Origin of the sequence: Streptomyces sp. NPDC102259 (genome assembly GCF_044766465.1) — a bacterium.
In the GTDB taxonomy this organism is placed as follows: domain Bacteria; phylum Actinomycetota; class Actinomycetes; order Streptomycetales; family Streptomycetaceae; genus Streptomyces.
The window spans coordinates 54,816-110,371 of the sequence record NZ_JBIWMA010000001.1 but is presented as its reverse complement, the minus strand read 5'-3'; the positions used below and the strand labels follow the sequence as shown (position 1 = coordinate 110,371).

The window sequence follows — 55,556 nt, the reverse complement described above, 5'->3', positions numbered from 1 at the left end:
GGCCTCGACCTTCTACCGGGTCGCGATGCTCGCGCCGTACGCGACCTCGATCGCGGCCGCCTCGCTTGTCTTCGTGCTGCTCTTCGGGCGCGACTACGGCATGATCAACTGGGCGCTGCACTTCGTCGGGATCGACGCGGTCGACTGGCAGAACGACAAGTGGCCGTCGCAGTTCGCCGTCTCGTCGATCGTCATCTGGCGGTGGACGGGCTACAACGCGCTGATCTATCTGGCCGCGATGCAGGCGATCCCGCAGGACCTGTACGAGTCGGCGGCGCTGGACGGCGCGAGCCGCTGGAAGCAGTTCCTGCACGTCACGCTGCCGTCGCTGCGGCCGACGATCCTGTTCACGGTCGTCGTCTCGACGATCGGCGCCAGTCAGGTCTTCGGCGAACCGCTGCTGTTCGACGCCAACAAGGGCGCGTCGGGCGGCGCGGAGCACCAGTTCCAGACGCTGGGCCTGTACCTGTACGAGCAGGGCTGGGTGAACCAGCACCTGGGCCGGGCCTCGGCGATCGCCTGGACGATGTTCCTGATCCTGATCGTGATCGGCATCGTCAACTACGTCATCTCGCGCCGGCTGCGCGCCAGTAGTTAGGAGTACCGGCCGTGACGACGACGACAACGACCGCGAAGTCCGTGGAATCCGAGGACGCCGTGCCGACGGCCCGGAAGGTGCGCCGGCCGAAGTCCGCGCGGGCCGGCGGGCAGATGCACGGCGGGCCGATCGCCTACATCATCCTGGGCGTGTTCACCATCGTTTCGCTGTTCCCCCTGGTGTGGACGGCGATCGCGGCGTCCCGCGACAACAACCGACTGGCGCAGAACCCGCCGCCGTTCGTGTTCGGCTCCAACCTCTTCCACAACCTGGACGTGGCCTGGAACGACGCGAACCTGGGCAAGGCGTTCGTCAACACGACGATCGTGGCGGGCACTTCGGCGGCGACGATCGTCTTCCTGTCGACGATCGCCGGGTTCGCCTTCGCCAAGCTCCGGTTCCGGGGCCGGGGCGCGCTGATGCTGATCGTGATCGGCACGATGATGGTGCCGCCGCAGCTGAGCATCATCCCGCTCTACATGATGGTCGCCAAGCTGGAGTGGACGGACCAGCTCCAGGCGGTGATCCTGCCATCGCTGGTGAGCGCGTTCGGTGTGTTCTTCATGCGGCAGTACCTCATCCAGGCGCTGCCCGACGAGATCATCGAGGCGGCCCGGGTGGACGGCGCGAGCAGCTGGCGCGTGGTGTGGCACGTGGTGTTCCCCGCGGCGCGCCCGGCGATGGCGGTGCTGGGCATGCTGATGTTCGTGCAGACGTGGAACGACTTCCTGTGGCCGTTCCTGGTGCTGAGTCAGACCGGCAACCCGACCGTGCAGGTCGCGGTCGCGGGCCTCGGCCGCGGGTACACCCCGGACCAGTCCCTGATCATGGCGGGCGCGCTGCTGGGCACGCTGCCGCTGCTGCTGGTCTTCGCGATCTTCGGCAAGCAGATCGTGGGCGGCATCATGCAGGGCGCCGTGAAGGGCTGAGGACGCCGCGCGACTCCGCACGACGCCCTACGACGCCCTCCCGTCCGTCAGTCCGTGACTTCACGGGGGCCGGGTCACCGCCGCCCCGGCCCCCTCCGCACCTCTTCCCCCCCCCGACCTCGTCGGTCTCGACGACCTCCCATGGGAGCGCTTCCATGCCTGAGCCCATTACTCCGGTCTCCTTTCCGCCCGCCTTCCTCTGGGGTGCCGCGACCTCCGCGTACCAGATCGAGGGGGCGGTGCGCGAGGGCGGCCGCACCCCCTCGATCTGGGACACCTTCAGCCATACGCCAGGCAAGACGGCCGGTGGCGAAACCGGTGACATCGCTGTCGACCACTACCACCGCTACCGCGACGACGTGGCGCTGATGGCGGAGCTGGGCCTGTCCGCGTACCGCTTCTCCGTCTCCTGGTCCCGGGTCCAGCCGACCGGCCGCGGACCCGCGGTGCAGGTGGGCCTGGACTTCTACCGCCGTCTGGTGGACGAGCTGCTGGCGGCGGGCATCAAGCCGGCCGTCACCCTCTACCACTGGGACCTCCCCCAGGAGCTGGAGGACGCGGGCGGCTGGCCGGAGCGGGACACGGCGCTGAGGTTCGCGGAGTACGCGCAGATCGTCGGCGAGGCGCTCGGCGACCGCGTGGAGAACTGGATCACGCTCAACGAGCCGTGGTGCAGCGCGTTCCTGGGCTACGCCTCCGGGGTGCACGCGCCGGGCCGCACGGAGCCGGCGGCCTCGCTGAAGGCGGCGCACCATCTGAACCTGGCGCACGGCCTGGGCACGTCGGCGCTGCGCGCGGCCATGCCGGCCCGCAACTCGGTGGCGATCAGTCTCAACTCCTCGGTGGTGCGCCCGCTCTCCCCGGGCGACCCGGGAGACCTGGCCGCGGTGCAGAAGATCGACGACCTGGCCAACGGCGTCTTCCACGGCCCGATCCTGCGGGGCGCCTACCCGGAGACGCTGCTCGCGGCGACCTCGTCGCTGACGGACTGGTCGTTCGTCCTCGACGGCGATCTGCGCGCCATCCACCAGCCGCTGGACGCGCTGGGCCTCAACTACTACACGCCCACGCTGGTCTCGGCGGCGGACGCGTCGGTGCGGGGCCCCCGCTCGGACGGTCATGGCGCGAGCGACCACTCGCCGTGGCCGGGCGCGGACGACGTGGCCTTCCACCTGACGCCGGGCGACCGCACGGAGATGGGCTGGTCCATCGACCCGACCGGCCTGCACGAGCTGATCATGCGTTACACGGCGGAGGCGCCGGGCCTGCCCCTCTACATCACGGAGAACGGCGCGGCCTACGACGACAAGCCCGACTCGGACGGCCGCGTCCACGACCCGGAGCGCATCGCCTACCTGCACGGCCACCTCTCGGCGGTCCGGCGGGCCATCGCGGACGGCGCGGACGTGCGGGGCTACTACCTCTGGTCCCTCCTCGACAACTTCGAGTGGGCGTACGGCTACGAGAAGCGGTTCGGCGCGGTCTACGTGGACTACGCGACGCTGACCCGCACTCCCAAGTCGAGCGCGCTGTGGTACAGCCAGGCGGCCCGCACCGGCACCCTGGCGTCGACCGAGACCACCTGACCCGGGGAGCGGGAGAGGGCGCGGCGGGCTGGGGGGCCTGCCGCGCCCTTCGCCGGTTGATCGCTCTTGTCCGCTTTCCGTCCGGGTCGGCGAGATCTGTGGCAGGCTCGTTGCGCCCACGACCTCCTGTCGCCGGAGGTGTCGGCGCGTCTGCAGGGGCGTACGGGGAGGAGCGGCATGGGCTCGGGCGAGCGTGTCCCGTTGGAGGCGGCGCTGGTCCGAATCTGGCGCGGGGATTTTCTGGTGGGGGCCGGTTTCCTGGCGGGTCCCGCTCATGTCCTGACCGCCGCGCACGTGGTGACCGACGCCCTGGGGCTCCCGCCCGCACAGGCGTCCGCCGCGACCCCCGAACAGGCGCCGCCGGTCGGCTCGTCGGTCACCCTCGACTTCCCGTTACTGGCGCCGGGTCTGCGGCGCGCCGCCGAGGTCGTCGCCTGGCACCCGCCCGTTCCGGGCCGGGGCACGGACGTCGCCGGTCTGCGGCTGCTCGACCCGGCTCCGGACGGCGCCCGTCCGCTGGTGCTGCGCAGACGGCGCGGCGGTCTGAACGGCCTGCTGGTGATGGTCGGCTTCCCCCGCGGTCTGGAGCTCGGCACCTGGGTGTACGGCCGGGAAGGGGGCCCGGTCGCCACGGGCTGGGTGGAGATCGAGAGCGATCCCACCCGGCAGGCGGTGCTCGCGCCCGGCTTCTCCGGGACGCCCGTGTGGAGCCCGGACGCCGACGCCGTCGTGGGCATGGTGGGCTACAAGGTCTCCGGTGCCGGGTCGAAGATCGGCTACATGATGCCGGTGGACACGCTGCTGGCCGCCTGGCCGGAGTTGACGGGGGTGATCGAGCAGCGGTCGCCGTTCCGGGCGCTGCGCGCGTTCACCGAGGAGGACGCCGAACTGTTCTACGGGCGCGACGAGTTGGCCGCGCAGATCGTCGACCGGATCGGTGACGGCGTACCGGTGATCAGCGTCATCGGAGGCTCCGGAGCCGGCAAGTCCTCCCTGTGGCACGCCGGTGTGCTCCCCCGGCTGCGCGCCCGGCGGGAGCGGCTGGTGGTGGTGACGCTCCGCCCCTCCGACGCCGGTACCCCGCTGAACGCCCTGGCGTTCGCGCTGGACGCCCTGCTGGAGCCGGACCGGGAGGCGTCGGCCCGGCTGGCGTCCGTCGAGTCGCTCGCCTCGAGGCTGGCCGGGGGCGCCATGGCCGATGTGGTGGCCGCGGTGCTGGAGCGCCGCGGCGGCGAGCAGATGCTGGTCTGCGTCGACCAGTTCGAGGAGGTCTTCGGCCGGCCCGTGGACGACCGGGCCGCGTTCGCCGGGGCGCTGGGCGCCTGCCTCACCGCCGGATCCCGGCTGTCCGTGCTGGTCAACGTCAGGGACACGTTCCTCGGCGCCGTTCTGAGCGACCGGCCCGCCGCCGAGCTGGCGAGGCGCTGGCTGCCGATCACCGTGGGCGAGATGACCGGGGCGGAGCTGCGGCAGGTGATGACCGGGCCGCTGCGGCGGCTGGGCACGGTCGAGTTCGCCGACGGGCTCGTCGAGCGGATCCTGGCGGATCTGAAGCGGACGCCGAACCCGTTGCCGCTGCTGGAGTTCACGCTCGCCGAGTTGTGGGAGCGGCGTTCGGCGGGCCTGCTGACCCACGAGGCCTACGAGGAGGTGGGCGGGGTCTCCCGGGCGCTGGCGGGCTACGCCGACCGGGTGTGGTCGGGACTGGATCCCGGGACCCGGGCCACCGCCGAGCGGCTGCTGGTGCAACTGGCCCGACCCCTGCACCGCGACGAACTGACCGTGCGCAGCACCGCCCTGCGCGACGAGTGCGACGACGCGCAGTGGGCCGTCGCGCAGCGCCTCGCCACCACGAGACTGCTGGTGCTGCACGAGGTCAACGCCGGTCTCGCGGGCCAGGAGCCGGTGCCCGGCGTCGAGTTGGCGCACGACTCGCTGCTGACGCAGTGGGACCGGCTGCGTGAGCTGACCGAGAGGTTTCGCGACTTCCGGGTCTGGCAGGACGGTCTGCGGCGGCGGATCGACATCTGGTCGAGCCGGAAGTCGCCCAGCCGTCTGCTGTCCGGCGCCGATCTGCGGGATGCCCGGCGGTGGGCGGCCGGCCACGGCGAGCATCTCAGCGCGCGTGAGCACGCCTTCATCGGGGCGAGCCGGCGGCGCCGGCGGTGGCTGGGCTCGGGCATCGCCGCGGTGCTGGCGGTGGCCCTCGTCATCACCACGGCCGTGTACCAGCACCGCAGCGAGCAGGTGGCCGGAGCCCTCGCGCGGGACCTGGCCGTGAAGGCGCGGCAACTGGAACAGGCCGATTCCTACGGGGCGGTGCAACTGGCCATGCGCGCCTACCGGACGGACTCCGCGGTCGGCCTCGACGCGGCGAAGCCGGGCGCCTACGACGTGGCCGACAAGCTGCTGCCGCACCACGACGCCGCCGGGGACCTGGACTCGGCCGGTTCGACCCGTTCCGGCGCGACCACGACCGGCCCATCGAGCGGGCCGGCCCCGACGTCGGACTCGGGCGCCGAGGAGCTGGAGCGGAGCGCCCGGGTGGAGAACGAGAACCTCACGCAGATGTCGAGCGCCGACGGCGGAACCCTGGTCACCACGGACGCGTCGAGCCGGATCGCGCTGTGGCACCTCTCCGGCCAGGGGGTCGCGAAGGAGTCGCTGTCCTCGCTGTTCGGCCCGAACGACTACGCCGGATCACCCGTGATCAGCCGGAGCGGACGGTATGTGGTGTTCCGGCAGGTGGTCGCGGTCGACTTCGGCGACATGGACGTCGACGACCCCGCCGACGAGAACGGCCTGCCGAAGATCGACCCGGACGGATACCCCACCTGCGCCCCCGACGACCTGCTCGGCGTCACGTCCTGTCTGGTCGTCTACGACACGGTGGAGCACAAGGTCGCCTCCGCCCGCGAGGTCGCGCAGTTACCCCTGCTCGGCAACGTGAGCATGAGCGTCGACCCCACGGACCGGGTGCTGGGCATGGTCGTCTCGGACCGTGTGCTGCCGACCCTGCGGAGCGGACTGCACAACACCCTGTATCTGTTCGACCTGCACACCGGACGGCTGCTCCGGCAGGCGAAGCTGCCGTGGCCGAGCCTGGTCACCGAGCTGTGGCTGGGCCCCGGAGGCAGCACCGCGACGGTCTCCGAGGTGCTGGCCGACGACCTCGAGCGACGAGCCGATTTCCAGCTGTCCCTGGTGGACCTCGGCCGGAACACCGTGACCCGGCGCCCGCTGGTCGCCGACCCGACCACCATCGACACCGTGACGATGAGCCTGGACGGGGGCACGGTCGCCGCCCTCGTCCGGGAACCCGGCACCGGCACCCGCGGCCTGGTCGCCTGGTCCACCGGGACCGGCAAGGTCGTCTCGCGCATCCCCCGGCTGGTCGAGAGCGGCGACTTCGGCACGCTCGCGCTGGACGCGACGGGCACCACGGCCTGGGTCTCGACCCTGGCGCAGGGATACGGCTCCCTGACCGGGCGCACCCCCTCCGCCACCGGTCTGCAGCTGGAACCGATCATGGGGCCCACGCTGGCCCAGCGGGTCTCCGTCCGGTCGCTGTCGAACGGCGCGGAGAGGGGACGGTTCGCCTACTCGGGGGGCTGGATATGGCCGTTGGGCAGCGGTGTCGGCGCCCCGCTCGCCCTGGTGGACGGCAGCACGCTCGGCGTCGTGCTCGACCGTCCCGGCGAGCCGGACCCCCTGCGCCGACTGGCCGCCGCCAAGGCCGATCCGCGGGCCGCCGAGCGCAAACTCACCCTGTCGGGACTCTGCGCCCTGCTCGGCGAGCCGAACCACGACAAGGCGACCCGGGACCTGGTGCCGCCCGGCGCCTATCAGGGCGCCCTCTGCCCCTGAGCGCGCCCGACCCGATCGAGGAGGCTGTATGACCGAGCTGGTGCGGTGGACCCTGGACGGCGGCGGTGAAGTGATCGTGGAGGTGCCGCAGGACGGCCCGGCCATCAGCCCGGTGTCCCGGACGGGTGGCCTCGTCGAGTCGGCCGGCGCCTCGCTGAGCTCCGCGCTCGGCAATGTCCGCCAGGCCGCGTCGGACGTGCTCGGCCAGTTCCGCGCGATGGACGTCCGGCCGGGCACGATCGAGGTCGAGTTCGGTGTGAAGCTGACCGCGGAGGCCGGCGCGATCATCGCGAAGACGAGCGCCGAAGGTCACCTGAACGTCAAGCTGACCTGGGAGAACGACGGTTCGCAGGAGAGACGGCCGACGAACCCCGCCCCCTCCGGTTGACCGGGCCAGGTCGGCGGCGACGCCGTGCGCGGGCGGTGCGCGGGCGTCCCTGCCGGAGGGGAGAAGAAGGGGCTCAGCCCTTGTTGGCGCCCAGGGTCAGGCCGCTGACGAACTGGCGTTGGAGCACGAAGTACACGATCAGCGTGGGGATGGCGGTGAGCAGGGCGCCGGCGGCGACCAGGTTGGGGTCGGTGAAGTACTGGCCGGACAGGTTGTTCAGGGCCGAGGTGATCGGCATGTTCTCACCGGTCGAGATCAGCACGATGGCCCAGAAGAAGTCGTTGTAGATCCAGATGGAGAGCAGGGTCGCCAGGGCCGCCATCGCGGGCTTGCACAGCGGCAGCACGATCTGCCAGTACAGCCGCCAGACGGAGGCCCCGTCGACCAGCGCGGCCTCGGTCAGCTCGTGCGGCAGCGAGCGCATGTAGTTGCTCAGCACGAAGGCGCAGAAGCCGGACTGGAACGCCACGTGGATCAGGACCAGGCCGAGCGCGGAGTCGTAGAGCTTGCCGCTGACCGTGACGCCCGGCAGGTCGACCAGGAGGTACAGGCGGTACAGCGGGGTGATGATCACCTGCTGCGGAAGCAGGTTGCCGGCCGTGAACACCAGGAGCAGGAACAGGTTGACCCGGAAGTCGAAGCGGCTGACGTAGAACGCCACGCACGACGACAGGAACAGGGTCAGGAGCACGGCCGGGACCGCGATCAGCAGCGTGTTCCCGAAGTAGTGCAGCATGTCCGACTGCTGGAACGCGTTGGTGAAGTTGTCGAGGCTGAGTTTGTCGGGCCAGGAGACATAGCCCTTCTCGCTGGTCTCCGCGTAGGGGCGCAGAGCCGCGAACAGGGCCCACAGCAGGGGTGCCAGCCAGGCCAGGGACGTCACGACGAGGAACGTGTGCAGCAGGATCCGGGTGGGGCGGACGGGGGTGCGCTGCTTGGACGCCAGGGTCGCGCTCATGCTCGCCGCTCCTTTCGGAAGGTCGCGATCAGGTACGGGATGATCACGGCGAGGGAGATCACCAGCAGGACGACGGCGATCGCCGATCCGTATCCGATGCGGCTGGACTCGCCGATGATGTTGTTGGTGACCAGGATCGACAGCAGTTCGGTCCCCTGGGCGCCCTTGTTGAAGACGAAGACCAGGTCGAAGGCGCGCAGTGCCTCGATGATCGTCACCACGAGGACGACGGTGTTGGTGGGCCGCAGGGTCGGGAAGACGACGTTCTTGAACGTCTGCCACTCGTTCGCCCCGTCCAGTGCGGACGCCTCGCGCAGGGCCGGGTCGACGCTCTTGAGACCGGCCAGGTAGAGGATCATCATGTAGCCGGCGTGCCGCCAGGAGGCGGCGATGAGGATGGCCCAGAGGTTGAGGTCCGGGTCGCCGATCCAGTCGATGTAGTGGCCCGGTTCGTTGGCGCCGATCAGGCTGTTGATCAGGCCCGTGTCCGGGTTGTAGATCAGCTGCCAGACGAAGCCGATGACGGCCATGGAGACCACGACCGGCAGGAAGAAGGCCGTCTGGTAGACCCGGCTGAACCGGATCTTCTTGTCCAGCTGGACCGCCAGGAAGAGCCCGAACGGGGTCGGGATCAGGATGAGCACGACGAACCAGACGACGTTGTGCTGGACGGCGGGCCAGAACTGCGGGTTGTTGCTGAACAGCTCCCTGAAGTTGTCCAGCCCCACCCACCGGATCGAGTCGAAGCCGATGCCGTCCCAGGTGGTGAAGGCGAGGGCGACGGAGGCCAGGGCGGTGACCCAGACGAGGGCCACGTGCAGGATCGTCGGCACGCCCGCCATCAGGCCGAGCGTGAGCCGGTCGCGGCGGGTCAGCAGGCGCCGGTGGCCCTGCGGAACCCGCTTCTTCGGGGTCGCGGTGCCCGGAGGCGGCACGGCGGCCGCCCCCGGGATCTTCGTGGTCGTTTCGGAACTCATGTGTCGGTGCTCATCCGCCTCGGCTCGAGCGTCTCAGCCGGACGCGAAGATCGTCTTCTTCTGACGCTCGATCGACGTCAGCAGGCCGTCGATCCCCTTGGGGTCGCGGACGAACTTCTGGAGCGCGGGCTGCATCACCGTGGAGGTGAAGTCGGGCCGGCTGTCGCGGTCCATGAACTGCGTGAGGTGCTTGGCGCCGCTGATCATCGCGTACGCCTTCTTCTGCAGGGCGGTGTACGAGGAGGTGTCGGCCTTGGAGGAGGCGGCCACGACGCTCGGGTCGGCCTTGAGGTAGGTCGCCTCGGCCTCCGGGGTGCCCAGGTACTCCAGGAGCTTGACGGCGGCCGCCTTGCTCTTCGGGGCCTTGGAGAGCATGAAGCCGTCGGTGGGCGCCTCGACGGTGTCCTGGCCGTAGGCCGGGTCGATCTCCGGGAAGGCGAAGAAGTCGAGGTCGTCGGCGTCGGCCTGGTTCGTGAACTGCTGCGCGACGAAGGTGCCCAGCAGATACATGCCGGCCTTCTTGGAGACGAGGGTCTGCGCGGCGTCCTGCCAGGTGCGGCCGACGGCGCCGTCCTGGTGGTACGGGAGGAGCTCGGCCCAGTGGTCGAAGGTCTTGCGGACCTTCGCGTCGGTCCAGGAGGCCTTGCCCGCCATCAGCTCGACGTGGAAGTCGTAGCCGTTGGTGCGGAAGTTGATCTGGTCGAAGGTGCCGAGCGCCGGCCAGGCGTCCTTGTCGCCGAAGGCGATCGGGACGAGCCCGTCCTTCTTCATCTGCTTGCACAGGGCTACGAGCTGGTCCCAGGTGGTGGGGACGGTGTAGCCGTGCTGCTGGAAGACGCTCTTGCGGTAGAAGAGCGCCCAGGGGTACGTGTACAGCGGCACGAAGTAGTACTTGCCGTCCTCGCCCTTGCTGAGCGCCTTCATCGCGTCCGGGAAGTTGCCGCCGATGGTCTGCCACACGTCGTCGATGGGGGTGGCGAGCTTCTTGGCCGCGAAGAACTGCATCCGGTAGCCGGCGAACCAGTTGAACACGTCGTCCGGGGTGCCCTGGAGGTAGGAGTTGATCTGCTCCTGGAACGTGTTGTGGTCCTTGGTGTTCACGTCGACCGTGATCCCGGACTGCTTCTTGAAGGCCGCGTAGATCTCCGCGAAGGCCTTCTTCGGGACGGCGTCGGAGGCGTTGGAGCCGAGGGTGACGGTCTTCGGGTCGGCCGCGGTGCCGCTGCCGCCGCAGGCCGACAGCAGGGGTATGCCGGCGCCGAGCACGGCCGCGCCGCCCATACCGCGCAGGAGGGTGCGACGGCTCGGGGAGGGGAGAGCGAGGCGGCCGGAGGGGGAGAGGTGGTGCATGAACGGCTCCTGACGCGAAGTTCGGCCACAGGGTGTGGCTGAAAGCTGGTCTCAATCGACCAGAAATCAACTTGACCGAACACGGGGTGGCGCAATAACAGCCGTATGTCCGGTCATGCGTCAAGAGCCGCCGACTTCATTTGTCGAAACGTAATCGACACACCTTGATCACTTACGTGATCGTTTCTCCGCTCCCCCCTGGTCATTCAAGTGATCACTTGTAGGCGGCGAACGCCTTCGAGAACGCGGAATCGGTCTGGACGATCGAGCTGCAGGTCGCGTCCGCGTAGCCCTTGGCCCCGCCCGCGCACTGCTTGTCCCGGGTGGCCGACCACATCGACAGCGGGCCGAGCCCCTTGGCCTTGGCGAAGGCGACGAGCTGGGTGGCGTCGTCGACCTTGAAGATCTCGGACGTGACGTCATTCACACCGATCATCGGAGTGACCCCGACCGCTTTCCAGGCCGCGCTTTCGCTGAGCCCGAGGACGCTCTTGACCTGCGCCTGGGTCGCGGTGGCGGCCTGCTCGGCATAGGTCCCCATGTCGCCGCTGTACGCCGGCCCGTAGTCCATCGCCATGATGTTGACGGTGTCGATCTCCACGTTGGCGGACTTGGCGCCGGCCAGCAGGTTCACGCCGTCCTGCGTCAGCCCCTCGGGCATGACGGGGAGGGTGAACGACACGTCCAGGTTCGGGTGCTGCTGCTGGAGCTTGGCGATCGCCTGGGCGCGCCGGGTGTTGGCCGCGGTGTCGGGCAGCGCGCCGCCCTCGATGTCGAAGTCCACCTTGGTGAGCTGGTAGGCGTCCACCGCCTTCCCGTACGCCGCCGCCAGCGCGTCCGCCGAGGAGCAGGTCGTCGCCAGCTCGGAGCCGGAGGCGCCGCCGAAGGAGACCCGGACGTCACCGCCCTTGGCCCGCAGGGCCCCGATCTGCGCGGCCACGCCGTCGCTCGCGAGGTCGGTCACCCCACCCCACTTGGGCGTGCAGCCGCCGCCGTCGGTGACGAACGCGAGGTTGTAGTCCTTCACCCCGGTCGCGCTCACGCTCGCCAGGAGGTCGAAGGCGGGGTACAGGGAGGTGTCGACGTAGGGGGCGAACCCGGCGGTCGCGGTGGTGCCGGTACCGGTGCTCGCGCTGGTGCTCGGCGCGGGGGAGGAAGGGGTCGAGGGAGAGGAGGGCGAGGCGGTGGCGGTCGGACTCGGGGCCGTGGTGGGACTCGCGGTCCGGGTCGGCCGGCCGCTCGGCTCGGGCGTGGCGCCGTCGTCGGCGGAACACTTGGCGCCGTCGACGAGACAACCGGCGGGATCCCCGCTGCCGTTGACGACGAAGCCGATGGTGACGGACTCCCCGACGGCGAGCCCGTCGGTGTCCCACTTGGGCGACGAGACCGTGACGTGCTGCCCGCTGACGGCGGACTCGCCGTTCCACAGGGAACTCAGCTTCGCCCCGGCCGGCAGATCGAACTCGAGCTTCCAGTCCGCCTTCGCCCGACCGCTGTTGTTGGTCACGACGTACTGCGCGGTGTACCCCGTCGACCAGTCGCTGGTCCTGGTGTAGGCCGCCCCGACCCCGGCCGCCTGCGCGGTGCCGCCGAGCAGAACGGCCCCGCCGCCCACCACGGCCGCGGCGACCGCGCCGCCGATCATCTTGTTCCTGCCGCTGATCCTGCGCCGATGCGTGCTCATCAGGTGCCTGCCTTCACTGCTCACGGGGATTCCCGGGGGTGGGGTGCGGCAGCACGCTAGCGATCCCGAACCGGGCAAAACGCCTGACAGGGACGGCCGTCGAGGTTCTTAGGGAGCGCTTAAGGAACACATCGGGAGCGGTTAAAGGTCGAGACCAATTCGCCCCTCAGGAGCGGCCGGCGACCGCCCGTCGCCGTCTGCGGACAGCCCCCCGGTGGCCCCTGCGCACCGGCTCCCGCCCGTCCAGCTGGATCCAGAGCCGCACCTCGGTGCCGCCCAGTACCGAGGAGCCGATGCGGACGTCACCGCCCGTCGACTCGGCGAGCCGGCGGACGATGTCCAGGCCGAGACCGGTCGAGCCCGCGGCGCCCGAGCCCCGGCCGCGCGCCATCGCCGCCTCGGGGTCGCTGATGCCGGGGCCCGCGTCCGAGACGAGGACGATCACCGCGTCCTCGCCGTTGTGGACGTCGACCGCGAAGGCCGTGCCCTCCGGGGTGTGCCGGAAGACGTTGCCGAGCAGGGCGTCCAGGGAGGCGGCGAGGTCGGTACGGGCCACGGGTATGCGGACCGGGCGGTCCACGCCGGCCGTGCGCACCTTTCGGCCCTCGTCCTCCGCGAGCGCCGACCAGAACGCCATCCGCTCCCGGACCACCTCCGCCGCGTCGCAGCCCGCGCCCGGACCGGCGGCCGCCGTCTGCGGCTTGGCCTCCCGCGCCGTCCGGATGATCGTGTCCACCTCGCGCTCCAGCTGGGCGACGGCCGTCCTCGTCTGCTCGGCGGCCGGGGACTCGCCCAGCGAGGCCGCGTTGAGCCGCAGCACGGTCAGCGGGGTCCGCAGCCGGTGGGACAGGTCGGCCGCCAACTCCCGCTCGTTGGCCAGTAGTTGGACCACTTGATCCGCCATCGAGTTGAACGCCACCGCCGCGAGGCGCAGTTCGCTCGGGCCCTCCTCGGGCACTCTCGCCCCGAGCTTGCCCTCCCCCAGCTCCTGCGCCCCCTCGACCAGACGTCTCGCCGGCTGCACCATCCGGACGCCCAGCCGGTCGGCGACGGCGACCGAGCCGACGACCAGCGCGGCCCCGACCGCCGCCAGCACCGCCCACGCCGTGGCGACGCCGTTGCTCACCTCGGACTCGGGCACGTACACCTCGATCACCACGGTCCCCAGGCTCAGCGCGACCGGCTGGAGCAGCGCGGAGCCTCCGGGGACCTCGGTGGTGGAGGCGCGGCCCAGCCTCCGTACGGCCGCGATGTCGGCGTCCGCGGCACGCTGCCGGCCGAGGTCCACGGCGGCCCGGCCGTCGCTCGCCGGCAGGTGTACCGCCATTCCGTCGTCGGAGCCCGCCGAGGCGACGACCCGCTCCAACTGGTCGCGGTCGGTCGTGATGGACAACGCCGGGACCACGACCGCGGCCTCCCGCTCGGCGTTGGAGAACGCGCGATCGCGGGCCATCTCCTTGATGACCAGACCGAGCGGGACGGCGAAGGCGATCACGACCATCGTGGTGACCGCCAGGCAGACCTTGACCAGTGCCCATCTCATCGGATCGGTCCCGTCCCCCCGGAGTCGGCGGAGTCGGCGGGGACGGGCGGCTCCAGCTTCACGCCGACGCCCCGCAGGGTGTGCAGATAGCGCGGCCGGGCCGCCGTCTCGCCCAGCTTGCGGCGCAGCCAGGACAGATGGACGTCGATGGTCTGGTCGTCGCCGTAGGACTGCTGCCACACCTCGGCCAGCAGTTCCCGGCGCGGGACCACGACCCCCGGCCGGCCCGCGAGAAAGGCGAGCAGGTCGAACTCACGGCGGGTGAGGTCGAGCCGTGCGCCGTCCAGCTCGGCCTGGCGGCGCAACGGGTCGACGGTCAGACCGCCGACGCGAAGGACGCTGGAGGGCGAGGCCTCCGCGGCGCCGGACCGGGCTCGACGCAGCACGGCCGCCATCCGCGCCGACAGATGCTCCACCGAGAACGGCTTGGTCAGGTAGTCGTCCGCGCCCGCGTTCAGCAGTCGGACGATCTCCGTCTCGTCGTCGCGCGCGGTGGCGATGATGACCGGCACGTCCGTGATGCCGCGCAGCATCTTCAGGGCCTCGGAGCCGTCCAGATCGGGCAGGCCGAGGTCGAGAATGACCACGTCGAAGCGGAAATGGGCGACCTCGCGCAGCGCCTCCAGTGCCGTACCGACGCTGCGCACGAGGTGCGAGGCGTCGGTCAGCTGCCGGATGAGCGCCGAGCGTACGAACTGGTCGTCCTCGACCACGAGCACACTTGCCATGCGCCGCAACCTACGCCATGCGGACGGACGTCATTCGGGCCTGTGGACAACTCGGCTCCTGTGGACGAGGAGTGAGGCGACCGTGCGTGGCCGTGGGGACATCCGTGCGACACGGGTGAGGCGCGTGGGGCAAGATGGCCCGCGATGCGCAGAGGACTCGTACACGTACTGGCCTGGTCGCTCGCCACGGGCGCGGCGGTCACGCTGTCGTGGTGGGGTGTCCACACGGTGATGGCGGGCACGGCCTACGACCCGCCGCGCGCCCTGCCGCTCACCGCGGGCGAGGCGATCACGCAGGAGTCGAAGCCGCCGGCCTCGCCGACCGGCAGCCCGTCCGCTTCGCGGAGCCCGTCCCCGACCCCGAGCCGGACCCCGGCGACCCCGGCCCCCTCTCGGACGGCGGCGACCGCCGACCCCTCCCCCAGCGCCTCCGGAACGCCCCGGAACACGTCCCGGGGCACGGTCAAGAGCTATGACACCGACGGCGGGCTGGTCGTCTTCGACCTGGGCAAGGTCTCCGCGTCGCTGGTCTCGGCGACGCCGGGCGCGGGCTGGTCGATGCAGGTGTGGAAGACGGAGTCGTGGATCCGGGTGGAGTTCAGCTCCGGCGCGGACCGGGTGTCGGTGTTCTGCACCTGGCACGACGGGCCGCCCCGGGTGGAAGTGGGCACGTACTGACGACCGGCGGTCGGCGGTCGGCGGTCGGGCTAGCGGAACACCGAAGGGGGCGGCGCCGGTGAGGCCACCGCCGACGCGTCCACGACCGGTACCGCGCCGCCGGTGAAGTCGGTGAGCGCCCTGCCGTGCTCGACCCGGCCGGGGTGGGGGTCGGAGGCGGCCCGGCGGGTCAGTTCGGCGGTCGGCAGCGGCAGGTCGGAGGCGGCGAGTACGGCGTTGCCGAACCGTTTGCCGCGCAGCACGGTCGGGTCCGCGACCAGCGCGAGTTCCGGGAACCGGGCGGCTGCGGTGGCGATCTGGCCGCGCAGGTGCGCGAGCGGCGGGCCGTCGGCGAGGTTGGCGGCGTAGGTCCCACCGGGCTTGAGCGCCCTGCGGACCTCGTCGAGGAACTCGGTCGAGGTGAGGTGGGCGGGGGTCCGGGCGCCGCTGAACACGTCCGCCAGGACGAGATCCGCCCATCCGTCGGGCACCTTGGCGAGACCCTCGCGTGCGTCGACCGACCTCACCCTGATGCGCGCCCCCGGGTCCAGCGGCAGTTCCCGCCGCACCAGTTGGACGAGGGCCGCGTCCCGTTCGACGACCTGCTGGGTGGAGCGGGGGCGGGTGGCGGCGACGTACCGGGCGAGGGTGAACGCGCCGCCGCCGAGATGCACGACGTGCAGGGGCTTGCCGGGCGGTGCGACGAGGTCGATGACATGGCCGAGGCGCCGCTGGTACTCGAAGGAGAGAAAGGCGGGATCCTCGAGGTCGACGTGCGACTGGGGGGCTCCGTCGATGAGCAGCGTCCAGGCCCGCGCCCGGTCCCGGTCGGGCACGAGCTGGGCGAGCCCGCCGTCGACGGGCTCGACGACGGCGTCGGCGTCCCGCTCGCGCCGGTTGTTCCTGGACTTTGCCATGACAGCATTTTCGCAGGCCGCGACCGCTCCCCGCGCGCCCGGCCGAACAGGGGACGTTCAGGCGCGGGAAAGCGCACGGGCGGGGGCCGGAGAGCGGGCGGCCAGGAGGCGGGCGGGGCCGGAGCGGTCGCGGAACTGACGGGCACGCGCGCGTGGGCTCGGGGCCCGCGAACGGGAGCCCAGGCACGGGATCCGGATCCCACGCTCGGGGCCCACGCACACAGCCGGGTGCCGCGCCGGTCACACCGCAGGCGTCCTCACCGGCAGCTGTCCGCCGCCTCGATCAGCCGGGCCGCCTCGCCCAACGCCCGCCGCAGCACCGTCGGATCCGTCGCGAGATCCGCCTCGCCGGGGGGCACCAGCCAGCCCGAGCCCTCGGTCGACGGCTCGGGTGCGAGTCGCAGCCCCCTGCCTTCGGTTCCCGTACAGGTACTGCCCGGCATGTCCCATGCCGCCGCCGTCCCGGCCGGCACCACGAAGCCGAGCGTGTCGTCGCCGTCGTCGTGCAGGACGGGCCCCACTCCGTCCCCCGTCGACCCCCTTCGCAGGATGTCGACCGCCTCCAACCCCTGCCGGGTCGGCACCGTCACCAGGTCGCACGCCGCCACCGCTGTCATAGAAGGAACGTTGCTCTGCCTGGTCTCCATCCCGGCCTCCACCGCGCAGCCCGCCCGTAGTCCGCAAGGCTCAACGCCCCACGGCGTCAAGGGCTACGGCGGAAGTCCGCCGCAAAGGATGGCAGTTCATGGCAGATCGTGGATGAGATATCCGGTTTGTAGCCAAACACCGCATGGCGGCCCGACCACAGCAGGTACGTTCTTGCCCGCCGGGAACAAGGGTGCCACACGGACAACTCATCCCTATTCCGGCATGGTTCGACGGTTCGCACGAGAGGACCCGGCCATGGCGTCGTCAACGGTGACCCCACCTCGGCCAGACCGGCCGGCACGGCCCAACCTCGCCTTCCGCCACCTGCGCGGACATCGCTCACCGGCCGAGTTCGCCGCACTCGTGCGGCGGGCCGCGCGCGAGATCGGCGAGTGCGTCAGCTGTGACGCGCGCTACATCGGGCGCGTCGAGGCGGGCGAGATCCGCTGCCCCAACTACGCGTACGAGCGGGTGTTCCTGCACATGTTCCCCGGCCGCACGCTCACAGATCTGGGGTTCGCGCCCCGCGCGTCCGTGCGCGGACGAGGGGCGCGCACCCCTGAGGACGCGCCCTGCGCGCACACCACGAGACCGGAGCGCACTACCAGTGACGAGCGGAACACGGGTGAGACGGGTGGGGCGCACGAGCCGTATGACACGCAGGACCCGTACGACAGGCACCACAACCACGAGGAGAGCGACGTGCTGCGTCGCGCATTCATGACCGGCGGAGGTGCCACGATGGCCGCCGCCACGCTGGGCCCCCTCGGGCTCGCTCACGACGCGTCGGCGGATCGTCCCGTGCGCCGCGCGGGAGCGAGCGAGGCCGGCGCCCTCGAAGAAGCGGTCCGCAGGATCCGGCTGCTGGACGACCGGCACGGGGCCGACGGCCTCTACCGGCGCGCGGCCGCTCCGCTGCGCGCCGCCTTCGCGCTGCTGGACGCCGGGACGACCCGGCAGTCCACCGCCGACCGGCTGCACTCGGGCGCCGGGGAGCTCGCCATCTCGGTGGGCTGGCTGGCACACGACTCGGGCCGGTTCGACGACGCGCGCTCGCACTACGCGGAGGCTCTGGCGACCGCCCGGATGACCGGGGACCAGGGACTGGAGGCGCACGCCTTCTGCAACACGGCGTTCCTCGCGCGCGACGCGGGCCGGCCCCGTGAGGCCGTGCGTGCCGCCCAGGCCGCCCAGCGCGTCGCCCGCCCCCTGGGCTCACCCCGCCTGATGTCGCTGCTGGCGCTGCGCGAGGCCGGCGGCTGGGCGGGGCTCGCCGACCACACCGGTTGCGCGCAGGCCCTCGTCCGCGCGCAGGCCCTCTACGACCGGGGTCCCTGCGACAGCGACCCCGAGTGGATGAGCTTCTACGGCGAGGCCGAGCTCGAAGGGCTCGAGGCACAGTGCTGGTCGACCCTCGGCGACTGGCCGCGCGCGGCCCGGCACGCCAAGCGGGCGGCGGACCTCCAGGACCCGCACTTCTCCCGGAACATCGCGCTGTACACGGCCGAGCTGGCGGACGACCTCGCGCGCGGGGGCCGTCCCGACGAGGCGGCGACGGCCGGGATGCGGGTCCTGGACCTGCTGGACCAGGTCCAGTCGTCCCGGATCCAGACGATGCTGGCGGGGACGGCCAGAGTGCTGCTGCCGCACCGGCGGGCGGGGGGCGTGTCCACGTTCCTGGAGCGGCACGCCTCGACACCGCGGACGGTGTGAGACCAGGCCCCCGGAACCGCACCCGGTGACCGCGACCGTCTACCGCTGCCCGAGGTGCCCGAGATCGTTCCAGCTCTCGATCGCCGGTTCGCCGTAGGCCCAGCCCAGGACCGAGAGCGACGTCGGGTTCAGACGTATCCGGGCCGCGAAGTCCAGCGGCAGCCCCAGCCAGCGTGCCCCGATGGAGCGGAGGATGTGCCCGTGGGCGAAGACCAGCACGTCCCGGTCGGCCGAGCGGGCCCACGCGACGGCCTCGTCCGCGCGGGCGGTCACCTCGGCGAGGGACTCGCCCTCGGGGACGCCGTCGCGCCAGATGAGCCAGCCGGGCCGGGCGGCCTGGATCTCGGCGGGGGTCATGCCCTCGTAGGCGCCGTAGTGCCACTCCATGAGGGTGTCCCAGGTGGTGGCCCGCTCACCGAACCCGGCGAGCTCGCACGTCTCACGCGCGCGTGCCAGCGGGCTGGTGCGTATCTCCACGTCCTTCAGGCCGTCGTACGGCGCCCGGTGCAGCCGCTCGCCGAGCAGCTCGGCACCCCGGCGGCCCTCCTCCAGGAGCGGCACATCGGTCCGGCCGGTGTGCTTGCCGGACAGCGACCACTCCGTCTGTCCGTGCCGGGCCAGCAGGATGCGCGGTGCCATGGGGGACCTTTCCGGGGAGACCCTGAGAGGGATCAGGGGAGAAATCAGGGGCGGATCCCTTCCATCATCGCTCACCCTGAACAGGGGCAACCCGAAGGGCGATCTCAGCGTCTTTGAGAGCCGGGGCGCCCACGAAGGGCGCGCACACGCGCCGTAAAGTGGCCCGTCCCGAGCCACCGGCACAGCAGCGACCAGACAGCGACACGAAGGGGGAGGCGATCGGATGCCGCAGACCGAGACACCAGGCACCGAGGCGGTCCCGCGGACACGGCTGCGCTGGTGGACCGAGCTGCCCCTGCTCGTGCTGGTGTACGCCTGCTACTCCGCGGGCCGACTGCTCGCGCGGGGCGATGTGACGACCGCCGTCGACCACGGCCTGGCGATCCTGCGCGTCGAGAAGTTCCTGCACATCAACGCCGAGCACCCGCTGAACCGGCTGTTCAGGACGCAGGCGTGGATCGGCGTGCCGGCCGACTTCTGGTACGCGTCGCTGCACTACCTGGTGACGCCCGTGATCCTGGTCTGGCTGTTCCGGTCGGGGGCCCGGCACTACCGGGCGGCCCGCACCTGGCTGATGACGTCCACGTTCATGGGTCTCATCGGCTTCACGCTGCTGCCCACCTGCCCGCCCCGGCTGCTGTCGGTCGGCCACGGGTTCGTGGACACCATGGCCCAGTACAGCTCGTACGGCTGGTGGGGCGGCGAGGCGAGCGCGCCGCGCGGCATGGGCGGCATGACCAACCAGTACGCGGCGATGCCGAGTCTGCACGTCGGCTGGGCCCTGTGGTGCGGTGTCATGCTGTGGCGCCACGGCGGCACGCGTACCGCGAAGACGGCCGGCGTGCTCTACCCGCTGGTGACGACGCTCGTGGTGATGGGCACCGCCAACCACTACTTCCTCGACGCGGTCGCGGGCGCGGCCGTGATGGGCGTCGGGCTGCTGCTGACGCCGTTGGTGATGCGCGGCGCGGACCGCGCCCGGGTGTGGTTCGCGGACCGTGTCCCGCTGGTCGCGGCGGCCTCTGCGAGCACATCGTCCTCGATTGTCAGTGGCGGATGCCAGACTTCGACGGGTGAGCGAATTCCACGGCAGCGCGAGTCACGGTTCGGCCCCGGAGCCGAGCCGGGTGCCACCCCCTCGGACGCGGGGGACGGCGCTCCGGCAGCGGCTCGCTGAGCTGCGCGGCCCCGACGTACCGGCCAAGGCGCTGGACGCCCGTGCCCTCGCGGCGCTCGCCGCCAACCCGGGCTGCGAGCGGCGCGCGATCCTCGACGGCGCCGGGGTGGACAAGGCCACGCTGGCGGACGCGCTGGGCTCGCCCTCGGCCTTCGGGCAGTCCCAGTTCGCCCTCACGCGCGGCAACGCGTTCGAGGCGAAGGTGAAGGCGGACGGCGGCGCGGAGCTGCTGCGGCTGGTGCACGAGCGGCTGGACCCCGGCGCCGCACCGCCCGCCGACGCCGCTCTGCCCGACCTGTCCGCGATCGGTCCCGAGGGCCGCACGGCGCGCACCGCGCTGGCGCTGCGCGAGGCCACCGGGGCGACCGGGACCTGGACGCTCCTGGACCATCCGATGATCGCGCTCGACGTCGCGGGCTCCCCCGCCTTCCTGGAGCCGGACGCGGTGGTGGTGCACCCCGACGGCAGCTGGACGGTCGTGGAGATCAAGTCCTTCCCGATGCTGGACGGCTCGGCGGACCCGGCGAAGGTCGGCGCGGCCGCCCGGCAGGCCGCCGTGTACGTGCTGGCCCTCGAGGCGGTCGCCGCCCGGCTCGACCCGGCCCCGCGCGTGCGCCACCGCGTCCTCCTGGTCTGCCCCAAGGACTTCTCCAACCTGCCCACCGCCTCCGCCGTGGACGTGCGCAAGCAGCGCGCGGTCACCAGCCGTCAGCTGGCCCGCCTCACCCGCATCCAGGACATCGCCGACGCCCTCCCCGAGGGCACCTGCTTCTCCCCCGAGCTGCCCGCCGAGCGCCTCACGGCGGCCGTCGAGTCGGTCCCGGCGACGTACGCGCCCGAGTGCCTGGCCGCCTGCGAGCTGGCGTTCCACTGCCGTAAGCGGTCCCGCGCGGCCGGCGCGGTCACCTCCCTGGGCCGTTCCGTGCGGGCCGAACTGGGCGGGCTCACCACCGTCGAGGACGTCCTCGCGGCGGCGCGCGGCGAGAGCGGCGATCCGCGGGATCCGGCGGTGGCCGCCCTGCGCCGGGCCGCCCGACTCCGCGCCGACGCCCTGGGGACGATGTGTCACTGATCACCACCCTCGCCCGCCTCGAGGCCGTCACGACCGGCCGCGCCCAGCCCACCGCCACCGTCCGGCACCGGCGCCTCTCCGAGCGGCCGCTGGTCTTCGTCCCGCTGACCACGGCCGGTGAGGCCGGCGCCCCGCTGGGCGCGCTGGTCGGCACCGACCGGGACGCGCCGCGGCTGCTCGTCGTACCGCAGCCGCGCGACCGCGACCTGAGGTTCGCGTTCCTCGCCGAACTGGCCGACGTCGTCCTGCCGTACCTCGACTCCTACGCCGACGTCGTCGAGGCCGCCGAGCGCAGCGAGACCGACCCGGAGACCGGAAAACGCGTCAAGGTCGAGGTCGAGCTGTGCGCCGACGCGCCCCAGCTGATCGTCCCGAGCCGCGCGGGCGTCGACTTCGTGCGTCTCCTCGGCCGCTCCATGCGCTTCCGGCGCACGGCGGAGCAGGACCCGGAGACGCCGTATCCCGCGCCCCCGCACGTACCGCTGCTCGGGCGGTGGCTGACCCACTTCGGGGAGCGGTCCCGGGTGCCCGGCTCCTCGCTGCTCATGGCGATGACGGAGCTGCTGGGCCGGCACTGGGCGACCGGGCAGTCCAGCCTGGAGGACCAGCACCTGGGGGCACAGCTCGCCTGGATCGCCCCGCCACCGGGTGAGACGGGCGCGCAGGCGGCGCTGCGCGCGGAACTCGCGCGGGACGCCGCCGGACAGCTGCTGTGCCCGCCGGCCGGTCCGGCGACCGACCCGGCGTTCGACAACAAGCTGCTCGCCCCGGCCTTCGAGCGCTACGACCGCGCGCGTACCGCCCTGGCCGCCGCCGAGGACGGCCTCCAGGCCGACGACCGGCTGGGCGCGCTCACCGCGGCCGAGCAGGAGATCCGCGAGCTGGTGAAGAGCCGGACGCTGCCCACCTGGAACAAGGTGTGGGAGGGCCTGGACCTGCTGCGGGCGCTGCCGGAGGGCGCGCACGTCGAGGAGCGGTGGACGCGCGACCGCTGGTCGTTCACCGGCCACCGCGACCGGGTCGTCGCCGGTGAGCCCCCGCAGCCGCGGCGCGACGACGCGGTCACCGCCGCCAACAAGCTCGCCACCCGCGAGCGCGAACAGGCCCGGCTGGAGGCGCAGGAGGCGCTCGACGACCCGCTGGTGATGGCAGGGCGGCGGCTGGCCGGGGAGGCGTTCGCGGGCGACGTCGTCGACGTGGTCATGGCATACAGCGAGAGCAAGCGGCCGAGCCCGCGCCCGCTGGTCACCGTACGGACGGACGACCGGCCGCACCTCGGGGAGCGGGCGAAGGTGTTCCGGTCGCTGGGCGGGAAGCCCCAGGCGGCCGAGTTCGTGCGGCGGGACGGCGAGGACGACGGGCACGGCGAGGACGGCGACACCGGTGACGTCCTGCTGGTGCTGCGGATCGTCGACAAGATGGGCCGGGGCAAGGAGCCCGAGGCGGGGTCCGTGCCCGAGAAGGGCGACCGGCTCTGCTTCACGCTCTTCGAGCACGAGCAGCGCGGCGGCGCGAAGCTTCCCGACCCGGAGGACACGCCGTGGACGCATGGCGGCCCGCCGGGCGAGCAGGTGCCCGAAGTCCCCGATTCCGTCACCCGGGAGGATGTCCTGTGACCACCGAGGCCGCGTTCGACCCCGGTACCGCCGCCACTCGCGCCACCGACGCGATCCTGCGCGACACGCTGCACGGCACCGCGCGCGGGGTGGTCGTCGACTCCCCGCCCGGCGCCGGCAAGTCCACGCTCGTCGTCCGCGCGGCCCTGGAACTCGCCGACGCGGGACGGCCGTTGATGGTGGTCGCGCAGACCAACGCGCAGGTCGACGACCTGGTCGTGCGGCTCGCCGTGAAGAACCCCGAGCTGCCGGTGGGCCGGCTGCACAGCAGCGACGCCGACCCGTACGACAAGGCGCTCGACGAGCTGGCGAACGTACGGAAGTCGGCGAAGGCGGCGGAGCTGGCGGGCCTGCCGGTGGTGATCTCCACGGCGGCCAAGTGGGCTCATGTGAAGGTCGACGAGCCGTGGCGGCACGCGATCGTGGACGAGGCGTACCAGATGCGGTCGGACGGGCTGCTGGCCGTGGCCGGGCTGTTCGAGCGGGCGCTGTTCGTGGGCGACCCGGGGCAACTGGACCCGTTCTCGATCGTGGGCGGCGAGCAGTGGGCGGGCCTGTCGTACGATCCGTCGGCCTCGGCGGTGAGCACCCTGCTGGCGCACAACCCCGAGCTGCCGCAGCACCGGCTGCCGGTGTCCTGGCGGCTTCCGGCGTCGGCGGCGCCCCTGGTCTCCGACGCGTTCTACCCGTTCACCCCGTTCCGCAGCGGCACCGGGCACGGCGACCGGCGCCTGTCCTTCGCCGTGCCCCCGGACGGCTCCGGCGCCGACCGGGTGATCGACGAGGCTGCGGAGTCGGGCTGGGGCCTGCTGGAGCTGCCCGCCCGGCACACGCCCCGGACCGACCCCGAGGCGGTGCGGGCCGTCGCGACGGTCGTCCGGCGGCTGCTGGACCGGGGCGGCGCGGCCACCTCGGAGCTGTCCCCCGACCCGACCCCGCTGACCGCCGACCGGGTCGCCGTCGGCACGGCCCACCGCGACCAGGCGGCGGCGGTGCGGGCGGCGCTGGCGGAGCTGGGCGTCCCGGACGTGACCGTGGACACGGCGAACCGGCTCCAGGGCATGGAGTTCGACGTCACGGTGATCCTCCACCCGCTCTCCGGCCGCCCCGACGCCACCGCCTTCCACCTGGAGACGGGCCGTCTGTGCGTCCTGGCCTCCCGGCACCGGCACGCGTGCGTGGTGGTGTGCCGGGCAGGCGTGGGCGACCTCCTGGACGCCTACCCGTCGACGGAACCGGTCCAGCTGGGAACCCTCGTCAAGTTCCCGGACGGCTGGGAGGCGAACCACGCCGTACTCTCACACCTCGCGGAACACCGCGTCCCCTGGACACCCTGACCTCGACAACCCCGCCCGTCTGTGCGCCGGGTGGCGTGCGGGCCCTGATCCGGCGGGAACATCGGGGCCGCCGGGGGCCTTGAGAGTGCGGGGCCGAGGGCCTCTTGCGCTGTCGGGGGACAATGGAGGGTGGTCCACTCCGCCGGTGCTGTCCGCCTGTGGAGCCATCCGAACCGTACGAGGAGGAGAAGACATGGCGGAGCCCACGCCGCGTCGGAACGAACCGCGGCTACGCCCCGCGCCCCTGCTCTTCGAGCCCGCCGAGGCGGCCGGTGATCCGGAGCACTTCTTCGACCTGGAGTCGATAGACGATCCGGCCGCGTTGCTCACGCGGGCGACGGAGCTGACGCTCGCGTTCCGAGCGGCCGCCGACCGGGCGGTGGAGTTCCAGGCCATGGCGGCGGCACAGCTCGCCGATCCGCGCCGCTTCGACCGGCTGACCCCGGCGGACATCGGCGAGCGGGCCGAGTGGACCGAGGACTACGCGAAGAAGATGGTCGAGTTCGGCCGGGATCTGCTGCGGGGCGACACCGAGGGGCGGGGGCACGCCGACCCCGTGTGAGCGCCGCGTCGGCACCTCGGCCGCGCCGTGCACGACCTGCCCGCCTGGCATATGCCGGGCGGGCAAGATACTCCTCCCCCTGCCCTCCCGTCCCGGTTTCCCGCAACCCTGTGAAATCGTCCGCTCACCCCCGGTAGACCTGGAGGTATGAGCAGCGCATGCGACGAACCCATCGGCGTCACCCCGGACGGCGCCGCCTGGCTGGCCTCCGCCGGGACGTATCCGCGCAGCACGCTCGCCTTCTGGGAGGAGCGGCCGCAGGCCCCGGTGGTGCTGCCCTGCGGGTCGGCGTTCGACATCGTCAGCGCGCCGGCGATGTTCGGGCGGCTGATGCTCGACCGGCTGTGGGGCGAGGGGCCGGGCTCCGGGCCGGTGGCCGCGTTCCGCGGGCGGACGCTGATGTTCGCGGCGCCGGGCACGGCCCAGCGGCTGCCCTCGCTGCTGGAGTGGGAGGAGTGGAGCGCCGAAGGCCGCCGGGACGGCCGTGCCGCGACGGTGCCGCCGCTGCTGTGCCACGGCACGGGCGACGCGGTGACCGTGCCCGCGCTCACCCCCGCTCGGGACGGCGCGTCGACGCGCTGGATGGTCGCCCCGGACACCCGTCATCCCTGGCTGCCGGGTCCGGAGATCCTGCTGTGGGCGGCGGTCCGGGCGGCCCGTTCCGCCGTGCGGATTTCGATTTCTCCTCCCCAGGACCAGGATGCTAAGGTCTACGACGTCAGCAGGCGCCGCTAGCTCAGTTGGTTAGAGCAGCTGACTCTTAATCAGCGGGTCCGGGGTTCGAGTCCCTGGCGGCGCACAGACGGCAAAGGCCCCTCGCGAAAGCGGGGGGCCTTTCGCGTGCCCGGTTCGGGCCACGTCCGGGACGGGCCAGGCGCAGGTCGGGGCCAGGGTCAGGCACAGGGTCAGGGCCAGGGCCAGGGTCAGGGTCAGAGCTTCGTCCCCGGTGTGATCTTCACCGTCCACTCCCCCGACACCGTGCGCCCCTCCACGTCCACCCGCACGCCGTTGCCCGGCACCGTGAAGCTCTCGCCGAGGGCGACCGGGGCGTCCGCGAGGGGCGGGTAGACGGAGTTCTCCCAGCAGGCCTCCGTGCGCGGGTGGGCGTCGATCACCTCGACCGGACCCCGGCCGGACCGGGCGCCGCTGCTGATGCGGTAGACGAGGACGCCGGTGCGGCAGGCCGCCCGGTCGTTGCCGGCCGGGCCGCGCGCCTCGAAGGCGAGCGCGCTGTCGGGGCCGGTGCGCACCACCGCGAGCTTGCGCCCGTTGCCGAGTCCGAAGGCCGGCGCCCCGGAGGCGCGGGTGACCGGCACGCCGGGTCCGGCGCTCAGCGGTTCCAGGGTCAGCCGGGTCGGCCCCGGCCCCCGTACGCACACCACCTGGCGCTCGTCCAGCCAGCCCAGTTTCCACTTGTGCCAGGCGAACAGGTCGGGGGCGAGGCCGAACTGGCTGCCCATCAGGTCCCAGTCGCCGACGTAGGTGTCCCAGTCGCCCTTGCCGTCGGCGGGCCGGTGGTAGAGGTCGGGCAGGTCGAAGACGTGGCCGGTCTCGTGGGCGAGGACGAGACGGTCCGGGGGGTGCTGCTCGAAGACCGTGACGACCCGGCGGATGTCCTTGCCGTCGGCGTTCAGCGGGGTGTCCAGGTTGACGACCTTCGTGGCGTCCGAGTCGACGCCCGGCGCGTCCGGGTCGGCCACGAAGTAGACGACGTCGTAGCGGGAGAAGTCCACGTGGGGGTCGGCGGCGGCCAGCGCGTCGTGCAGGTAGGCGGCTCGGCTGTCGGCGTTCCAGTCACGCTGTATGGCGTACGCGGTGGACGGCTTCGGCATGCGGATCCAGCGCTTCAGCGGATGCGCGCGCAGGGCGAACTTCCCGTAGGACGCCTGCTGGAAGAAGCGGCTGGTGGCCGGGAAGTGGTCGGCGGCCAGTTCGTCGGGGGTGGTCGTAGGGAACCGGTCCGGGAAGGACAGGAAGACCATCACCGCGTCGAGGGAACGGGTCGGCCGCGGGTAGGCGGTGTTCCAGGTGTCCACGCCCTCCGAGTGGTGGGCCGTGGTGCGGGTCAGGGCGCACGGCGTGGGCGAGAACGGCTCGGCGACCGAGGGGCCGCCGACGAGCGAGTTCGCGACCAGCGCCGAGAGGGTGGTGAACACGGCCGCGGTACTGCGCAGTCGGGGGCGCGGAAGCAGTCGCACACGTCGCGGCACTCGCGGCACAGGGACCTCCGGAAGGCGGTTCATGGGACACCGCCACCAGCCTGTGTGAATTTGTCGTACTACGCCCTGTTTGTCTGCCCCAGACGAGTGAGGAGGCGGAAAGCGGGCATCACCTCGACACCCCCGGAATTCTCACGGAACGTCACAAGCGGTCGTCCCCCCGCAGAACCGGGCCAGGTGCGGGCAGAAACGATCTGTCAGAAAGGCCGGTTGTTCGGGGACACTGGGCAGTGGCTGCGCGGGTCCGGGGGCAGCCTCTATGATCGGCAGACTTTCCTGCACGGACAGCGATCGAGTGCACTGCGGGAGCGAGCGGTGAGCGGAACGTCCGAAGGGCCGACGCCCGCGGCAGACCTCGACCGGTCAGCCGTCACAGAGAGTGACATCGACAGCACGGAAAGCGGGCTCCTGGTCAACCGACCAACGGCCTACCGTTCCGTCTTCGCGGCGGCGCCCCTCGCCATGGCCGTCGTCGACGGCGAGGGTCGTATCGTCGACGCCAACGACGCGCTCGGCGCGCTGCTCGGCGGCGGGACCGCGGGCCTGGTCGGGCGGGTCGCCTCCGACCTGCTGGACCTGGTCTCCGACGCGCGCACCTGGCACGCCTACCGCGAGGTGCTGCGCGGCCGGCAGGCGAAGCTGCGCTGCACCCGGCGCCTGAAGCAGCCCGACGGGCGCTCGCTGTGGGCGCAGGTCACCGTCTCGCCCCTCGACCCCGACACGCCCGGCGTGCTGCTGTCGGTCGCCGATGTCGGCGCTCACCGTGACCTCCAGGCGAGACTGCGGCATCTCCAGATGCACGACCCGGTGACCCGGCTGCCCAACCGGACCCTGTTCTTCGAGCGGGTGTCCGCCGCGCTGGAGGCGGAGGTCTACGAGCAGAGCGGGACCGGCCGGATCGGCCTGTGCTACCTGGACCTGGACGGCTTCAAGGCGGTCAACGACACCCTCGGTCACCGGGTCGGCGACCTGCTGCTGGCCGCCGTCGCCGAACGGCTGACGGAGTGCGCCGAGCAGGCGGGGCAGACCCGGCCGAGCGTGCCGCTGGTGGCCCGGCTGGGCGGCGACGAGTTCGCGCTGCTGGTCGAGGACTCCACCGGCACCGAGCAGCTCGCCGACCTCGCCGAGTCCGTGCTCAAGGCGCTCCAGGCCCCCTTCGACCTGGCCGGACACCGGCTGAACGTCTCCGCGTCGATCGGGGTCGTGGAGCGGCACGCGGCCGGCACCACGGCGACCGGTCTGATGCAGGCCGCCGACACGACCCTGTATTGGGCGAAGGTGGACGGCAAGGACCGCTGGACGCTGTTCGACCCCGAGCGCAACGCGCATCTGATGACCCGGCAGGCACTCGCCTCCACGCTCCGGCCCGCCATCGAGCGCGGCGAGTTCCGCCTCGACTACCAGCCGTTGGTCGGCATGTCGGACGGCCGGCTGCGCGGTGTGGAGGCGCTGGTGCGCTGGGATCACCCCCGGTTCGGGCTGCTGTCGCCGAATCGGTTCGTCGCGCTGGCCGAGGAGGACGGTTCGATCGTGCCGCTCGGCCGATGGGTTCTGGCCACCGCCTGCCGCCAGGCACGGCAGTGGCAGCTGGACAATCCGGACGATCCGCCGCTGTTCGTCAGCGTCAACGTGGCGGTGCGTCAGGTGTGGGACTCCGACCTGGTGGCGGATGTGGCGGAGATCCTCGCCGAGACCGGGCTCGCGCCGCACCTGCTCCAGCTGGAGCTCACCGAGTCGGCCGTGATGGGCTCGGCGGGGCGACCGCTCCAGGCGCTCCAGGCGCTCAGCGACATGGGCGTGGGCATCGCCATCGACGACTTCGGCACCGGCTACTCCAACCTCGCCTACCTGAGCCGGCTGCCGGTCTCGGTGCTGAAGCTGGACGGGTCCTTCGTGCGCGGCTTCCAGTACGAGGGCGCGGGCTCCCCGCCGAACCCGGCCGACCAGGTCGTCGTCGAGGCGATGATCGACCTCGCCCACCGGCTGGGGCTGACCGTCACCGCCGAGTGCGTGGAGACCTCCGCGCAGGCGACCCGGCTGCGCAGCATCGGCTGCGACACCGGGCAGGGGTGGCTGTACTCCCGTCCGGTGTCGCCGGATCGTATCTCCGAGCTGCTGGGGACCGAGACCTACGCCGTCGGCAACCCGTAGGCGTCCGCGACGAGTTCGTAGGAGCGCAGGCGCAGCTCGCCGCGGTGCGCGTGGCTGGTGAGCATCAACTCGTCGGCGCCGGTGCGCTTGTGGAGGTCGTCGAGGCCGGAGCGGACCTCGTCGGCCGTGCCGTGGATGATGTTCGCGCCCCAGGAGTCGACGAACTCCCGTTCCAGTGGACTGAATTCGTGCGCCTCGGCCTCCTCGGGGGAGGGGAACAGGCCGGGGCGGCCGCCGCGCAGCCGGACCATGTTGAGGCCGGTGGCCAGGACCTGTCGGCGGGCCTCCCGCTCGTCGTCGACGGCCAGCACGGAGACGCCGATCAGCGCGTAGGGCTCGGCGAGCACCTCGGACGGGCGGAAGGACTCCCGGTACAGGTCAAGGGCCGGGACGGTGTTCTGCGCCGAGAAGTGGTGCGCGAAGGCGAACGGCAGGCCGAGCACGCCGGCCAGCCGGGCGCTGAAGCCGGAGGAGCCGAGCAGCCAGATCGGCGGCCGGTGCGGCGACTGCACTCCGCCGGGGGACGTGCCCTGGACCGGGCCGGGGATCGCGTGGATACGGCCGTACCGGTGGCCCTCGGGGAAGTCGTCGTCCAGGAAACGGGTGAGCTCGGCGAGCTGTTCGGGGAAGTCGTCGGCGCCCTCGTGCAGGGTGGCGGTGCGGCGCAGGGCGGCGGCGGTGGCGCCGTCCGTGCCCGGGGCGCGGCCGAGGCCGAGGTCGATACGGCCGGGGGCCAGCGCCTCCAGGGTGCCGAACTGCTCGGCGATGACCAGGGGCGCGTGGTTGGGCAGCATCACGCCGCCCGAGCCGAGCCGGATGCGGTCGGTGTGGGCGGCGAGGTGGGCGAGGATCACCGCGGGCGAGGAGGAGGCGACGCCCGGCATCGAGTGGTGCTCGGCGACCCAGTAGCGGTGGAAGCCGCGCGACTCGGTGAACCGCGCGAGTTCGACGCTGGTGCGCAGGGCGTCGGTGGCGGTGCGACCGGAGCCGACGGTGACCAGGTCAAGGACGGAGAGGGGGACCGGCGCGCTTCCCTGAGCCGCCCCTCGGATCCCGTCCGCCGCCGGCCCACCGCTCGCCGTATCGCCTGCCGCCGTCTCGTCTGCCGCCACGGGGGTCCTCCTGTTGTCGGCCGTTCACTGTCCTTCGCCGCATAACAGGAGGGTGTCCCCGTTTATTCCCGCCCGACGCGCCCGACGCGACCGACGCGACCGGCCGACCGGGAGGACCGGCGGGACCGGCCGGTCAGACCTGCACGATCGGCTCCCGGGTGAAGAGGGCGCCCAGGCCCGGGGCGTTCACTCGGCGGTCGGTGAGGCGCAGGGCCTCCCAGACCGTGACCTGGTTGGCGGTGAGGACCGGCTTGCCGAGCTCCTTCTCCAGCGCGGGGAGGTGCGCGGCCGTGTGCAGGGCGGTGTCGGGGAGCAGGACCGCCTGCGCGTCGGGCGAGTCGGCGGCCCGGGCGAGGGCGAAGACCTCCGCCTCGTCCCAGGCGCCGACCTCGGCCGCCGTGACGATCCCGGCGCTGTGGACGCCGGTCACCTCCACGCCGCCCGCCCGCAGGAACCCGGCGAACAGAGCGGCCACGTCGTCCGGATAGGTCGCCCCGACGGCGACCCGCCCCACGCCGATCTCCTGGGCCGCGTGCACGAAGGCGAAGGAGGTGGACGAGGCCGCCATCCCGGCGGTCGTGGCCAGGGCGCGCACCTGCTCCTGGGCGCCCTCCCAGCCGTACACGAAACTGCCGCTGGTGCAGGCCCACACGATCGCCTCGGCGCCGGCCAGCCGCAGCTGCTCGACGCCCTTCGCCAGCCGCTCCGGCGCGCCCATCCGCCGCAGCGCGTCGACCCGGTGCGCGTCCTCGCCGATGTCCGTGTGGACGACGTCCAAGCGGATGTCACTGCCCAGGAGCTGCTCGATACGGGGGTAGTCGTCCTCGGCCGAGTGGCCCGGGTAGAGGAAACCGAGTGCGGTCATGTCCAGCCTTCCTGCTGCTCTTCTTCCGGCAGGACCGGGGGTTCCTGCGGCACGGGAAGTTCCCGCGGTACCCGGGTGTCCGGCAGCCCGGGGGGCCACACACGCGCTGAAGCGTCCAGCAGCGCTTGATACGGTCCCACCGCCCGGGTACCCAGTCGGCGCAACGCCGCCCACATGGTCACCTGGTTGGCCGAGATCACCGGTATCCGCAGTTCGGCCTCCAGTTGGGGGATGACGTCGTAGGTCGGCAGGTTGGTGCAGGAGATGAACAGCGCGTCGGCGGACGCGGGCGCGCGCACCGCCCGGTGGGCCATCTCCACCACCTCCCGGTACGGCACCTTCCAGATGTGCCGGGTCAGGCCCATGAACGCGCGTCCGGTGACCGTGCCGCCCGCTTCGGCCACGTACTCCTCCAGCGACCGCGTCACCGACTCCGTGTACGGCGTCACCAGGGCCACCCGGCGGGCGCCCAGCTCCGTCAGGGCCTCGATCAGCGCGCCCGAGGTGGTCACGGACGGCGTCGCGCCGGCCCTGGTCATCGCCTCGCACATCGCCCGTTCCCCCGCGAGCCCGCCGACGAAGCTGCCCGAGGCGCAGGCGTAGGCGACGGTCTCGGGGGCGACCGCGATCAGGGTGCGGACGGCGTCCCTGAGCGTCTCGTGCTCGCTCACCCGGCGGGCGAGGTCCAGGCTGACCTCGACGGGGACGTACGGCGTGCGGGTCAGGTGGAGCGAGACGTCGTCCGGCGTCCAGCGCCACAGCTCGCGGTCCAGCGCGAAGTCGAAGGGGGCGACGACACCGAGGCCGCGCTGCGCGCGGGGGCCGCCGAGAAAGGTGACGTCCATTGCGGGCACCGCCCTCACGGGGAGACAGGATGCGCAACGAGCCGTACGAACGGCCGTGTTGACGACGGTAGGTTCGGGTGCGAACGTGGTCAATCCGCGCACGTCAGGCACTTGGTCACGGACGGAGGGGCACCGGATGGCCGCAGCCCCCGCTCCGCTGCCCACGCTCCTGGTGCTGGACGCCGATCCCCTCCCCCGGCTCGGACGCCTCACCGGACGGGCCCGGGTGCTGCACACCGACGAGGCCTCCCTCGCCGCACGGCTGCCCGAGGCGGACGTCCTGCTGGTCTGGGACTTCGCCTCGCGGGCAGTGCGCGCCGCCTGGCCCGGCGAGGGGCCGCGGCCGGGCTGGGTGCACACGGCGAGCGCGGGCGTTGACCATCTGATGTCCCCCGAGCTCGCCGCCTCGGACACGGTGGTGACGAACGCCCGCGGGATCTTCGACGAGCCGATCGCCGAGTACGTCGCCGCGCTGGTCCTGGCGATGGCGAAGGATCTGCCGCGCAGCTGGGAGCTTCAGCAGCGGGGCGAGTGGCGGCACCGGGAGGGCACGCGGGTCGCCGGGACCCGGGCCGTCGTCGTCGGGTCGGGGCCGATCGGACGGGCGGTCGCCCGCACCCTGAAGGCGCTCGGCATGACCACGGCCGTCGTCGGCCGCGTCCCGCGCACCGGCATCCACGGCCCCCAGGACCTGGACCGGCTCCTCGCCCGCGCCGACTGGGTGATCGCGGCCGCCCCGCTCACCGAGGAGACGCACGGCATGTTCGACACCCGGCGGTTCGGGGTGATGCAGCCCTCCGCCCGGTTCGTGAACGTCGGCCGCGGCCCGCTGGTCGTCGAGGACGCGCTGGTACGGGCCCTGGAGCGGCGGTGGATCGCGGGCGCGGCCCTGGACGTCCTCACCACCGAACCCCTCGCCGCCGACAGCCCGTTGTGGCGGGTCCCGGGGCTGCTGATCTCGCCGCACATGAGCGGCGACACGGTCGGCTGGCGGGACGAGCTCGGCGCGCAGTTCGTGGAGCAGTTCGAGCGGTGGGCGGCGGGCCGGCCGCTGAAGAACGTGGTCGACAAGCAGCGCGGATACGTGCCCGGACACTGACGTCCCCGGCCTTCGGAGGGTGCATGACCGACCTCACCACACTCACGGCGACCGAGCTCCTCGACGGTTACCGCAAGGGCGAGTTCAGCCCCGTGGAGGCGACCGGCGCGGTCCTGGACCGGGCCGAGCGGATCCAGCCGGAGGTGAACGCGTTCGTGCGGCTACTCGCCGACGAGGCGCTGGCGCAGGCGGCGGCCTCCCGGGAGCGGTGGCGGCGCGGGGAGCCGGCCGGGCCGGTCGACGGGGTGCCGGTGACGGTCAAGGACATCCTGCTGCTGAAGGGGCATCCGACCCTGCGCGGCTCGACGTCCGTCGATCCGTCCGGCTCCTGGGACGAGGACGCCCCCGCCGTCGCCCGGCTGCGCGAGTCCGGCGCGGTGCTCGTCGGCAAGACCACCACCCCCGAGTACGGCTGGAAGGGGGTGACGGACTCCCCGCTGACCGGCGTGACCCGCAACCCGCACGACCCGTCGCGCACGGCGGGCGGTTCCAGCGGCGGGAGCGCGGCCGCCGTGGCGCTCGGGGCGGGACCGCTGTCGCTGGGGACGGACGGCGGGGGCAGTGTCCGTATCCCGGCCGCGTTCTGCGGGATCTTCGCGCTGAAACCGACGTACGGCCGCGTGCCGTTGTACCCGGCGAGCGCCTTCGGGACGCTGGCGCACGTGGGTCCGATGACCCGGGACGCGGCGGACGCGGCGCTGCTGCTCGACGTGATCGGCGTGCCGGACGCACGGGACTGGTCGGCGCTGGGCCCGGCGGACGGGCCGTTCCGGACGGGGCTCGACCGGGGTGTACGCGGGCTGCGGGTGGCGTACTCGCCGTCGCTGGGCGGACAGGTCGCGGTACGGCCGGGGGTCGCGGCGGCGGTACGGCGGGCAGTGGAGCGGCTGGCGGAGCTCGGCGCGTACGTCGAGGAGGCCGACCCGGACTTCACCGACCCGGTGGACGCCTTCCACACCCTGTGGTTCGCCGGGGCGGCCCAGGTGACCCGGCGGCTGCGGGCGCAGCAGCGGGCGGCGCTCGATCCGGGGCTGCGGGAGATCCGCGCCGAGGGCGCGCGGTACACCGCCCTCGACTATCTGGCCGCGGTGGACGTCCGGATGGAACTGGGCCGCCGCATGGGCCGTTTCCACGAGACCTACGACCTGCTCCTCACCCCGACGCTGCCGATCACGGCGTTCGAGGCGGGCGTGGAGGTGCCGGCCGGGTCGGGACACCGGCGCTGGACGGGGTGGACCCCCTTCACCTATCCCTTCAACCTCACCCAGCAGCCCGCGGCGACGGTTCCGGTGGGAACGGACGACGACGGGCTGCCGGTGGGGCTGCAGATCGTGGCCGCCCGGCACCGGGACGACCTGGTGCTGCGGGCGGGGCATGCGTTGCGCGACCGGCCGTAGCCCTCACCCGGGCGGGCCGCAGCGCCGGAACCGCAGCGTCTCCCCCGTCGCGCCCGTGCGCCACAGGTCGTTGCACGCCTCCGCCATCGGTTCCAGGCCGTCCACCACCTGGCCCCAGACGATGCCGGGGACCCAGCCGACGTCGCCGTTGAGGAGCAGGTTGTTGCGTTCGTAGAAGAGGGCCAGGTCGACGACCGTCGTGCCCGGGCGGACCTCACGGTCGTAGCCGTAGGCCTGGGTGCCCAGTTCCGTTCCGGCGAAGGAGAAATAGCAGAGATCTCCGGGGATCGGGGTGACCGTCGGGTTTTCCAGGGGCGGTTCCGTTTGTGCGAACGGTGGGAAAAGCGCGTAGATCTCGTTACGGGCGTACTTCGCGTGGTAGACGTCGCCGGCGAGGGGCAGGGCGTTCCAGACGGCGTCGCAGGTGACCGGGGCGCGGTCCACCAGCAGTTTTGCCGTGCAGTGGATTTCGCGCTTCACCAGGGAGACCTCGAGATAGCGGTCGGCAGCCATGGGATCCATGGTGCATACGTCGAGTGGTCCTGGGTAGCCGCGCCGCCATGGCTCCACCGACCAGACAACTCAGTCATCGCATACACACAACCGGAACCTCCCGCCGATCGCTGCTCGCGGGGGTGGCGGCGCTCGGCACGCTGGGCGTCGCGGGCTGCTCACGGGTGGCGACGGCGTCGGCCGCGCCCGGCGGCGACCTGCTGGAGAGACTCCGCGCGCAAGGTGTCGTACGGCTCGGGATAGCCGGTGAGATTCCCTTCGGATACATCGACAGGGACGGTCGGTTGACGGGTGAGGCGCCCGAATTGGCGAAAGCGATATTCAAGCGGCTCGGCGTCGACGAGGTGCAGCCCGTGCCCACCGAGTTCGGGTCGCTCATTCCGGGGCTCGGTTCCCAGCAGTTCGATGTCGTGGCCGCCGGGATGTACGTCAATCCCGACCGCTGCGAGCAGGTGATATTCGCCGACCCGGACTATCAGATGCTGGATGCCTTCATCGTCCGCAAGGGGAACCCGAAGGGGTTGCACTCCTACAAGGACGTGGTGGAGAAGGGCGCGAAGTTCGCCACCGGGACCGGGTACGCGGAGATCCAGTACGCCGTCGAGGCGGGGTACGAGCAGGACGACATCCTGATCGTGCCGGACCAGGTCGCCGGCCTGAACGCCGTCGAGGCGGGGCGGGTCGACGTGTTCGCCGGTACGGCGCTCACCGCCCGTGAGGTCGTCAAGAAGTCCGCCAAGGCCGAGGCGACCAAGCCGTTCGCGCCGCTGGTCGACGGCAAGCCGCATGTCGACGGGGGCGCTTTCGCGTTCCGGCCGACCGAGACGAAGCTGCGGGACGCCTTCAACGTCGAGCTGCGGAAGCTGAAGAAGAGCGGGGAGCTGTTCCGCATCCTGCGGCCCTTCGGGTTCACCGAGGCCGAGATGACCGACCTGACCGCGAAGGAGCTGTGCGGCGGATGACCTCGGGACTCTGGGAACTCGTCCTCAGGGGGATCTGGGCGACCGTTCAACTGCTGGTGTTCAGCGCCCTGCTGGGCGCTGCCGTCTCCTTCCTCGTCGGGATCGCGCGCACCCATCGGCTGTGGATCGTCCGCTTCCTCGCGGGCTTCTACACCGAGGTGTTCCGCGGGACCTCGGCGCTCGTGATGATCTTCTGGGTGTTCTTCGTGCTGCCGCCCGCGTTCGGCTGGCAGCTGGTGCCGATGTGGGCGGGCACCCTCGCGCTCGGGCTGACGTACGGCGCGTACGGCGCCGAGATCGTGCGCGGCGGCCTCCAGGCCGTCGACCCGGCGCAGCGGGAGGGCGGGATAGCGCTCGGCTTCACGCCCGGGCAGCGGATGCGCAAGATCCTGCTGCCGCAGGCGGTGCCGGAGATGATCCCGCCGTTCTCCAACCTGCTCGTCGAACTGCTCAAGGGCACCGCCCTGGTGTCCGTCATGGGCATGGGCGACCTGGCCTTCAGCGGCAACCTGGTCCGCCTGGCGCTGCAGGAGAGCGCGGAGATCTACACCTACGTACTGCTCATCTACTTCGTGATCGCGTTCCTGCTCACCCGGGTGATGCGCGGGCTCGAGAACCACCTGAAGGCGGGTGTGCGATGAACTGGGACTGGAACGCGGTCCACGACTTCATGCCGTTGTTCTGGGACGGCCTGCTCGTCACCCTCCAGGCGCTGGTCCTCGGCTCGCTGATCTCGTTCACGCTGGGTCTGGTGTGGGCGCTGCTGATGCGGACGCCCACGCGGTGGGTGCAGTGGCCGGTCGGGATCGTGACCGAGTTCGTCCGGGACACCCCGCTGCTGGTGCAGCTGTTCTTCCTCTTCTACGTGCTGCCCGAGTGGGGCCTGACCCTGTCGGCGATGGCCACCGGGGTCGTCGCGATCGGGCTGCACTACTCGACGTACACGATGCAGGTCTACCGGGCCGGGATCGAGGCGGTGCCCGTCGGCCAGTGGGAGGCGGCGACCGCGCTGAACCTGCCGAAGGCCCGGACCTGGCGAACGGTGATCCTGCCGCAGGCGGTCCGCCGGGTCGTGCCGGCGCTCGGCAACTACGTCATCTCGATGCTCAAGGACACGCCGATGCTGATGGCGATCACCGTGCTGGAGATGCTCGGCCGGGCCCGGCTCTTCTCCCAGGAGCACTTCCAGTTCACCGAGCCCCTCACGGTGATCGGCGTGGCCTTCATCGTCATCTCCTATCTCGCCTCCGTCCTCATGCGCACCCTGGAGCGACGCCTTGTCCGTTGACACTCTCAAGCAGCCCGCCGACACCCCGAAGAGCACCGAGCTGATACGGCTGGAACAGGTCACCAAGCGGTTCGGGGACAACACCGTCCTCGACCATCTGGACTTCTCCGTGCAGCCCGGCAAGCACGTCACTCTCATCGGCCCCTCGGGCTCCGGCAAGACCACCATCCTGCGGCTGCTGATGACCCTGACCAAGCCGGACGAGGGCATCATCACCGTCGACGGGCAGCAGCTGTTCCCGGCGCCGGAGAAGCAGGTCCGCGAGGTCCGCAAGAAGATCGGGATGGTGTTCCAGCAGTTCAACCTGTTCCCGAACATGAGCGTGCTCAGAAACCTCACCGAGGCCCCGGTGACCGTGCTCGGCCTGTCCAAGGACGAGGCGGAGGAGCGGGCGCGCGAGCTGCTGGACCTGGTGGGCCTGGCCGACAAGTGCGACGCGAAGCCGTCCCGGCTGTCGGGCGGCCAGCAGCAGCGGGTCGCGATCGCCCGGGCGCTGGCGATGCGGCCGCAGATCCTGCTCCTCGACGAGGTCACCTCGGCGCTGGACCCGGAGCTGGTCGCGGGCGTCCTCGACGTCCTCAGGGACATCGCCCGTTCCACCGACATCACGATGCTCTGTGTGACGCACGAGATGAACTTCGCCCGTGACATCTCCGACCAGGTCCTGATGTTCGACGCGGGCCGGGTCATCGAGGCGGGGCCGCCGGAGCAGATCTTCGGCTCACCGGAGCAGGAACGCACACGGGAGTTCCTGAGCGCGGTGCTGTAGGCGCCTTCCCGGCCCCGCGGACCCGGCTGCGGACCCGGCCTCAGGCCCGGCTCAGGCTCGGCTCAGGCCCGGCTTCAGGAAGTGAATCCGCCCAAGACCCCAGCTCTGGTCGCCGGGACATGACTTTGGCATATGCCAGAGTGCCAGCGCCGCAGTTGAGGGGGCCGAAGGCGGCACACATTCTCGTCAACAACCCCTCCCCTCGGCCCCCTTGGCCGCTATCGTGGAGGTGATTCACTGCCAGGATCAGGAATCACGGCCAGAAGGCGACCAGGGGGGAACCGTGGCGCTGCGGTGTTGTTCCGGGGGACACCCCTCGGACCCCCGGCCGAACCTGCTCGCACCCTGCACCACAATGCGAGGTGAGCTGCCATGAGGCTCGAGCCGACCCTGCCGTACCACTCGGCCCAGGAAGCGTTGCGCGTCCTGGAGACGGTGGCGCGGCACTCCACCGGTGTCACCGACGTCGAACTCGCCCGCCAGACCGGCCTCACCGCGGAGCGACTGACCACACTCCTGCGCATGCTGCGCCGCGAGGGCTACGTCGAGCAGATCGCCGACGGGGCGTACGTCACGGGCGACGCCCTGACCCGCCTGGGTTCCACGCACCACCGTGAGCAGGCCCTGCACGACCAGCTCCAGCACACCCTCGACCGGCTCCGTGACTCCGTGGGCGCCGCCGTCTACATCAGCCGGTACGTCGACGGCGAGGTCACGATCACCCAGTACGCCGACGGCCCCGCCACTCCGTCCGTCAACGAGTGGGTCGACTTCCGCTCCTCCGCCCACGCCACCGCCCTCGGCAAGAGCCTGCTCGGCCAGCTCGACCACAACGGCCGGCGCGACCACCTCTCCCGGCACAAGATGGCCCGGCTCACCTCGCGCACCATCACCAACGACAAGCTCCTGCTCTCCCGGCTGGAGGCACAGCCGCCCACGGTCCCGATGCTCGACCTCCAGGAGTACGCGATCGGCACGGTCTGCGCGGCCGTCCCGATCACGGCCGGCTCCATGGCGGGCTGTCTGGCGCTCTCCCTGCCCGTCGAGCACGCCCACCGGCTCCGCCAGGCAGCCGAGACCCTGAACAGGAACGCGGCACCGGTACTACTGTCACTCGCGATCTGACACCCGTCCGACACCCGTCCGACGCCCGTCCGGCCGGTGGCCTGCGGGTGGTCCGGCGGGCGCTCCCGAGTGGTGCGGAGCACCCCCGCGGACCAGGTAGTATTTTCTCTGTCGTCAACCGCCGAAGGCGGAGGGCGGGAGTCATGCGCCGCTAGCTCAGTTGGTTAGAGCAGCTGACTCTTAATCAGCGGGTCCGGGGTTCGAGTCCCTGGCGGCGCACCGATGAAGGGCCTCTCGTGGACACGAGGGGCCCTTCGACGTTCCCCCCACTCCCCCCACCACTCCCCATGCTCTCCATGCTTTCGACGTCTGCCGTCGTCAGCCTGCGGTACGTCGCCTTGCCCGGCGGCCGCCACCACACGGGATCGGCGCACCGGATCCCCTCCCGCCGCAGCCGCGCCCGGTGGATCTTGTTCGTGGCGGTGACGGGCATCCGCTCCAGCACCCGTACGAACCGGGGCGCCATCTTCGTCCCCAGGTCGGGCTGGGCGAGCAGGAACTCGGCGAAACCGAGCGGCTCGAAGGACCCGGCCAGCGCCGCCATCACCTGGTCCCCGGTCACCGGGTCCGGCACCGCGTAGACGGCCACGGCGGACGCGCCCTCGTACCGGGCGAGGATGTTCTCGATCATCGCGGCGGCCAGGTTCTCGCTGTCGACGCGGAGCCGGTCGTCGGTGCGGCCCGCGAAGTAGAGGAATCCTTCGCGGTCGCGGTAGAAGAGGTCGCCGGTCCAGTACCCCCCGTCGCCCCGGCGCCGCTCGGCCTCCGCCGCCGGGTTGCGCCAGTAGCCCTCGAAGGGGTTGGGGCCCCGGTTGACCAGCTCACCGATCGCCTCTTCGCCGTTCAGCAGCCGTCCGGCCGGGTCGAGGACGGCCGGCGCGCACTCGGCGTGTGTCTCCTGGTCGAGGACGACGAGTCCGGGCCCCGCCCGCCCGACCGCCCCCGCCGGAGTCCCCGGCGACCACTGCACGGCCGCCCCGCCCTCCGAGGAGCCGTACCCCTCCACCAGCCTTACCCCGAACCGTCGTTCGAAGGCGGCCGCGTCCACCGCTCCCGCCTCGGTGCCGAAGCCGAGCCGCAGCGTGTGGTCCCGGTCGTCGGGGCGCGGCTCGGTGGCCAGGACGTACTGGATCGCCCGGCCCACATAGGTGAAGTACGTCGCGCGGTAACGCCGTACGTCCGCCAGGAACCCGGACGCCGAGAACCGCCGTCGCAGCGCCACCCCGGCCCCGGCCGCCAGCGCGGGCGCCCAGTCGGCGATCACCGCGTTGCCGTGGAACATCGGCATGCAGACGTAGTGCACGTCGTCCCGGCGCACGGAGAACTGCCCGGCCAGGGAGCGCCCGGCAGCGGCCAGCCGACCCTGGGTGCAGATCGCCGCCTTGGGGGCGCCGGTCGAGCCGGAGGTGAAGTAGAGGAGGAACCGGTCGTCGGGGGTGGCCCGGGAAGGGTCGGGGCGGGCGTCCGCGTACGGGGCGAGCAGCTCGTCGTACTCCGGGGCGCCGGTGATCAGCAGGCGGACCCCGGGCAGGTCGAGGCCCCTGAGGAGGGGGAGGTGGGCGTGCTCGGTGATCAGCAGCCGGCACTCGGTGTGCAGGATGTCCCGGGCCAGTTCGGGGCCCCGCCGGGTGGGGTTGATCCCGGCGACGGCCGCACCGGCGAGGGCGGCGGCCGACAGCCAGAGCGGGAACTCCGGGGTGTTGTCCAGCAGCACCCCGAGATGCGGCGGACCGTCCGACGGCAGCAGGTCGGCCAGCAGCGCCGCCCGTGCGGCGGCGCCGGCGGCGACCTCGTGATGGGTGAGGACGGTGTTCTGGCACCACAGCCCGGGACGGCGGTCGCCCCACCGGGCCGCTACGAGTTCGGCGACGGACTCCATGGCGGCGCACGGTAGTTGACGTACCGTCAGATGTGGAGGGCTACGGCATGAAGTCGTCCGCCTCGGCGAACATCCAGTGGGCGGTGACCATGAAGAGGACGCAGAAGGCGATGGCCACGCCGAGGAAGAGCAGCAGGCAGCCGGACTCGGCGAAGAGCCTGCCGCGGGCGGGCGCCTTGGCGGTGGCCTCCTCGGGGCGGCCGGCCGCGTAGTGGACGGTGACGAGGTCGCCCTCGATGGTCGTGCCCGGGCCGTTCGGCTCCTCGAAGCGGACGGCCCGGCCCTCGCGGGTGGTGAACTCGTAGACGTGGTGCAAGGTCGTGCTGACCATCGTGTCGCCGCCGCCGCTGGTCGTCGTGTACGACCGCAGACAGCGCGCCTCCGCGGTGAGACCGCCGTCCCAGGCCCGGACGACCCGCCGGGAGCGGCGGATCAGCCCGAACACGCCGAACAGCAGGCCGGCGATCATGACCGACGGCACGAGATAGAAGAACGCTTCCATGAGCTCCCCCGAGGTCCAGGCGCCGACCTGGTCGTGTCGGCGTGCAGGGAACCTACCCGCGCGCGGACCCGGGGGAGCTCAAGCGATGCTCAGAACGTGACGTCGGAGCAGGCGTAGAAGGCGTTGGTCGTGTCGGCGACCGTCCACACCGCGACGATCACGTGACGTCCGCTGAGCCCGGACGGCAGCGTGCCGCTGTGCGAAAGGGTGGACGGGGGCCGCTGACCGCCGTAGGGCACGGTCAGGAACGGGGTGAGGTTGAGGTCGGAGCGGGCCAGGTTGTGGTTCTGGTTCCAGCCCTGCTTGGTGACGTAGTACTTGAAGTCGGTCGTGGCGTGCATGGCGGTGAACTGCCACCGGAAGGTGTAGCTCTGACCGCCGGTCACCTTGGTGGCCGGCCACGCCCCGCCCGAGGGGGTCTTCGGGCTGTCGAGCTGGGCGAAGCGGGTGTTGTTCGCGGAGCAGATCCTTCCGTCGGCCGCGCCGGACGCCGGGAAGCCCTTCGGGCCCTCGACGCTCTGCGGCTCCCACTGGATGTCACCGCAGTTGGGGACGGAGCCGTTCTGGCAGAGCTTCTGCCGGCTGATGGGGAGGTCGGTGTAGCCGTGGCCGCTCGCACCCCCGGCGGTGAGCACGAAGGCTCCCGCCGTGGTGAGTCCGAGCGCGGCGGCGTACCACTTGGTCTTTTTGCGCATGCTGCCGCTCCTGGAGAACGTGGGGAGTTCACTGAGCCGAGCTGTGCAGGTCTAGACCAAGTTCGAGATTATTGCCGATTCTTGGCTGTGTCCATATCAAAGACGCGTCCGGCCCCCTCTGTTGCCCGCGTCACGGCCCCTGCTCCCCCCGCCCCGAGCAGAAGGCGACGGTCAGGTCCTTCACCAGCGCCTTGCGCTCGTAGTCGTCGAGTTCCACGAGACCCCGCATGGTCAGCCGGGTCACCGTGTCCTCCACCGAGTCCACGACCGACGTCAGCATGCTCGCCCGCTGCTGGGCGTCGAGCGCGGCGATCCGGCGGCGGTGCATCGCGGCGGCCACCTCGGGGGCGTACTCGATCCGCAGCGGCCGCACCGAGAACACCTCCAGGCCGATCGCGCCCGCGTCCTGCGCGACCCGCCTGGTCAGCGCCTCCCCCGCCGCCTCCACCGACCCCCGTCCCGCACCCGGCGTCTCCACCGGGATCCGGGCCAGGGCCGCCTCGACGCACTCGCGCAGATAGGTCTCGTGGTCCTCCACGCCGAGCGTGGCCCGCGCGGTGTCCCGCACCCGCCACACCACGAGCGTCACCACCCGCAGCGCGACCCCGCTGCCGTCGGCGGCGGGCATCGGCTCGCTGCGCCAGTGCCGCAGCCGTACGTCCACCCGGCGGCGCAGCAGCAGCGGGTTGACCCACAGCAGACCGGTGCGCCGCACGGTCCCCCGGTAGCGGCCGAACAGCCCGAGCACCCAGGCCCGGCCGGTCCGCCCGCGCGCCAGACCGCCGAAGCCGAACAGCCCCAGCGCGCCCGCCCCCGCGTACGCCGCCCACTGCGCCGGACCGAGCCCGGCGCCCGCGAAGTCCGGCAGCCGCAGCGCCTGCACCGCGTGCGGCGGCAGCACCCCGGCCCACCACGAGGCGGCCACACAGCCGGTCGCCCCGCACATCCCGGCGAACACGCCCGCCGCGCCGGGCAGCACCCGGGCCGGCCGCTCCACCAGGTCCGGGTCGACCTCCGCCACCGGGCGGGGCTTGGCCGGGGTCGGCCGGCGCAGTCGCGGCTGCTCGCCGGTGCCCGTCCGGCTGCCCACCACGGCGGGCCCGAGCGGCACGGGCCGCGGCTCGGGCTCGTCGCGGAACAGCAGATGGACGGGGATCTCGGTGGTCGCCTCGTTCTGGATGAGCCGGGTGGGCCTGGACGGTCCCTCGGACTCGGGTGTCTGTGAAGTGGTCGTGTTCATTGCGTGCCTCCAGCCTCCGCGCCAGATACGCCATGACAGTGAGATGGGATCGAGAAAGCGAGCTACGAGAAGAGCCGCCGCCAGGTCTCCGGGCCCGGGTAGCCGTCCGCGGCGCCGCCGCGCCAGCCCTGGGCGCGCTGGAAGGCCTCGACCCCTCGCCGGTCCGCCTCGCCCCAGCGCGCTCCGGGACCCGTCGTGTAGTACTTGCCGAACCCCTTCCTCACCAGCTGCCTCCCCAGCTGGGTGACGTACGCGTTCTGCGCGCCGGGCCGGAACATGCCCCGGCCCGGGTACGCGGGGACGCGCGGCGCCGAGGGTGCGGCGGGCGCGCCGGCCGCCCCGGTCGCGGGATACCCGCCGAATCCGCCGCCGGAGCCGGAGCCCGGGCCGGTGCCGTTCGTCGGAGGCTGCGCGGGGGTGATGTTCCTGCCCTGGCCGGAGATCAGCAGGGCCCAGGTGCTCGGGCCGGGGATGCCGTCGGCGTCGGCGCCGCGCCAGCCCTGGGCCTCCTGGAAGGCGAGGGTGGCCCAGCCGTCGGACGCCGACCACCTCGGGCCCGGACCCGAGGCGTAGAAGCGTGCGCCGCCGCGCTCGACGAGGAGCCGGCCGAGCTGGGTGACGTACGGGTTGTTCGCGCCGGGCCCGAAGGCCGTCCGCCCCGGGAACGAGGTCGTCGCGGAACCCCCGGCGCCGGGCTTGTTCCCGACGACGGCGCTCGTGGTGATCTGTTCTCCGGAGCCGGGAGTGACCGCCGTGAGTCCCTTGTACCGGTAGGGCACGTAGCGGTCGGAATGGCTCCAGTAGGCGTAGGGAGTGGGCTGTCGGCGTGTGTTCGGGCGGGTCTGCTCGTAGACGAGGTAGTAGCTGTGCGTGTAGTCCGTCCAGCCGCCGAAAAGGACGACGTGCGAGCCTTTCTCGGGGTTGGACGGATTATGGAACAGCAGAATGTCGCCGGGCTGGAGCTCCTCCTTGGTAATCCGTGTCCCGTACTGGTGGAGGCTGCCCGTCCACTCGTTCCCGGCCAGGTTCCAGGCCATGGAGACGAAGCCCGAGCAGTCCTGCCGGTAACCGTCGTACCAGTAGGTGCTCATGCTGTACGGCACCTCTGCCGAAACCCATTCCTTGGCCCGTCTGATGATGTCCGCCCGGGTCGTCGGGGGCGTTTTCACCGGCCCCGCCACGCTCCCCGGTCGGGCCGGCTGCCCGGCCGGACCGTGCAGCGGCGCCTTGCCGCCCTGCGGGGTCTCGGGCTCGTCACCTGCGGGTACGCCGGGCCGGTCGGAGGTCTGCGGGGCCGCGAGGGCGGGCGCCGCGTGGGCGGCGCCGAGCGCCGCGGCCGCCGCCGTGGCGACGATCACCACGCGATGGGCGGCCGGGTGACCGCCGAACCGGGCGGGCGGGGAATTCGTCCCCACCCGCCGCCGAGATACGCATCCGGGGCACTCGCAGTCGCTCTCGGGATCGAATTCCTCGAATACCGGAGAGCCCATACGATTCCCCTCACACTCCAGCTGGAAATGTCCGCGACTGTGCACGTTCGCCAGTTTCTCAACTGTCTTCCCGACGCGCATGCTGACGGTCCGAATGATGTACGCGACACCCGCCCGGCCCAGCGGTGCGGCGGCCCGGCGGCCGGGTGGTCCGGGGCACCCCCGGGGGTCCTGTAGAGTTATCCCGTCAGCAGGCGCCGCTAGCTCAGTTGGTTAGAGCAGCTGACTCTTAATCAGCGGGTCCGGGGTTCGAGTCCCTGGCGGCGCACAGACACCGAAGGCCCTTCGCGAAAGCGAGGGGCCTTCGTCGTGCGCGCGCCCGTCCGAGGGGGCGGTGGCCGGATGCCCGGACGTGAACCGTCCGCCCCCTGCCTTCCCCTGACTTCCCCTGCCCAATCCCGACATAAGACCCGTGCTGCTCACGAGAGTGCCGGAAGACGGTCGTCACCGCCGTCCACGGGGTAGGTGAACCTCACAGCCTCCCGCGCCGGTCGCCGGGCTACTCCCGCAGCCCGGGCGTGCGCGGTCGAGGACCGGCCCGGTCGGCGGTTTCGGGGGAGCGGGCCGTCGACCGGGCCAGGTGACGTCGGATCAGACGCCCGTGCCCGTCAGATACGCCGACACGATCACGTTCGCCGTGTAGCTGCGGCTCACCCGGTCGAAGGTGCCGCCACAGGTGATCAGGCGCAGTTCGGCGCGGTCCGGCTGCCGGGGGCCGTAGGCCTGACGGGCGTCGAAGCGGTCGCGCTGGACCACCTCGACGTCGTCGACGGTGAACTCGGCGACCTTCCCGTCGTCGCGGACCACCCGTATCGTCTCGCCGGCCTTGAGCGTGCTGAGCTTGTAGAAGACGGCGGGCCTGGTCGCGGTGTCGACGTGCCCGACCAGCAGGGCCGTGCCCCGGGCGCCGGGTTTCGCGCCGTCGGCGTACCAGCCGACGACGCCCGCCTGGTCGAAGGGCGGTGGATCGACACCCCCGTCGGTGTCCAGCCCGCGGGCGACGACCGGGGCCTGCACTCCCAGGTCGGGGATGTCGATGCGTTGCGGCAGCGCCTGCCCCAACGGCTTGGCCGCGGGCGGGAGTTCGGCGTCCGGCGGGCGGCCCACCGCGGCTATGTCACCGGTGGCCGGGGCGGATATGCCGTGCCGTACGTCGGTCACCTCGCGCCCCCACAGCCACAGTCCGAGCAGCAGCACCGCCCAGGCCAGACCGGTGAGGAAGCGGCCGGAAGAGCGTTCGCGGTCGGACATGCTCAATCCGCCCTGCGTCTCCGGTGCACCCCGCGGAACACGACGGCGGCCACGGCGACGCCCGCGAGCACCAGCCCGACGACCGCCTGCACGGTGCCGGGACCATGGCCGACCACCTGCGCCTCGTCGGCGGCGGCCAGCGGGGCGGTACCGCCGCCACCGGCGTGCACCGGGGCGACGGGAGACGCGTGCGTGGACGGCCCGTACGACTCCGACGACTCGAAGTCCGACGGCTCCGACGACTCGGCGGACGACGAGGCGACGACCTTGAGGCGGCCCTTCACCTTGAAGTCGACGCAGGTGATCTGTACGTCGTAGGTGCCCGCCCCGATCGAGGAGCGGACCCGGGTGTCGCCCACGAGCGCGCCGCCCGCGCCGGCGAGCTGCGCGTCCGCGACGAAGGCGGCCGAGGCCGCGGTGGCCGTTCTGCCGCCGCAGCCGCTGACCTTCAGTGTGACGTCGGCGCCGGGTGCGGGCGTGGACGGTGTGATCGAGACGCTGCCGCCCTTGTCCCCGCTGCCTTCACCCGAGGCGTACGCCGTCGGGATGAGCACCGCGGCGGCGACCGCGACTCCTGCACAGACAGTGATTTTCAGTGAACCCATCGTGAACCTCCAGCTAGATGGAGACTCCCCCGCCCGGACCCGACGCGCATCCCCAGGCGGGGCATCAATGCTCCGTACGAGTGGCTCACGCCGTGTTACGGGTTTCAGATCCGGTCAACGAGATCCGCGATCGAGTCCACGATCTTCGACGGGCGGTACGGGAAGTTCTCGACCTGCTCGGGGCGGGTCAGACCGGTGAGCACCAGGAACGTCTGCATGCCGGCCTCCATGCCCGCGAGGACGTCGGTGTCCATGCGGTCGCCGATCATCGCGCTGTTCTCGGAATGGGCGCCGATGGCGTTCAGTCCGGTGCGCATCATCAGCGGGTTGGGCTTGCCCGCGAAGTACGGGTTCTTGCCGGTCGCCTTGGTGATCAGCGCGGCGACGGCTCCGGTGGCCGGGAGCGCGCCCTCGGCGGAGGGGCCGGTCTCGTCCGGGTTGGTGCAGATGAATCGGGCGCCGTCGTTGATGAGCCGGACGGCCTTCGTCATCGCCTCGAACGAGTAGGTGCGGGTCTCGCCGAGGACGACGTAGTCGGGTTCGTGGTCGGTGAGGATGTACCCGATGTCGTGCAGCGCGGTGGTCAGACCGGCCTCGCCGATGACGTACGCCGTGCCCTCGGGCCGCTGGTCGTCCAGGAACTGGGCGGTGGCCAGCGCGGAGGTCCAGATGTTCTCGATCGGCACGTCGAGGCCCATGCGCCGCAGTCGGGCGTGCAGGTCGCGCGGGGTGTAGATCGAGTTGTTGGTCAGGACCAGGAACGGCTTGCCCGAGTCGCGCAGCTTCTTCAGGAAGGCGTCGGCGCCGGGGATCGGTACGCCCTCGTGGATGAGTACACCGTCCATGTCGGTGAGCCACGACTCGATGGGCTTGCGGTCTGCCATGTGCGGGATCTCCCTGCCGTACGCGAACGCCAGTACGCGGTTGCCGCGCCTGCACGCGGTGTTGCGCCTGCACGCGGTTGCTGCGTGCGCCCCAGCCTAAGCACAGGCCCGATCTTCAGGGAATGGCCGGTGGTGAGGCGTCCACCGGCTGGGACGCGGCCCCGGTTCAACGGCGTCGCCGGGCCTGTCGGCGGGCCAGCAGCAGGACCGTCCCGGCGGCGAGGAGACAGACGGTGGCCCCGACGAGAACGGCGGGTGAGGTGAGGCCGGTGCGGGCCAGTTCCTCGGCCTCGTCGGCGAGGGAGAGCCGGCCGGTGTCCGCGGCGGAGGCGTCCGGGGCGGGAGAGACGGGAGTGGCGGAGGTGGTGGCGGTGGCGGTGTGGGTGCGATCGGGGGTGGGGGCGGACGGGTCGAGGCCGGGGGCGGTGGCGGTGTCCGGGTCGACGTCCGGGTCGGGAGGGGGAGCGGTGCCGGGGCGGGGCTCGGCCTCGACGGCGAAGCGGTAGTCGTTCGACTGTCCGATCCAGTCGCCGTCGTCGCCGTGCCGCTGGACGACCGCCGCGTTGGCGGTGACGTCGTTGGGTGCGGTGTCCGAGGTGAGGGCGAGGCGCAGCTTGACGGTGAGGGTCCGGCCGGGGCCCACGGTGAAACCGGGGAAGCGATCGGTGCCGTCGGTCCGCCCGTCGGTCTGTGCCTCGTCCTCCGTGGCGGTGGGCCCGTCGGTGAAGGCGCCGACCAGTTCGTCGTCGTCGGTGGGTTCGAAGCGGACCGGGTGCGGTTGTCCGTCGGCGTAGAACTCCAGGCGCGCCTGGGACGGCTTCAGGACGCGTCCGGCGTCGACCAGGACGACGACCGGGTGGATCCCGTCGCAGGCGAGGCGGGTGGTGTTGGTGAGGTCGAGATACCAGATGCCGTATCCGCCCCCGGCCCGGTAGGAAGCCGGGCCCCCGTGCAAACGGGTGGTGAGGGGGAATCCGGAGCCGTCGGGAGCGGCACAACTCGGGCCGGCTTCCGCGTGGGCGGGCGCGGGGAGGAGGGCGGCGGCCACGGCGAGGCAGAGGGAGACAGGCGGGCACAGTCGCATGAACACGTGAGCCTGCACGAAGGGACCCGGCAAGCAGGAACGGCACACCGTACGACGTTACGAATCCCCTCGTTCGGCTCAGCCGTCTCCTCGGCCGAACACCGGGGCCAGCAGCAGTTGGGCCGCGCCCTCCGCGACCGCTCGGGCTCCGCCGGGGGCGAGGCGTACCGGCACGGCGCCCTCCCGTGAGCCCTCGCGGAGCGCGTGGGCCTCGAGGACGGCGGCGACGCCCCGGACGAACGGCTCCGGCGCGGCCGCGATCGTACGGCCGCCCAGCAGCACGGCGTCGATGTCCAGCAGGCGGGCCAGGTTCGCGGCGCCCTCGCCGAGCACCCGCGCCGCCTCGCCCACGTCCCCCCGGTCCATGGCCGCCAGGCACAGCGCCTCGACACAGCCCCGATTGCCGCAGGAGCAGAGCGGGCCGTCCAGCTGGATGACCTGGTGGCCGAACTCCCCCGCGCCGGTGCGGGCCCCCCGGTGCACGGCGTCGCCGATCACCAGGCCGGCGCCGAGGCCCGTCCCGAGGTACAGACAGGCGAAGGAGCCGCGTTCGCCGCCGACGGCGAGGCCGAGCGCGGCGGCGTTGGTGTCCTTGTCGACGACGACCGGCACCCCGAGCCGCGCCGCCAGCACCTCCCGCAGCGGAAAACCGTCCCACTCGGGAAAGCCGGTGACCCGGTGCAGGACCCCGCGCACATGGTCGAGCGGACCCGGGAGCGCCACCCCGACACCGAGCGGAGCCAGGAGGGCGCCGCCTCCGAGGGCCTCCGACAGGACCTCCGTCACCCCGCCGAGCAGCGCGTCCAGGACCGCTTCCGCCCCCGCGCCCAGGGACAGCGCGGCACACCGCTCGCCCACCACACGTCCGTCGAGGTCGGCCAGCACCACCCTCAGCTCGTCCCGGTCGAGGTGGACGCCGACCGCGTGACCGGCCCCGGGGACCAGCCGCAGGACCGTACGCGGCTTGCCGCCGGTGGAGGCGCGACGGCCGGCCTCCGTCGCCAGCCCCTCCTCCCGCAGCCGCGCGGTGATCTTGCTGACCGCCTGCGGGGTGAGCCCGGCGCGCTCGGCGAGCTCCAGTCGGCTGACGCCCTCGGGCCCGGCGGTGCGCAGCAGGTCGAGCACCAGCGCTGTGTTGTGGCTGCGCAGGGCCAGCAGGTTCACGCCCGCGGCCCGGCGCGTCACGGCATCCGCCGCCCGCTCCGGCGCGCGGCCGGCTTCCGGACCCGGCTCATGGTCCGGCGGGAGCCCCCAGGTGGAACCCGCTTCGGGGCCTGTTCCGGGCTCCGGCTCGGGCTCTGTCCAGGGCTCCGGCGCGGACTCCGGCGTGCGGTCCGTGTCGCCTCCGTCGTTCGTCCTGTTCACCTTGCCATTGTGCCTCGCGCTTGCACTTTAGCAACAGCGTTGCCAAAGTAGTCGGCATGACTGGACGCACGACTGACGACACCGGCTCCGAAACAGCCCTCGACATCGGCACCGGATCGGGCACTCGCCCGGCCGTCGCCCCGCTGCGCGTGGGCCTGATCGGCTACGGCCTCGCGGGCTCCGTGTTCCACGCCCCGCTGATCGCCGCGACCGAGGGCCTCGTCCTCGACACGGTGGTCACCTCGAACCCCGAGCGACAGCAGCAGGCGCGCGCCGAGTTCCCGGACGTACGCGTCGCCGCCACCCCCGACGACCTCCTCGCCGGGGCCGACGAGCTGGACCTGGTCGTCATCGCATCCCCGAACAAGACGCACGTCCCGCTCGCGACCGCCGCGCTGAAGGCCGGCCTGCCGGTCGTCGTCGACAAGCCGGTCGCCGGCACCGCGGCCGAGGCGCGGGAGCTGGCCGCTCTCGCCGAGGAGCGCGGCCTGCTGCTGTCCGTCTTCCAGAACCGCCGCTGGGACAACGACTTCCTGACCCTCCGCAAGCTGCTCGACGAAGGCGAACTGGGCGACGTGTGGCGCTTCGAGTCCCGGTTCGAGCGGTGGCGGCCGCTCCCGAAGGGCGGCTGGCGCGAGTCCGGCGACCCCGCAGAGATCGGAGGTCTCCTCTACGACCTCGGCAGTCACCTCGTCGACCAGGCGCTGGTGCTGTTCGGCCCGGTGGCCTCCGTCTACGCCGAGGCGGACATCCGCCGGCCCGGCGCCGAGACCGACGACGACACCTTCGTCGCGCTGACGCACGCGAACGGCGTCCGTTCCCACCTCTACGCCTCCGCGACGACGTCCCAGCTCGGCCCGCGCTTCCGGGTGCTGGGCTCGAAGGCGGGCTATGTGAAGTACGGCCTGGACCCGCAGGAGGCGGCCCTGCGCGAGGGCGAGCGGCCCGACGGCACTCCCGGCTGGGGCACCGAGCCGGCGAAGCTGTGGGGCCGCGTCGGTTCCGGGGAATCACCGCTGACCGGCGGCGGACGACCCGAACAGACCCTCCCCGGCGACTACCCGGCCTACTACGCTGCGGTGGCCAGGGCACTGATCGACGGCGGCCCCAATCCGGTGACCGCCGCCGAGGCGGCCGCCGCCCTGGACGTACTGGAGGCGGCCCGCCGTTCGGCACGAGACAAGGTGGCGGTGACGCTCTGATGGGAACCCACCAGATGACCCCGAAGTTCACCCCGGAGATCACCCCGACCCTGGAGGAGCTCCAGGCGCAGGAACGACGGCTGATCTTCCGCCAGTTCACGAACGACGACGCGTGGGAGCTCGGCTCACTGCTGGTGGAACTGGCCCGCGAGCGCCAGGCGCCGGTCGCCGTCGACATCCACCGGGCCGGCCAGCAGCTCTTCCACGCCGCCCTGCCCGGCTCGACGCCCGACAACGACGCCTGGATCGCCCGCAAGCGCCGGGTGGTGGAACGCTTCGGCGCCTCCTCCTACCTGGTGGGCTCCCGCTTCCGCGCCAAGGGCACGACGTTCGAGGAGTCCTCCCGTCTGGACCCCGACGAGTACGCGGCGCACGGCGGCTCCTTCCCCGTCAACGTGGAAGGCGTGGGCATCATCGGCGCGGTGACGGTCTCGGGCCTCCCCCAACTGGAGGACCACCGCTTCGTGGTGGAGGTACTGGAACAGTTCCTGGAGAAGTACCTGCGCTGACACCCACCCGAAGGGGGCACGGGCGAAACGCGCCCGAAGGGGCGCGGGGAACTGCGCCCGAAGGGGCGCGGGGAACTGCGCGATCAGCCACAGCCGGCCCGCAGCCGACAACCGACCCCGGTCCCCCGCCCCCAGCGGAGCGCTCACGCGTCCTTGAACTCCTGGCGCTGGCGTCCGAGCCCGGCGATCTCCAGCTCCACCACGTCCCCGGCCCGCAGGTACGGCTTGGGCTCCGGCCGGCCCATGGCGACGCCGGCGGGCGTCCCGGTGTTGATGACGTCTCCCGGGTACAGGGTCATGAACTGGCTGACGTACCGGACGACCTCCCCCACCGGGAAGATCTGCTCACCCGTGGTCCCGTCCTGCTTCAGCTCCCCGTTGACCCAGAGCCTCAGGGAGAGGTCCTGCGGGTCGGCGACCTCGTCGGCCGTCACCAGCCACGGGCCCAGCGGATTGAACGTCTCGCAGTTCTTCCCCTTGTCCCAGGTCCCGCCCCGCTCGATCTGGAACTCCCGCTCCGACACGTCGTGCGCGACGGCGTAACCCGCGACATGCGCGAGCCCTTCCTCCGCCGACTCCAGGTAGCGGGCCGTGCGCCCGATGACGACCGCCAGTTCCACCTCCCAGTCGGTCTTGGTGGACCGGCGCGGCACGAGGACGGTGTCGTGGGGCCCCACGACCGTGTCCGCCGCCTTGAAGAAGACGACGGGCTCGGCGGGCGGCTGGGCCCCGATCTCCCGGGCGTGGTCGTGGTAGTTCAGCCCGATGCACACGATCTTGCCGATCCGGGCCAGCGGCGGCCCGATCCGCAGCCCGGTCGCGTCCAGCACCGGCAGTTCCCCGGACTCGGCGGCCTCCCGGACCCGGCCGAGCGCCTCGTCGTCGGCGAGCAGCGCTCCGTCGATGTCCGGGACGATCCCGGAGAGGTCCCGCAGGGTCCCCTCGGGGTCGAGCAGCGCGGGCCGCTCCGTTCCCGTCGTGCCGACTCGCAGCAGCTTCATGGTCACTATCTCCCTCGATCGCGGGGCACCCGTCCGATGGGTGCAGCCATCGGAGGACTGGTCGATCCTCCAAGCTCGCCATTCGGTCCGCAAGCCCCCGTTCACGGACTGGACCGTCACCGGTACAGGACCGCCCGTTCGAGCGCGCTCCAGGTCGTGCTCGTGATCACGTACAGCGCGGCGGCCAGCGGTACGACGGCCACGGTGACCAGCGTGAAGAAGGACAGGAACGGCATGACCTTGGTGATCGCGCCGACCCCGGGCACCTCCTCACCGCCGCCGATCCGGGGCAGCGGCACCCGCTTCGCCCGGACGAAGTTGAAGGAGGCGACGGCCGCGACGACGGCGAACAGCCCGAGGTAGACCAGTCCGGCCGCACCGAACACCCCGCCCCCGTGCAGCGCGTCCGCCCAGTGGTCGCCGAGGGGCGCGGCGAACAGCTGATGTCCGAGCAGGCCGTTGCCCTCGCCGCCGATCGAGGAGCTGGAGAAGAGGTGGTAGAGCAGGAAGAAGGCCGGGATCTGGCAGAGGCTGGGCAGCAGTCCGGACAGCGGCGACACCTTCTCCTCGGCGTGCAGCTCCAGCACCGCACGCTGGAGCTTCTCGGGGTTCTTGGCGTGCTTCTCGCGCAGTTCGGCGATCCTCGGCTGCAACGCCGTACGGGCCTTCTGGCCGCGGGCGGCCGCGCGGGACAAGGGGTGCACGAGGAGTCGTACGAGGGCGGTGAACAGGACGATCGCGGCGGCCGCGGCGGTCGCGCCGAACAGGGGGTGGAGCAGGTCGGCGAGCCGCTCGACCAGACTGGCGAAAACGGACATGGGTGGGGAGCCCTCCGGGGGTCTCGTCGTGCCGAGAAAACGGGATGACGGCATGACGACCCGCGCGGGTCACCCACGTGACGGTGGAGAGCGGCCCTACGCGACGGTCGTCGGGAGGGCGTGGCCGGGCGCCCTGGGGCGCGGGCGGCCGGAGGCGTCGGGGTCGCGTTGCGGCAGGAAGGCCGTACGGCGGGCCCGGTCCCTGATGGCCGTACGCACCCGGGTGGGCGGGACGGCGGGGGCGCTGCGCGCCGCGACCAGGGTGCAGACGGCCAGCGCTGAGCCGGCCGCGGCGGTGGCGGCGAGCGCGACGGCGGCGGAGAGACTGGCGACGTCGAGGAGCACGACGTCGAGGAAGAGGAGGAAGAGCACGAGGGCGGGACGCGGAACGAACCGACTACGAATCACCCTCGCCCCCCTTTCTCTTCGGCCCCGGCACTCGCCGGTTGTGACTGTCTCCGGCTCTGGTCTCTGTTTGTCTGAAGTCGGTTATACCTGACCGACATCGATCGGCTCCAGCAGCCTCCTCGGCTTCAGCAGCGCCCGGCTGACCGGATCCGCCGGATCGGGGTCGAGCCCCGGCCCCGGCTCCATGAGGACGTCCGGGACCGGTACGACAGTTCCGCAGGCGGGACATTCGCCGTACGGACCGAGTTCGGTGCCGCAGTCCGCGTGCCGGAAGGTCCGCAGCCGGGCCTCGCCGAAGTGCTCGCGGCCCCAGAGGCCGAGCGAGCGCAGGGTCGGCCACAGGGCGATGGCACGGTCGGTGACGACGTACTCGTCACGCGGCGGGGACTCCTGGTAGCGGCGCTTCTCGAGGATGCCCTCGGCGGTCAGCGCCTGGAGACGGGCGGCCAGGACGGCGCGCGGGATGCCGAGGTGGACGAGGAAGTCGTTGTAGCGCCGGACGCCGTAGAGCGCGTCGCGGACGATCAGGAGCGTCCAGCGCTCGCCGACCACCTCCAGCGCCCGAGCCATCGAGCACTCCTGTGTCGCGTAGTCCTTGCCGAGTGCCATGACGCCCACTGTAGCCATTTGCCCGGGGTTGGTTCAATGACCGAACCAAGGGTGCTAGCGTACGGACCCATGAGTAGGTTCATTGACCGAACCGAGCTGCGTGCGGATACGGTCCCCGCCCTCGACGCCGAGCCGGTGACACCCGTCCGCGCCCGCGCCACCCTCGCCGTGACGAGTGCGGCCACCGCCCTCGCCCTGATGACGTACACCGCGCCCGCGGTCACGCTCGTGGACACCGCCGCCGCTCTGCACACCGCGCCCTCCGCCCAGGCCTGGCTGCTCAACGGCACCCCGCTCGGCCTGGCCGCGGTGCTGCTGGTCGCCGGCAGCCTGGCCGACGACCACGGCCGCCGCCGGCTCTTCGTGTCGGGCACCCTGGCCCTCGCCCTCACCACCCTGCTCGGCGCACTGGCGACGACGACCTGGCAGTTCACCATGGCCCGGGTCGCGCAGGGCGCGTCCAGCGCGGCGCTGCTGGCGAGCAGTCTGGGCCTGCTGGTGCACGCCTTCCCCACCCCGCGCGGCCGGCTGCACGCCACCGGGGTGTGGGGCGCGTTCGTCAGCGCGGGCATCGCCGCGAGCCCGGTGCTCAGCGGCGCACTGCCCGGCTGGCGCCTGGTCTACGTCCTGCTCGGCGCCGCGACCCTGCTGGTCGCCGCCATCGCGCCCCGCGTCCTGACGGAGTCCCGCTCACCGCGCGGCGGACGCCCGGACCTGCCCGGC

Annotated in this window: 52 protein-coding genes and 3 tRNA genes (2 of these 55 cut by a window edge); 27 read left to right on the top strand and 28 right to left on the bottom strand. The window is 72.1% G+C overall.

Annotated elements, in window-relative coordinates:
* The 5 genes from ACIRPU_RS00560 to ACIRPU_RS00540 all read left to right on the top strand — a co-directional run.
* Window positions 1-598 carry the 3' portion of a carbohydrate ABC transporter permease gene (locus ACIRPU_RS00560; RefSeq protein ID WP_384111901.1) on the top strand. The gene continues 413 nt to the left of window position 1, outside the view, so 598 of the gene's 1,011 nt are visible here — the last part of the coding sequence; its start codon lies beyond the left edge, outside the window; it ends in the stop codon at window positions 596-598.
* Between the two features lie 11 nt (window positions 599-609).
* Entirely contained in the window at window positions 610-1,527 is a 918-nt protein-coding gene (locus ACIRPU_RS00555; RefSeq protein ID WP_384111712.1) for a carbohydrate ABC transporter permease, read from the top strand.
* A 155-nt stretch (window positions 1,528-1,682) separates the two neighbouring features.
* Entirely contained in the window at window positions 1,683-3,113 is a 1,431-nt protein-coding gene (locus ACIRPU_RS00550) for a GH1 family beta-glucosidase (RefSeq protein ID WP_403859726.1), read from the top strand.
* A 177-nt stretch (window positions 3,114-3,290) separates the two neighbouring features.
* Window positions 3,291-6,980, top strand: a complete 3,690-nt coding sequence (locus ACIRPU_RS00545) for a trypsin-like peptidase domain-containing protein (RefSeq protein WP_403859723.1) — start codon at window positions 3,291-3,293, stop codon at window positions 6,978-6,980.
* A 28-nt stretch (window positions 6,981-7,008) separates the two neighbouring features.
* Window positions 7,009-7,368: a CU044_2847 family protein gene (locus ACIRPU_RS00540; protein WP_403859720.1), complete on the top strand. Its 360-nt coding sequence runs from the start codon at window positions 7,009-7,011 to the stop codon at window positions 7,366-7,368.
* 73 nt (window positions 7,369-7,441) lie between these two features.
* On the opposite strand, the gene ACIRPU_RS00535 is transcribed toward ACIRPU_RS00540, so the two are convergent.
* From ACIRPU_RS00535 to ACIRPU_RS00510, 6 genes are all read right to left on the bottom strand, one after another.
* Window positions 7,442-8,326 carry a carbohydrate ABC transporter permease gene (locus ACIRPU_RS00535; RefSeq protein WP_403859717.1) on the bottom strand — a complete coding sequence of 295 codons (885 nt, stop codon included), beginning with the start codon at window positions 8,324-8,326 and terminating at the stop codon, window positions 7,442-7,444.
* On the bottom strand, window positions 8,323-9,303 hold the full coding sequence (locus ACIRPU_RS00530) for a carbohydrate ABC transporter permease (protein ID WP_384111717.1): 981 nt from the start codon (window positions 9,301-9,303) through the stop codon (window positions 8,323-8,325). The genes ACIRPU_RS00535 and ACIRPU_RS00530 overlap by 4 nt, the downstream gene beginning before the upstream one ends.
* A 33-nt stretch (window positions 9,304-9,336) precedes the next feature.
* Window positions 9,337-10,653, bottom strand: coding sequence for an ABC transporter substrate-binding protein (locus ACIRPU_RS00525; protein WP_385555850.1), 1,317 nt, complete (start codon window positions 10,651-10,653; stop codon window positions 9,337-9,339).
* Between the two features lie 214 nt (window positions 10,654-10,867).
* Window positions 10,868-12,337, bottom strand: coding sequence for a cellulose binding domain-containing protein (locus tag ACIRPU_RS00520; protein WP_403859712.1), 1,470 nt, complete (start codon window positions 12,335-12,337; stop codon window positions 10,868-10,870).
* Between the two features lie 166 nt (window positions 12,338-12,503).
* Window positions 12,504-13,880: a sensor histidine kinase gene (locus ACIRPU_RS00515; RefSeq protein ID WP_403859709.1), complete on the bottom strand. Its 1,377-nt coding sequence runs from the start codon at window positions 13,878-13,880 to the stop codon at window positions 12,504-12,506.
* Window positions 13,877-14,608, bottom strand: coding sequence for a response regulator transcription factor (locus ACIRPU_RS00510; RefSeq protein ID WP_384111724.1), 732 nt, complete (start codon window positions 14,606-14,608; stop codon window positions 13,877-13,879). The genes ACIRPU_RS00515 and ACIRPU_RS00510 overlap by 4 nt, the downstream gene beginning before the upstream one ends.
* Window positions 14,609-14,752: 144 nt before the next feature.
* Here ACIRPU_RS00510 and ACIRPU_RS00505 point away from each other — a divergent pair, with 144 nt between their 5' ends.
* Window positions 14,753-15,286 carry a hypothetical protein gene (locus ACIRPU_RS00505; protein ID WP_403859706.1) on the top strand — a complete coding sequence of 178 codons (534 nt, stop codon included), beginning with the start codon at window positions 14,753-14,755 and terminating at the stop codon, window positions 15,284-15,286.
* A gap of 29 nt (window positions 15,287-15,315) precedes the next feature.
* On the opposite strand, the gene ACIRPU_RS00500 is transcribed toward ACIRPU_RS00505, so the two are convergent.
* Window positions 15,316-16,182, bottom strand: coding sequence for a spermidine synthase (locus ACIRPU_RS00500; protein WP_403859703.1), 867 nt, complete (start codon window positions 16,180-16,182; stop codon window positions 15,316-15,318).
* Window positions 16,183-16,439: 257 nt separating this feature from the next.
* The gene (locus ACIRPU_RS00495) at window positions 16,440-16,829 is read right to left on the bottom strand and encodes a hypothetical protein (RefSeq protein ID WP_403859700.1); all 390 of its coding nucleotides are present in this window, start codon (window positions 16,827-16,829) and stop codon (window positions 16,440-16,442) included.
* Window positions 16,830-17,085: 256 nt separating this feature from the next.
* Between ACIRPU_RS00495 and ACIRPU_RS00490 the strand changes: the two genes are divergently transcribed.
* On the top strand, window positions 17,086-18,543 hold the full coding sequence (locus tag ACIRPU_RS00490; RefSeq protein ID WP_403859697.1) for a hypothetical protein: 1,458 nt from the start codon (window positions 17,086-17,088) through the stop codon (window positions 18,541-18,543).
* 39 nt (window positions 18,544-18,582) lie between these two features.
* On the opposite strand, the gene ACIRPU_RS00485 is transcribed toward ACIRPU_RS00490, so the two are convergent.
* Entirely contained in the window at window positions 18,583-19,182 is a 600-nt protein-coding gene (locus tag ACIRPU_RS00485) for a histidine phosphatase family protein (protein WP_403859694.1), read from the bottom strand.
* Between the two features lie 223 nt (window positions 19,183-19,405).
* Here ACIRPU_RS00485 and ACIRPU_RS00480 point away from each other — a divergent pair, with 223 nt between their 5' ends.
* From ACIRPU_RS00480 to ACIRPU_RS00450, 7 genes are all read left to right on the top strand, one after another.
* A complete protein-coding gene (locus tag ACIRPU_RS00480) occupies window positions 19,406-20,359 on the top strand; it encodes a phosphatase PAP2 family protein (RefSeq protein WP_403859691.1) in 954 nt (317 codons plus the stop codon).
* Window positions 20,310-21,431, top strand: coding sequence for a hypothetical protein (locus ACIRPU_RS00475; protein WP_403861525.1), 1,122 nt, complete (start codon window positions 20,310-20,312; stop codon window positions 21,429-21,431). Before ACIRPU_RS00480 ends, ACIRPU_RS00475 begins: the two co-directional genes overlap by 50 nt.
* Window positions 21,422-23,047 carry a hypothetical protein gene (locus ACIRPU_RS00470; RefSeq protein ID WP_403859688.1) on the top strand — a complete coding sequence of 542 codons (1,626 nt, stop codon included), beginning with the start codon at window positions 21,422-21,424 and terminating at the stop codon, window positions 23,045-23,047. Before ACIRPU_RS00475 ends, ACIRPU_RS00470 begins: the two co-directional genes overlap by 10 nt.
* Window positions 23,044-24,384, top strand: coding sequence for an AAA family ATPase (locus ACIRPU_RS00465; RefSeq protein ID WP_403859685.1), 1,341 nt, complete (start codon window positions 23,044-23,046; stop codon window positions 24,382-24,384). Before ACIRPU_RS00470 ends, ACIRPU_RS00465 begins: the two co-directional genes overlap by 4 nt.
* A 193-nt stretch (window positions 24,385-24,577) precedes the next feature.
* Window positions 24,578-24,946: a hypothetical protein gene (locus ACIRPU_RS00460; protein ID WP_310435087.1), complete on the top strand. Its 369-nt coding sequence runs from the start codon at window positions 24,578-24,580 to the stop codon at window positions 24,944-24,946.
* A 147-nt stretch (window positions 24,947-25,093) separates the two neighbouring features.
* On the top strand, window positions 25,094-25,681 hold the full coding sequence (locus ACIRPU_RS00455; RefSeq protein WP_355701567.1) for a bifunctional DNA primase/polymerase: 588 nt from the start codon (window positions 25,094-25,096) through the stop codon (window positions 25,679-25,681).
* Window positions 25,672-25,745: transfer RNA gene (locus ACIRPU_RS00450), tRNA-Lys, on the top strand. The genes ACIRPU_RS00455 and ACIRPU_RS00450 overlap by 10 nt, the downstream gene beginning before the upstream one ends.
* Before the next feature lie 130 nt (window positions 25,746-25,875).
* Here ACIRPU_RS00450 and ACIRPU_RS00445 read toward each other — a convergent pair.
* The gene (locus tag ACIRPU_RS00445) at window positions 25,876-27,189 is read right to left on the bottom strand and encodes a M6 family metalloprotease domain-containing protein (protein WP_403859681.1); all 1,314 of its coding nucleotides are present in this window, start codon (window positions 27,187-27,189) and stop codon (window positions 25,876-25,878) included.
* A gap of 291 nt (window positions 27,190-27,480) precedes the next feature.
* On the opposite strand from ACIRPU_RS00445, the gene ACIRPU_RS00440 reads away from it, so the two are divergent.
* Window positions 27,481-29,316: a putative bifunctional diguanylate cyclase/phosphodiesterase gene (locus ACIRPU_RS00440; protein ID WP_403859678.1), complete on the top strand. Its 1,836-nt coding sequence runs from the start codon at window positions 27,481-27,483 to the stop codon at window positions 29,314-29,316.
* Here the strand turns inward: ACIRPU_RS00440 and ACIRPU_RS00435 are convergent.
* From ACIRPU_RS00435 to ACIRPU_RS00425, 3 genes are all read right to left on the bottom strand, one after another.
* Entirely contained in the window at window positions 29,295-30,428 is a 1,134-nt protein-coding gene (locus tag ACIRPU_RS00435; protein ID WP_403859675.1) for an LLM class flavin-dependent oxidoreductase, read from the bottom strand. The genes ACIRPU_RS00440 and ACIRPU_RS00435 overlap by 22 nt on opposite strands.
* A gap of 133 nt (window positions 30,429-30,561) precedes the next feature.
* The gene (locus ACIRPU_RS00430; RefSeq protein ID WP_403859672.1) at window positions 30,562-31,293 is read right to left on the bottom strand and encodes a decarboxylase; all 732 of its coding nucleotides are present in this window, start codon (window positions 31,291-31,293) and stop codon (window positions 30,562-30,564) included.
* The gene (locus ACIRPU_RS00425; protein ID WP_403859669.1) at window positions 31,290-32,138 is read right to left on the bottom strand and encodes a decarboxylase; all 849 of its coding nucleotides are present in this window, start codon (window positions 32,136-32,138) and stop codon (window positions 31,290-31,292) included. The genes ACIRPU_RS00430 and ACIRPU_RS00425 overlap by 4 nt, the downstream gene beginning before the upstream one ends.
* A gap of 136 nt (window positions 32,139-32,274) precedes the next feature.
* Between ACIRPU_RS00425 and ACIRPU_RS00420 the strand changes: the two genes are divergently transcribed.
* Window positions 32,275-33,237, top strand: coding sequence for a D-2-hydroxyacid dehydrogenase (locus ACIRPU_RS00420; RefSeq protein ID WP_403859666.1), 963 nt, complete (start codon window positions 32,275-32,277; stop codon window positions 33,235-33,237).
* Between the two features lie 23 nt (window positions 33,238-33,260).
* Entirely contained in the window at window positions 33,261-34,634 is a 1,374-nt protein-coding gene (locus ACIRPU_RS00415; protein ID WP_403859663.1) for an amidase, read from the top strand.
* A 3-nt stretch (window positions 34,635-34,637) separates the two neighbouring features.
* Here ACIRPU_RS00415 and ACIRPU_RS00410 read toward each other — a convergent pair whose 3' ends face one another.
* Window positions 34,638-35,156 carry a DUF3830 family protein gene (locus ACIRPU_RS00410; RefSeq protein ID WP_403859660.1) on the bottom strand — a complete coding sequence of 173 codons (519 nt, stop codon included), beginning with the start codon at window positions 35,154-35,156 and terminating at the stop codon, window positions 34,638-34,640.
* A gap of 38 nt (window positions 35,157-35,194) precedes the next feature.
* Between ACIRPU_RS00410 and ehuB the strand changes: the two genes are divergently transcribed.
* The 6 genes from ehuB to ACIRPU_RS00380 all read left to right on the top strand — a co-directional run bounded on the left by ehuB (window position 35,195) and on the right by ACIRPU_RS00380 (window position 39,510).
* Window positions 35,195-36,109: an ectoine/hydroxyectoine ABC transporter substrate-binding protein EhuB gene (gene ehuB / locus ACIRPU_RS00405; protein ID WP_403859657.1), complete on the top strand. Its 915-nt coding sequence runs from the start codon at window positions 35,195-35,197 to the stop codon at window positions 36,107-36,109.
* Window positions 36,106-36,750 carry an ectoine/hydroxyectoine ABC transporter permease subunit EhuC gene (ehuC, locus tag ACIRPU_RS00400; RefSeq protein WP_355701576.1) on the top strand — a complete coding sequence of 215 codons (645 nt, stop codon included), beginning with the start codon at window positions 36,106-36,108 and terminating at the stop codon, window positions 36,748-36,750. The genes ehuB and ehuC overlap by 4 nt, the downstream gene beginning before the upstream one ends.
* Complete coding sequence (gene ehuD / locus ACIRPU_RS00395) at window positions 36,747-37,397, top strand: ectoine/hydroxyectoine ABC transporter permease subunit EhuD (protein WP_403859654.1); 651 nt, start codon at window positions 36,747-36,749, stop codon at window positions 37,395-37,397. Before ehuC ends, ehuD begins: the two co-directional genes overlap by 4 nt.
* Window positions 37,387-38,166 carry an ectoine/hydroxyectoine ABC transporter ATP-binding protein EhuA gene (ehuA, locus tag ACIRPU_RS00390; protein ID WP_355701578.1) on the top strand — a complete coding sequence of 260 codons (780 nt, stop codon included), beginning with the start codon at window positions 37,387-37,389 and terminating at the stop codon, window positions 38,164-38,166. Before ehuD ends, ehuA begins: the two co-directional genes overlap by 11 nt.
* A 372-nt stretch (window positions 38,167-38,538) precedes the next feature.
* Window positions 38,539-39,291 carry an IclR family transcriptional regulator gene (locus ACIRPU_RS00385; RefSeq protein ID WP_403859651.1) on the top strand — a complete coding sequence of 251 codons (753 nt, stop codon included), beginning with the start codon at window positions 38,539-38,541 and terminating at the stop codon, window positions 39,289-39,291.
* 145 nt (window positions 39,292-39,436) lie between these two features.
* Window positions 39,437-39,510 (top strand) — tRNA-Lys (locus ACIRPU_RS00380).
* On the opposite strand, the gene ACIRPU_RS00375 is transcribed toward ACIRPU_RS00380, so the two are convergent.
* The 5 genes from ACIRPU_RS00375 to ACIRPU_RS00355 all read right to left on the bottom strand — a co-directional run bounded on the left by ACIRPU_RS00375 (window position 39,476) and on the right by ACIRPU_RS00355 (window position 45,097).
* Window positions 39,476-41,170, bottom strand: coding sequence for an AMP-binding protein (locus tag ACIRPU_RS00375; protein WP_403859648.1), 1,695 nt, complete (start codon window positions 41,168-41,170; stop codon window positions 39,476-39,478). The two genes, ACIRPU_RS00380 and ACIRPU_RS00375, sit on opposite strands and share 35 nt — an antisense overlap.
* 40 nt (window positions 41,171-41,210) lie before the next feature.
* A complete protein-coding gene (locus ACIRPU_RS00370; RefSeq protein ID WP_403859645.1) occupies window positions 41,211-41,672 on the bottom strand; it encodes a DUF3592 domain-containing protein in 462 nt (153 codons plus the stop codon).
* Between the two features lie 89 nt (window positions 41,673-41,761).
* Entirely contained in the window at window positions 41,762-42,367 is a 606-nt protein-coding gene (locus tag ACIRPU_RS00365) for a lytic polysaccharide monooxygenase (RefSeq protein WP_355701581.1), read from the bottom strand.
* Between the two features lie 130 nt (window positions 42,368-42,497).
* Window positions 42,498-43,607, bottom strand: coding sequence for an SPFH domain-containing protein (locus tag ACIRPU_RS00360; RefSeq protein ID WP_403859642.1), 1,110 nt, complete (start codon window positions 43,605-43,607; stop codon window positions 42,498-42,500).
* A gap of 62 nt (window positions 43,608-43,669) precedes the next feature.
* The gene (locus tag ACIRPU_RS00355; protein ID WP_403859639.1) at window positions 43,670-45,097 is read right to left on the bottom strand and encodes a peptidoglycan-binding protein; all 1,428 of its coding nucleotides are present in this window, start codon (window positions 45,095-45,097) and stop codon (window positions 43,670-43,672) included.
* A 194-nt stretch (window positions 45,098-45,291) separates the two neighbouring features.
* Between ACIRPU_RS00355 and ACIRPU_RS00350 the strand changes: the two genes are divergently transcribed.
* Window positions 45,292-45,365: transfer RNA gene (locus ACIRPU_RS00350), tRNA-Lys, on the top strand.
* Window positions 45,366-45,688: 323 nt separating this feature from the next.
* On the opposite strand, the gene ACIRPU_RS00345 is transcribed toward ACIRPU_RS00350, so the two are convergent.
* The 5 genes from ACIRPU_RS00345 to ACIRPU_RS00325 all read right to left on the bottom strand — a co-directional run bounded on the left by ACIRPU_RS00345 (window position 45,689) and on the right by ACIRPU_RS00325 (window position 50,106).
* On the bottom strand, window positions 45,689-46,348 hold the full coding sequence (locus tag ACIRPU_RS00345; protein WP_403859636.1) for a class F sortase: 660 nt from the start codon (window positions 46,346-46,348) through the stop codon (window positions 45,689-45,691).
* Window positions 46,349-46,350: 2 nt separating this feature from the next.
* Window positions 46,351-46,953, bottom strand: coding sequence for a hypothetical protein (locus ACIRPU_RS00340; RefSeq protein WP_403859633.1), 603 nt, complete (start codon window positions 46,951-46,953; stop codon window positions 46,351-46,353).
* 104 nt (window positions 46,954-47,057) lie between these two features.
* Complete coding sequence (locus tag ACIRPU_RS00335) at window positions 47,058-47,837, bottom strand: HAD-IIA family hydrolase (RefSeq protein WP_355701586.1); 780 nt, start codon at window positions 47,835-47,837, stop codon at window positions 47,058-47,060.
* Between the two features lie 166 nt (window positions 47,838-48,003).
* Entirely contained in the window at window positions 48,004-48,921 is a 918-nt protein-coding gene (locus ACIRPU_RS00330; RefSeq protein WP_403859630.1) for a hypothetical protein, read from the bottom strand.
* Window positions 48,922-48,999: 78 nt separating this feature from the next.
* Window positions 49,000-50,106, bottom strand: a complete 1,107-nt coding sequence (locus tag ACIRPU_RS00325) for an ROK family protein (RefSeq protein ID WP_403861522.1) — start codon at window positions 50,104-50,106, stop codon at window positions 49,000-49,002.
* Between the two features lie 236 nt (window positions 50,107-50,342).
* Between ACIRPU_RS00325 and ACIRPU_RS00320 the strand changes: the two genes are divergently transcribed.
* Window positions 50,343-51,488 (top strand): Gfo/Idh/MocA family oxidoreductase, encoded by a 1,146-nt coding sequence (locus tag ACIRPU_RS00320; protein WP_403859627.1) that lies wholly within the window; start codon window positions 50,343-50,345, stop codon window positions 51,486-51,488.
* Window positions 51,488-51,997 carry a heme-degrading domain-containing protein gene (locus ACIRPU_RS00315; RefSeq protein WP_355701589.1) on the top strand — a complete coding sequence of 170 codons (510 nt, stop codon included), beginning with the start codon at window positions 51,488-51,490 and terminating at the stop codon, window positions 51,995-51,997. The genes ACIRPU_RS00320 and ACIRPU_RS00315 overlap by 1 nt, the downstream gene beginning before the upstream one ends.
* Window positions 51,998-52,140: 143 nt before the next feature.
* On the opposite strand, the gene ACIRPU_RS00310 is transcribed toward ACIRPU_RS00315, so the two are convergent.
* The 4 genes from ACIRPU_RS00310 to ACIRPU_RS00295 form a co-directional block, all read right to left on the bottom strand.
* Window positions 52,141-52,998, bottom strand: a complete 858-nt coding sequence (locus ACIRPU_RS00310) for a fumarylacetoacetate hydrolase family protein (protein WP_403859624.1) — start codon at window positions 52,996-52,998, stop codon at window positions 52,141-52,143.
* A 116-nt stretch (window positions 52,999-53,114) separates the two neighbouring features.
* Entirely contained in the window at window positions 53,115-53,816 is a 702-nt protein-coding gene (locus ACIRPU_RS00305) for a YidC/Oxa1 family membrane protein insertase (RefSeq protein WP_403859621.1), read from the bottom strand.
* Window positions 53,817-53,912: 96 nt separating this feature from the next.
* Window positions 53,913-54,224: a DUF6412 domain-containing protein gene (locus ACIRPU_RS00300; RefSeq protein ID WP_355701592.1), complete on the bottom strand. Its 312-nt coding sequence runs from the start codon at window positions 54,222-54,224 to the stop codon at window positions 53,913-53,915.
* 81 nt (window positions 54,225-54,305) lie between these two features.
* Entirely contained in the window at window positions 54,306-54,833 is a 528-nt protein-coding gene (locus ACIRPU_RS00295) for a winged helix-turn-helix transcriptional regulator (protein WP_403859617.1), read from the bottom strand.
* A 69-nt stretch (window positions 54,834-54,902) separates the two neighbouring features.
* On the opposite strand from ACIRPU_RS00295, the gene ACIRPU_RS00290 reads away from it, so the two are divergent.
* A protein-coding gene (locus ACIRPU_RS00290) for an MFS transporter (RefSeq protein ID WP_403859614.1) crosses the window boundary here: on the top strand, window positions 54,903-55,556 show its beginning. 774 nt of this gene lie beyond the right edge of the window; only the first 654 of its 1,428 coding nucleotides appear in the window; it begins with the start codon at window positions 54,903-54,905; its stop codon lies off the right edge, out of view.

Coding starts and splice junctions, on each gene's coding strand:
- ACIRPU_RS00550 (WP_403859726.1), top strand. CDS start 1,683: ATGCCTGAGCCCATTACTCCGGTCTCCTTTCCGCCCGCCTTCCTCTGG.
- ACIRPU_RS00545 (WP_403859723.1), top strand. CDS start 3,291: ATGGGCTCGGGCGAGCGTGTCCCGTTGGAGGCGGCGCTGGTCCGAATC.
- ACIRPU_RS00540 (WP_403859720.1), top strand. CDS start 7,009: ATGACCGAGCTGGTGCGGTGGACCCTGGACGGCGGCGGTGAAGTGATC.
- ACIRPU_RS00535 (WP_403859717.1), bottom strand. CDS start 8,326: ATGAGCGCGACCCTGGCGTCCAAGCAGCGCACCCCCGTCCGCCCCACC.
- ACIRPU_RS00530 (WP_384111717.1), bottom strand. CDS start 9,303: ATGAGTTCCGAAACGACCACGAAGATCCCGGGGGCGGCCGCCGTGCCG.
- ACIRPU_RS00525 (WP_385555850.1), bottom strand. CDS start 10,653: ATGCACCACCTCTCCCCCTCCGGCCGCCTCGCTCTCCCCTCCCCGAGC.
- ACIRPU_RS00520 (WP_403859712.1), bottom strand. CDS start 12,337: ATGAGCACGCATCGGCGCAGGATCAGCGGCAGGAACAAGATGATCGGC.
- ACIRPU_RS00515 (WP_403859709.1), bottom strand. CDS start 13,880: ATGAGATGGGCACTGGTCAAGGTCTGCCTGGCGGTCACCACGATGGTC.
- ACIRPU_RS00510 (WP_384111724.1), bottom strand. CDS start 14,608: ATGGCAAGTGTGCTCGTGGTCGAGGACGACCAGTTCGTACGCTCGGCG.
- ACIRPU_RS00505 (WP_403859706.1), top strand. CDS start 14,753: ATGCGCAGAGGACTCGTACACGTACTGGCCTGGTCGCTCGCCACGGGC.
- ACIRPU_RS00500 (WP_403859703.1), bottom strand. CDS start 16,182: ATGGCAAAGTCCAGGAACAACCGGCGCGAGCGGGACGCCGACGCCGTC.
- ACIRPU_RS00495 (WP_403859700.1), bottom strand. CDS start 16,829: ATGGAGACCAGGCAGAGCAACGTTCCTTCTATGACAGCGGTGGCGGCG.
- ACIRPU_RS00490 (WP_403859697.1), top strand. CDS start 17,086: ATGGCGTCGTCAACGGTGACCCCACCTCGGCCAGACCGGCCGGCACGG.
- ACIRPU_RS00485 (WP_403859694.1), bottom strand. CDS start 19,182: ATGGCACCGCGCATCCTGCTGGCCCGGCACGGACAGACGGAGTGGTCG.
- ACIRPU_RS00480 (WP_403859691.1), top strand. CDS start 19,406: ATGCCGCAGACCGAGACACCAGGCACCGAGGCGGTCCCGCGGACACGG.
- ACIRPU_RS00460 (WP_310435087.1), top strand. CDS start 24,578: ATGGCGGAGCCCACGCCGCGTCGGAACGAACCGCGGCTACGCCCCGCG.
- ACIRPU_RS00455 (WP_355701567.1), top strand. CDS start 25,094: ATGAGCAGCGCATGCGACGAACCCATCGGCGTCACCCCGGACGGCGCC.
- ACIRPU_RS00445 (WP_403859681.1), bottom strand. CDS start 27,189: ATGAACCGCCTTCCGGAGGTCCCTGTGCCGCGAGTGCCGCGACGTGTG.
- ACIRPU_RS00430 (WP_403859672.1), bottom strand. CDS start 31,293: ATGACCGCACTCGGTTTCCTCTACCCGGGCCACTCGGCCGAGGACGAC.
- ACIRPU_RS00425 (WP_403859669.1), bottom strand. CDS start 32,138: ATGGACGTCACCTTTCTCGGCGGCCCCCGCGCGCAGCGCGGCCTCGGT.
- ACIRPU_RS00420 (WP_403859666.1), top strand. CDS start 32,275: ATGGCCGCAGCCCCCGCTCCGCTGCCCACGCTCCTGGTGCTGGACGCC.
- ACIRPU_RS00415 (WP_403859663.1), top strand. CDS start 33,261: ATGACCGACCTCACCACACTCACGGCGACCGAGCTCCTCGACGGTTAC.
- ACIRPU_RS00410 (WP_403859660.1), bottom strand. CDS start 35,156: ATGGATCCCATGGCTGCCGACCGCTATCTCGAGGTCTCCCTGGTGAAG.
- ehuB (WP_403859657.1), top strand. CDS start 35,195: ATGGCTCCACCGACCAGACAACTCAGTCATCGCATACACACAACCGGA.
- ehuC (WP_355701576.1), top strand. CDS start 36,106: ATGACCTCGGGACTCTGGGAACTCGTCCTCAGGGGGATCTGGGCGACC.
- ehuD (WP_403859654.1), top strand. CDS start 36,747: ATGAACTGGGACTGGAACGCGGTCCACGACTTCATGCCGTTGTTCTGG.
- ACIRPU_RS00385 (WP_403859651.1), top strand. CDS start 38,539: ATGAGGCTCGAGCCGACCCTGCCGTACCACTCGGCCCAGGAAGCGTTG.
- ACIRPU_RS00375 (WP_403859648.1), bottom strand. CDS start 41,170: ATGGAGTCCGTCGCCGAACTCGTAGCGGCCCGGTGGGGCGACCGCCGT.
- ACIRPU_RS00370 (WP_403859645.1), bottom strand. CDS start 41,672: ATGGAAGCGTTCTTCTATCTCGTGCCGTCGGTCATGATCGCCGGCCTG.
- ACIRPU_RS00365 (WP_355701581.1), bottom strand. CDS start 42,367: ATGCGCAAAAAGACCAAGTGGTACGCCGCCGCGCTCGGACTCACCACG.
- ACIRPU_RS00360 (WP_403859642.1), bottom strand. CDS start 43,607: ATGAACACGACCACTTCACAGACACCCGAGTCCGAGGGACCGTCCAGG.
- ACIRPU_RS00355 (WP_403859639.1), bottom strand. CDS start 45,097: ATGGGCTCTCCGGTATTCGAGGAATTCGATCCCGAGAGCGACTGCGAG.
- ACIRPU_RS00345 (WP_403859636.1), bottom strand. CDS start 46,348: ATGTCCGACCGCGAACGCTCTTCCGGCCGCTTCCTCACCGGTCTGGCC.
- ACIRPU_RS00340 (WP_403859633.1), bottom strand. CDS start 46,953: ATGGGTTCACTGAAAATCACTGTCTGTGCAGGAGTCGCGGTCGCCGCC.
- ACIRPU_RS00335 (WP_355701586.1), bottom strand. CDS start 47,837: ATGGCAGACCGCAAGCCCATCGAGTCGTGGCTCACCGACATGGACGGT.
- ACIRPU_RS00330 (WP_403859630.1), bottom strand. CDS start 48,921: ATGCGACTGTGCCCGCCTGTCTCCCTCTGCCTCGCCGTGGCCGCCGCC.
- ACIRPU_RS00320 (WP_403859627.1), top strand. CDS start 50,343: ATGACTGGACGCACGACTGACGACACCGGCTCCGAAACAGCCCTCGAC.
- ACIRPU_RS00315 (WP_355701589.1), top strand. CDS start 51,488: ATGGGAACCCACCAGATGACCCCGAAGTTCACCCCGGAGATCACCCCG.
- ACIRPU_RS00310 (WP_403859624.1), bottom strand. CDS start 52,998: ATGAAGCTGCTGCGAGTCGGCACGACGGGAACGGAGCGGCCCGCGCTG.
- ACIRPU_RS00305 (WP_403859621.1), bottom strand. CDS start 53,816: ATGTCCGTTTTCGCCAGTCTGGTCGAGCGGCTCGCCGACCTGCTCCAC.
- ACIRPU_RS00295 (WP_403859617.1), bottom strand. CDS start 54,833: ATGGCACTCGGCAAGGACTACGCGACACAGGAGTGCTCGATGGCTCGG.